The organism is Patiriisocius sp. 208BN25-11, assembly GCF_058147145.1.
The window spans coordinates 1-57,671 of record NZ_JBYVJY010000001.1; the positions used below are offsets into that span (position 1 = coordinate 1).

The 57,671-nt window shown below is 35.2% G+C and carries 55 protein-coding genes (1 of these 55 running past the window's edge); 14 read left to right on the top strand and 41 right to left on the bottom strand.

Features of this window, described 5'->3' with window-relative positions:
- Window positions 1-2,129: VWA domain-containing protein (locus ACY2RS_RS00005; RefSeq protein ID WP_490096545.1), on the bottom strand; the 2,129-nt coding region annotated here is incomplete at its 3' end.
- A 37-nt stretch (window positions 2,130-2,166) separates the two neighbouring features.
- On the bottom strand, window positions 2,167-2,682 hold the full coding sequence (locus ACY2RS_RS00010) for a hypothetical protein (RefSeq protein WP_490096546.1): 516 nt from the start codon (window positions 2,680-2,682) through the stop codon (window positions 2,167-2,169).
- A 552-nt stretch (window positions 2,683-3,234) separates the two neighbouring features.
- Here ACY2RS_RS00010 and ACY2RS_RS00015 point away from each other — a divergent pair.
- The 4 genes from ACY2RS_RS00015 to ACY2RS_RS00030 all read left to right on the top strand — a co-directional run bounded on the left by ACY2RS_RS00015 (window position 3,235) and on the right by ACY2RS_RS00030 (window position 8,286).
- A complete protein-coding gene (locus ACY2RS_RS00015) occupies window positions 3,235-4,854 on the top strand; it encodes a SulP family inorganic anion transporter (RefSeq protein WP_490096547.1) in 1,620 nt (539 codons plus the stop codon).
- 72 nt (window positions 4,855-4,926) lie between these two features.
- Window positions 4,927-5,751 (top strand): CPBP family intramembrane glutamic endopeptidase, encoded by an 825-nt coding sequence (locus ACY2RS_RS00020; RefSeq protein WP_490096548.1) that lies wholly within the window; start codon window positions 4,927-4,929, stop codon window positions 5,749-5,751.
- Between the two features lie 233 nt (window positions 5,752-5,984).
- Window positions 5,985-6,938 carry a helix-turn-helix domain-containing protein gene (locus tag ACY2RS_RS00025; RefSeq protein ID WP_490096549.1) on the top strand — a complete coding sequence of 318 codons (954 nt, stop codon included), beginning with the start codon at window positions 5,985-5,987 and terminating at the stop codon, window positions 6,936-6,938.
- 100 nt (window positions 6,939-7,038) lie between these two features.
- Window positions 7,039-8,286, top strand: a complete 1,248-nt coding sequence (locus tag ACY2RS_RS00030; RefSeq protein ID WP_490096550.1) for an erythromycin esterase family protein — start codon at window positions 7,039-7,041, stop codon at window positions 8,284-8,286.
- 4 nt (window positions 8,287-8,290) lie between these two features.
- On the opposite strand, the gene ACY2RS_RS00035 is transcribed toward ACY2RS_RS00030, so the two are convergent.
- The 3 genes from ACY2RS_RS00035 to ACY2RS_RS00045 form a co-directional block, all read right to left on the bottom strand.
- Entirely contained in the window at window positions 8,291-9,547 is a 1,257-nt protein-coding gene (locus tag ACY2RS_RS00035) for a hypothetical protein (RefSeq protein ID WP_490096551.1), read from the bottom strand.
- Window positions 9,548-9,811: 264 nt separating this feature from the next.
- Window positions 9,812-10,510 (bottom strand): response regulator transcription factor, encoded by a 699-nt coding sequence (locus ACY2RS_RS00040; RefSeq protein WP_490096552.1) that lies wholly within the window; start codon window positions 10,508-10,510, stop codon window positions 9,812-9,814.
- On the bottom strand, window positions 10,510-11,904 hold the full coding sequence (locus tag ACY2RS_RS00045) for a sensor histidine kinase (protein WP_490096553.1): 1,395 nt from the start codon (window positions 11,902-11,904) through the stop codon (window positions 10,510-10,512). The genes ACY2RS_RS00040 and ACY2RS_RS00045 overlap by 1 nt, the downstream gene beginning before the upstream one ends.
- A gap of 248 nt (window positions 11,905-12,152) precedes the next feature.
- Between ACY2RS_RS00045 and ACY2RS_RS00050 the strand changes: the two genes are divergently transcribed.
- Window positions 12,153-14,576, top strand: coding sequence for a DUF5916 domain-containing protein (locus ACY2RS_RS00050; protein ID WP_490096554.1), 2,424 nt, complete (start codon window positions 12,153-12,155; stop codon window positions 14,574-14,576).
- Window positions 14,577-14,722: 146 nt separating this feature from the next.
- Here the strand turns inward: ACY2RS_RS00050 and ACY2RS_RS00055 are convergent, their stop codons facing one another.
- A complete protein-coding gene (locus ACY2RS_RS00055) occupies window positions 14,723-15,229 on the bottom strand; it encodes a DUF6265 family protein (RefSeq protein ID WP_490096555.1) in 507 nt (168 codons plus the stop codon).
- A gap of 100 nt (window positions 15,230-15,329) precedes the next feature.
- Between ACY2RS_RS00055 and ACY2RS_RS00060 the strand changes: the two genes are divergently transcribed.
- Both ACY2RS_RS00060 and ACY2RS_RS00065 read left to right on the top strand, forming a co-directional pair.
- On the top strand, window positions 15,330-15,620 hold the full coding sequence (locus tag ACY2RS_RS00060) for a DUF1272 domain-containing protein (protein ID WP_490096556.1): 291 nt from the start codon (window positions 15,330-15,332) through the stop codon (window positions 15,618-15,620).
- Between the two features lie 39 nt (window positions 15,621-15,659).
- Complete coding sequence (locus ACY2RS_RS00065; protein ID WP_490096557.1) at window positions 15,660-16,832, top strand: MFS transporter; 1,173 nt, start codon at window positions 15,660-15,662, stop codon at window positions 16,830-16,832.
- Here the strand turns inward: ACY2RS_RS00065 and ACY2RS_RS00070 are convergent.
- Window positions 16,825-17,157 (bottom strand): tRNA-binding protein, encoded by a 333-nt coding sequence (locus tag ACY2RS_RS00070; RefSeq protein WP_490096558.1) that lies wholly within the window; start codon window positions 17,155-17,157, stop codon window positions 16,825-16,827. The two genes, ACY2RS_RS00065 and ACY2RS_RS00070, sit on opposite strands and share 8 nt — an antisense overlap.
- Window positions 17,158-17,228: 71 nt before the next feature.
- Between ACY2RS_RS00070 and ACY2RS_RS00075 the strand changes: the two genes are divergently transcribed.
- Window positions 17,229-17,783, top strand: a complete 555-nt coding sequence (locus ACY2RS_RS00075; protein WP_490096559.1) for a thioredoxin family protein — start codon at window positions 17,229-17,231, stop codon at window positions 17,781-17,783.
- Between the two features lie 244 nt (window positions 17,784-18,027).
- On the opposite strand, the gene ACY2RS_RS00080 is transcribed toward ACY2RS_RS00075, so the two are convergent.
- The 5 genes from ACY2RS_RS00080 to ACY2RS_RS00100 all read right to left on the bottom strand — a co-directional run bounded on the left by ACY2RS_RS00080 (window position 18,028) and on the right by ACY2RS_RS00100 (window position 22,937).
- The gene (locus tag ACY2RS_RS00080; protein WP_490096560.1) at window positions 18,028-18,546 is read right to left on the bottom strand and encodes a YfiT family bacillithiol transferase; all 519 of its coding nucleotides are present in this window, start codon (window positions 18,544-18,546) and stop codon (window positions 18,028-18,030) included.
- A gap of 89 nt (window positions 18,547-18,635) precedes the next feature.
- A complete protein-coding gene (locus tag ACY2RS_RS00085) occupies window positions 18,636-18,845 on the bottom strand; it encodes a YgaP family membrane protein (protein WP_490096561.1) in 210 nt (69 codons plus the stop codon).
- Window positions 18,846-18,916: 71 nt separating this feature from the next.
- Window positions 18,917-19,540 (bottom strand): Crp/Fnr family transcriptional regulator, encoded by a 624-nt coding sequence (locus tag ACY2RS_RS00090; protein WP_490096562.1) that lies wholly within the window; start codon window positions 19,538-19,540, stop codon window positions 18,917-18,919.
- Between the two features lie 76 nt (window positions 19,541-19,616).
- Window positions 19,617-20,549, bottom strand: a complete 933-nt coding sequence (locus ACY2RS_RS00095; RefSeq protein WP_490096563.1) for a peptidylprolyl isomerase — start codon at window positions 20,547-20,549, stop codon at window positions 19,617-19,619.
- 192 nt (window positions 20,550-20,741) lie between these two features.
- The gene (locus ACY2RS_RS00100) at window positions 20,742-22,937 is read right to left on the bottom strand and encodes a RecQ family ATP-dependent DNA helicase (RefSeq protein ID WP_490096564.1); all 2,196 of its coding nucleotides are present in this window, start codon (window positions 22,935-22,937) and stop codon (window positions 20,742-20,744) included.
- 195 nt (window positions 22,938-23,132) lie between these two features.
- On the opposite strand from ACY2RS_RS00100, the gene ACY2RS_RS00105 reads away from it, so the two are divergent.
- From ACY2RS_RS00105 to lptB, 4 genes are all read left to right on the top strand, one after another.
- The gene (locus ACY2RS_RS00105) at window positions 23,133-24,098 is read left to right on the top strand and encodes a KpsF/GutQ family sugar-phosphate isomerase (protein WP_490097083.1); all 966 of its coding nucleotides are present in this window, start codon (window positions 23,133-23,135) and stop codon (window positions 24,096-24,098) included.
- 247 nt (window positions 24,099-24,345) lie between these two features.
- The gene (tatC, locus tag ACY2RS_RS00110; RefSeq protein WP_490096565.1) at window positions 24,346-25,188 is read left to right on the top strand and encodes a twin-arginine translocase subunit TatC; all 843 of its coding nucleotides are present in this window, start codon (window positions 24,346-24,348) and stop codon (window positions 25,186-25,188) included.
- A complete protein-coding gene (locus ACY2RS_RS00115; protein ID WP_490096566.1) occupies window positions 25,181-25,528 on the top strand; it encodes a carboxymuconolactone decarboxylase family protein in 348 nt (115 codons plus the stop codon). The genes tatC and ACY2RS_RS00115 overlap by 8 nt, the downstream gene beginning before the upstream one ends.
- A gap of 134 nt (window positions 25,529-25,662) precedes the next feature.
- The gene (lptB, locus tag ACY2RS_RS00120; protein WP_490096567.1) at window positions 25,663-26,409 is read left to right on the top strand and encodes an LPS export ABC transporter ATP-binding protein; all 747 of its coding nucleotides are present in this window, start codon (window positions 25,663-25,665) and stop codon (window positions 26,407-26,409) included.
- Here lptB and ACY2RS_RS00125 read toward each other — a convergent pair.
- Window positions 26,406-27,149 carry a CDP-alcohol phosphatidyltransferase family protein gene (locus ACY2RS_RS00125; RefSeq protein WP_490096568.1) on the bottom strand — a complete coding sequence of 248 codons (744 nt, stop codon included), beginning with the start codon at window positions 27,147-27,149 and terminating at the stop codon, window positions 26,406-26,408. The two genes, lptB and ACY2RS_RS00125, sit on opposite strands and share 4 nt — an antisense overlap.
- Window positions 27,150-27,529: 380 nt before the next feature.
- Between ACY2RS_RS00125 and ACY2RS_RS00130 the strand changes: the two genes are divergently transcribed.
- Window positions 27,530-28,600: a putative type IX sorting system protein PorV2 gene (locus ACY2RS_RS00130; protein WP_490096569.1), complete on the top strand. Its 1,071-nt coding sequence runs from the start codon at window positions 27,530-27,532 to the stop codon at window positions 28,598-28,600.
- Between the two features lie 18 nt (window positions 28,601-28,618).
- Window positions 28,619-29,800: a lipoprotein N-acyltransferase Lnb domain-containing protein gene (locus ACY2RS_RS00135; RefSeq protein ID WP_490096570.1), complete on the top strand. Its 1,182-nt coding sequence runs from the start codon at window positions 28,619-28,621 to the stop codon at window positions 29,798-29,800.
- A 41-nt stretch (window positions 29,801-29,841) separates the two neighbouring features.
- On the opposite strand, the gene ACY2RS_RS00140 is transcribed toward ACY2RS_RS00135, so the two are convergent.
- The 28 genes from ACY2RS_RS00140 to ACY2RS_RS00275 form a co-directional block, all read right to left on the bottom strand.
- Entirely contained in the window at window positions 29,842-31,236 is a 1,395-nt protein-coding gene (locus ACY2RS_RS00140) for a sugar transferase (RefSeq protein WP_490096571.1), read from the bottom strand.
- A gap of 43 nt (window positions 31,237-31,279) precedes the next feature.
- The gene (locus tag ACY2RS_RS00145; RefSeq protein ID WP_490096572.1) at window positions 31,280-32,290 is read right to left on the bottom strand and encodes a glycosyltransferase family 4 protein; all 1,011 of its coding nucleotides are present in this window, start codon (window positions 32,288-32,290) and stop codon (window positions 31,280-31,282) included.
- Window positions 32,262-33,392 carry an O-antigen ligase family protein gene (locus tag ACY2RS_RS00150; protein ID WP_490096573.1) on the bottom strand — a complete coding sequence of 377 codons (1,131 nt, stop codon included), beginning with the start codon at window positions 33,390-33,392 and terminating at the stop codon, window positions 32,262-32,264. Before ACY2RS_RS00150 ends, ACY2RS_RS00145 begins: the two co-directional genes overlap by 29 nt.
- Window positions 33,393-33,598: 206 nt before the next feature.
- Window positions 33,599-34,660: a glycosyltransferase gene (locus tag ACY2RS_RS00155; RefSeq protein WP_490096574.1), complete on the bottom strand. Its 1,062-nt coding sequence runs from the start codon at window positions 34,658-34,660 to the stop codon at window positions 33,599-33,601.
- Window positions 34,661-34,689: 29 nt separating this feature from the next.
- Window positions 34,690-35,802, bottom strand: coding sequence for a glycosyltransferase (locus tag ACY2RS_RS00160; protein ID WP_490096575.1), 1,113 nt, complete (start codon window positions 35,800-35,802; stop codon window positions 34,690-34,692).
- Window positions 35,799-36,890, bottom strand: a complete 1,092-nt coding sequence (locus tag ACY2RS_RS00165; RefSeq protein ID WP_490096576.1) for a glycosyltransferase family 4 protein — start codon at window positions 36,888-36,890, stop codon at window positions 35,799-35,801. The genes ACY2RS_RS00160 and ACY2RS_RS00165 overlap by 4 nt, the downstream gene beginning before the upstream one ends.
- Window positions 36,890-37,726, bottom strand: a complete 837-nt coding sequence (locus ACY2RS_RS00170) for a class I SAM-dependent methyltransferase (RefSeq protein ID WP_490096577.1) — start codon at window positions 37,724-37,726, stop codon at window positions 36,890-36,892. The genes ACY2RS_RS00165 and ACY2RS_RS00170 overlap by 1 nt, the downstream gene beginning before the upstream one ends.
- Window positions 37,713-38,852 (bottom strand): glycosyltransferase family 4 protein, encoded by a 1,140-nt coding sequence (locus tag ACY2RS_RS00175; RefSeq protein ID WP_490096578.1) that lies wholly within the window; start codon window positions 38,850-38,852, stop codon window positions 37,713-37,715. Before ACY2RS_RS00175 ends, ACY2RS_RS00170 begins: the two co-directional genes overlap by 14 nt.
- A complete protein-coding gene (locus tag ACY2RS_RS00180) occupies window positions 38,852-39,862 on the bottom strand; it encodes an exostosin domain-containing protein (RefSeq protein WP_490096579.1) in 1,011 nt (336 codons plus the stop codon). The genes ACY2RS_RS00175 and ACY2RS_RS00180 overlap by 1 nt, the downstream gene beginning before the upstream one ends.
- Window positions 39,863-41,245, bottom strand: a complete 1,383-nt coding sequence (locus ACY2RS_RS00185) for a hypothetical protein (RefSeq protein ID WP_490096580.1) — start codon at window positions 41,243-41,245, stop codon at window positions 39,863-39,865.
- Complete coding sequence (locus ACY2RS_RS00190) at window positions 41,242-41,928, bottom strand: acylneuraminate cytidylyltransferase family protein (RefSeq protein ID WP_490096581.1); 687 nt, start codon at window positions 41,926-41,928, stop codon at window positions 41,242-41,244. Before ACY2RS_RS00190 ends, ACY2RS_RS00185 begins: the two co-directional genes overlap by 4 nt.
- The gene (neuC, locus tag ACY2RS_RS00195) at window positions 41,928-43,088 is read right to left on the bottom strand and encodes a UDP-N-acetylglucosamine 2-epimerase (protein ID WP_490096582.1); all 1,161 of its coding nucleotides are present in this window, start codon (window positions 43,086-43,088) and stop codon (window positions 41,928-41,930) included. Before neuC ends, ACY2RS_RS00190 begins: the two co-directional genes overlap by 1 nt.
- Window positions 43,081-44,085 (bottom strand): N-acetylneuraminate synthase family protein, encoded by a 1,005-nt coding sequence (locus tag ACY2RS_RS00200; RefSeq protein WP_490097084.1) that lies wholly within the window; start codon window positions 44,083-44,085, stop codon window positions 43,081-43,083. The genes neuC and ACY2RS_RS00200 overlap by 8 nt, the downstream gene beginning before the upstream one ends.
- Window positions 44,086-44,151: 66 nt before the next feature.
- Complete coding sequence (locus ACY2RS_RS00205) at window positions 44,152-44,790, bottom strand: CatB-related O-acetyltransferase (protein ID WP_490096583.1); 639 nt, start codon at window positions 44,788-44,790, stop codon at window positions 44,152-44,154.
- Between the two features lie 8 nt (window positions 44,791-44,798).
- Entirely contained in the window at window positions 44,799-45,788 is a 990-nt protein-coding gene (locus tag ACY2RS_RS00210) for a glycosyltransferase (RefSeq protein WP_490096584.1), read from the bottom strand.
- 124 nt (window positions 45,789-45,912) lie between these two features.
- Window positions 45,913-46,845, bottom strand: coding sequence for a polysaccharide biosynthesis protein (locus ACY2RS_RS00215; protein WP_490096585.1), 933 nt, complete (start codon window positions 46,843-46,845; stop codon window positions 45,913-45,915).
- Complete coding sequence (locus tag ACY2RS_RS00220; protein ID WP_490096586.1) at window positions 46,842-47,543, bottom strand: NAD-dependent epimerase/dehydratase family protein; 702 nt, start codon at window positions 47,541-47,543, stop codon at window positions 46,842-46,844. Before ACY2RS_RS00220 ends, ACY2RS_RS00215 begins: the two co-directional genes overlap by 4 nt.
- A 42-nt stretch (window positions 47,544-47,585) precedes the next feature.
- Window positions 47,586-48,473: a glycosyltransferase family 2 protein gene (locus ACY2RS_RS00225; protein ID WP_490096587.1), complete on the bottom strand. Its 888-nt coding sequence runs from the start codon at window positions 48,471-48,473 to the stop codon at window positions 47,586-47,588.
- Entirely contained in the window at window positions 48,458-49,318 is an 861-nt protein-coding gene (locus ACY2RS_RS00230) for a glycosyltransferase family 2 protein (protein ID WP_490096588.1), read from the bottom strand. The genes ACY2RS_RS00225 and ACY2RS_RS00230 overlap by 16 nt, the downstream gene beginning before the upstream one ends.
- Window positions 49,255-50,325, bottom strand: a complete 1,071-nt coding sequence (locus ACY2RS_RS00235; RefSeq protein WP_490096589.1) for a GDP-L-fucose synthase family protein — start codon at window positions 50,323-50,325, stop codon at window positions 49,255-49,257. Before ACY2RS_RS00235 ends, ACY2RS_RS00230 begins: the two co-directional genes overlap by 64 nt.
- Window positions 50,326-50,333: 8 nt before the next feature.
- Window positions 50,334-51,446, bottom strand: a complete 1,113-nt coding sequence (gene gmd / locus ACY2RS_RS00240) for a GDP-mannose 4,6-dehydratase (protein WP_490096590.1) — start codon at window positions 51,444-51,446, stop codon at window positions 50,334-50,336.
- 19 nt (window positions 51,447-51,465) lie between these two features.
- Window positions 51,466-52,692, bottom strand: a complete 1,227-nt coding sequence (locus ACY2RS_RS00245) for a glycosyltransferase (protein WP_490096591.1) — start codon at window positions 52,690-52,692, stop codon at window positions 51,466-51,468.
- Window positions 52,689-53,441, bottom strand: coding sequence for a glycosyltransferase (locus tag ACY2RS_RS00250; RefSeq protein ID WP_490096592.1), 753 nt, complete (start codon window positions 53,439-53,441; stop codon window positions 52,689-52,691). The genes ACY2RS_RS00245 and ACY2RS_RS00250 overlap by 4 nt, the downstream gene beginning before the upstream one ends.
- Window position 53,442: 1 nt before the next feature.
- A complete protein-coding gene (locus tag ACY2RS_RS00255; RefSeq protein ID WP_490096593.1) occupies window positions 53,443-54,261 on the bottom strand; it encodes a glycosyltransferase family 2 protein in 819 nt (272 codons plus the stop codon).
- Window positions 54,262-54,283: 22 nt separating this feature from the next.
- A complete protein-coding gene (locus tag ACY2RS_RS00260) occupies window positions 54,284-55,291 on the bottom strand; it encodes a hypothetical protein (RefSeq protein WP_490096594.1) in 1,008 nt (335 codons plus the stop codon).
- Window positions 55,288-56,127: a glycosyltransferase family 2 protein gene (locus ACY2RS_RS00265; protein ID WP_490096595.1), complete on the bottom strand. Its 840-nt coding sequence runs from the start codon at window positions 56,125-56,127 to the stop codon at window positions 55,288-55,290. The genes ACY2RS_RS00260 and ACY2RS_RS00265 overlap by 4 nt, the downstream gene beginning before the upstream one ends.
- A gap of 7 nt (window positions 56,128-56,134) precedes the next feature.
- The gene (locus ACY2RS_RS00270; RefSeq protein ID WP_490096596.1) at window positions 56,135-56,932 is read right to left on the bottom strand and encodes a glycosyltransferase family 2 protein; all 798 of its coding nucleotides are present in this window, start codon (window positions 56,930-56,932) and stop codon (window positions 56,135-56,137) included.
- A gap of 8 nt (window positions 56,933-56,940) precedes the next feature.
- A protein-coding gene (locus ACY2RS_RS00275; protein WP_490096597.1) for a sulfotransferase family protein crosses the window boundary here: on the bottom strand, window positions 56,941-57,671 show its 3' portion. The gene runs 289 nt beyond the window's last position; the window shows 731 of its 1,020 coding nt (coding positions 290-1,020); its start codon lies beyond the right edge, outside the window — the gene reads right to left on this strand; it ends in the stop codon at window positions 56,941-56,943.

The following is a 57,671-nucleotide window of genomic DNA, read 5'->3' on the forward strand; positions in this document are numbered from 1 at the left end:
AAAGTAAAAGTCGCTTGTGGGTTTGCCACTGAACTTGCACTTACCGTAGCACTTCCTGTAGTATCTCCAGTACATAAAACATCTACGATATCGTCTACTTCAATAATAGCATCACATGTATTTGAACAGTCGATCACAACACTCTGAGTTAAGGTACAGCCATTGGCATCAGTCACTGTTACATCGTGTGTTCCTTGTGGTAAGTTGGTTGCCGTCATAGTGGTCTGACCACCAGCACTAGCACTCCATAAATACGTATAAGGTGCTACACCACCTCCTGGAGTAGCAGTTGCCTCTCCATCGGCGCAGCCTTGTGCGGTGGTTGCATTTTCTTTGGTAATTACAATGCTAATAGGTTCTGGCTGTGTAATTGTAGTTTGTTCTGGACTTACAGAAACAGCACAATTTGCACTATCTGTTACAATAACTTGATAGACTCCCGATGGGATATTTATTAAATCTTGAGTTGTTGCTCCGTTACTCCACGCATATGTATAAGGAGGAGTTCCACCAGTTACCGTAATATCAATGGATCCAGTACTCTCACCAAAGCAAAGCACATCTATCTGACTAGAAGTTACTTCTAATGTATTTGGTATTATAACAGAAGTAGTTGCATCGTCTGCAGTAAGTGCACATCCGCCTCCAAAAGTTCCATTATATGATAAGGTAGCAGATAGTGTTCCTTCAAAAGGATCAGTTCCTGTATATGGTAAGGTTCCATCTAAAGTAGTAGCGGTTCCAATAATATTTCCGTTTAATAAAAATGTCCAAATAAAATTATCGTCTAAGGTAGCACATCCTGGGCTCAATGGGTCATCACCTATAAACGTAAAATCACCATCATATATAATTGCATCATTACATTCATCTCTAGAAATTACAGCATTTAATTCTGGACAAGGGACACAAAATTGTGGGTTTGGAAAAAATGCTGTAGTATCTAAACAATTAGAATTTTCATATGTGATTACAGAAGTTCCAGAATCTGAAATACCACAAATAGTATCATCTATTGCAACAATATCATATTCTAGTGTAATTGTTTCTGCACCTACTTGATCTACAAACCATTCTATTACATTACCATTAACAGTAACATCACTAGCATCTGGTGTTAAACTAGAAACAATAGAACCAGGAACTAATTCAAAGCCAGAAGCCACTTGATTAGCAACCAAAGACTGTCCTGGTAATGCTCTTGCAGCAAAGACTAATTGACTTAATATGCTTGCGTAAATTTCAGTTAAATCTGCATTATCAAAAGTTATGATTGCTCCTCCCGTATTTTGGATTCCTTCCATCGTGAAAGTTGCATTGCCTAGACGAACACCGTCGTTTTCAATCGCATTAAATAATCCGATAGAGTAAATTGCTTGATTAAAAACTTCTCCAGAAAAAGTAGTTGTTTGAGCATCCACACCTGCGTCTATAGCGAGAAGAATACAATCTGTGTCATTACCCCCTGTGTTTGGTTGATTTAAATCTACTGTTTCTTGACAAGAATCTAATGATCCATCGGTATTGTTTCTTCTATTTGCAACACCATCACTTAATAAAATAATACTACGTGAGGTAGCACAATCAAAAGTTCCGTCATTAGTCAACATAGCATCAGCATTCAATACCGCATCATGTACATTAGTAAAGCCACTTGTTACAATACTGTTGATAGCATTCTGAAGTGTTTGACGGTTTGCTGGTGTATCTAGTAATAGTTGAACATCTTGTGTCGCTCTATCGGAATAAGTAACCAAACCTACTCGATTTAAACCAGTTGGGTTATTCGCCGAAGAGAACAATTGATTAATAAAATTCAAAGCTGCATCCTGAGCCGCTTCTATAGGTAAGGGTGTATTAGGATCGTCGTCATCGTTATCCATACTTCCAGATCTATCAATTACCAAAACTGCTTCTACAGGTTTTGGAGGTGGATTACCAGTAATAGTGAGTGTTACATCAAATTGGTTACAGGTATTAGGATCTGGTAATGCTATCTTTTCGATAGTAATGTTAGGATCGGTAGATTGTGCAAAAGTAGTTCCAACAAAAAGCATTAATGATACTGCAATTGGAATCATCATTTTTGTTACACTACTAATATTCTGAAATTTTAAAAAATTTTTCATATACTATTGTTTAGGTAGTAACCTATTATTGCTAATTTTAGTTTGCTTTTGGGTCTCGTATAAAAGAACTCAAAACAACTTGAGAAGTAGACTTACAGTCTTGGAATTGGACTGAAACATTTAAACATCCCCAACTATTTATTTCACTTTGTGATGTGGCCGAAACTTTTACTTTAAATTGTTTTGTTTGTCCAGCTTGAACTAGTATTGTGTTCGAAGAAACAACAGTATTTTCTGTCGTTGTAATCGCATACTGCAATGGAGTATTTTGTGTAGCAGTTCTGTTTGTTCCATTATCACAAGGAATATTGGTTTCAGAAATCACAATTTCAAAATCTTTAGCAGTTACTCCAGTATTTTTAAGATTTAAAATAAAGTAGCTAGGCTTTCCGTTGGCTGGTACAGACTTAAAACTTCTATTTTTTTCAACGGTTAACTCAGCATCACAGGTTTGTGCAGTGGATACAAAACTAAATATCAAGAATAAAAATAAAGGTAGTACACTTTTATGCGTGCGCAAAAGCATAGCCTTATTATGGTTTGTTACTATCATAATCGACAATTTTAAAAATCAATAAAATCTTTGAGGAGACTCAAATGTAGGAAGGAAGGATTTTTAGGTATCTAAGAGAAATTACCTTTTAGTCAAAACATTTCAAAAAATCGTCCAACTACACAATTTTTCATATTTATTCATTTTTTTTGTAAGAAAAAAAGCTAATAAATTCTAAAAATTAATTCAAAAATAACTTGTAATCAGGGGGTTAATACGTAGGAATAAAAAGTAGGAAGACATTTTTTTTACAAATTCAAAAGATTTTTATGCTTTTTAATACTCAAAAAAGAAGGGATTATTTATCATTATTATGTAAAAAACAAAAAACCCTTCTCAAGTTTGAGAAGGGTTTTTGACAGTCAAAATGTTTCTTTTAAGTGACATTTGGGGCTTGGTTCAAATGTTTTCTTTATGTTTCATTCAGACATAGCAATTTATACAATACACAACGCAAGTATCCTGCCACATATTGTTGGTCACTAAAAAATAGTATTTCTGCTATACAAGCCCATGCAAAAGCCTATCTTTGCGCCTTCAAAAATAAAAGGTATGTTACTCCAAAAAACCATCAAAAATTTCACTCAAAACCCTAAAAATGATATCCTTTCTGGACTCACTGTTGCTTTAGCTTTAGTGCCAGAAGCAGTTGCATTTGCATTTGTGGCTGGTATAGATCCGTTGGTTGGACTCTATGGTGCCTTTATGATGGGAATCATTACGGCATTATTTGGAGGTAGACCTGGAATGATAAGTGGTGCTACTGGAGCCATGGCTGTTGTTATGGTTCATCTAGTAAGTAAAGGAAATGAAGTTGGAAATGCGCTCTCAATTCCAGTAGAAAATTTAGGGCTGCAATGGCTCTTCATTACGCTACTTGCTGTGGGTGTAATACAAATTTTAGCAGGGGTCCTTAAATTGGGCAAATTCGTGCGTCTCATACCTCATCCAGTAATGATGGGTTTTGTAAACGGTTTGGCTATTGTGATTTTTCTTGCTCAAATTGACTTTTTTAAAGAAAAAGTTGGTACTGAATTAAAATGGCTACAAGGAAACGAAATGTTACTTATGGCTGGTTTAGTAATTCTTACTATGGCCATTATGTTTGGCTTGCCAAAACTCACTAAAAAAATTCCAGCAGCTCTTACAGCTATTGTTGTCGTTGCTGCGATTGTTATCTTCGGAAATATCGATGTATCTACTGTAGGCTCCTTTATTAAAGATGGTGGCGGAGAAGGATTACAAGGTGAGTTACCATCATTCCAATCGCAAATCTTCACTTTATTTTATACAATAAAGGGACATGCTTGGACATTATTATCTTATGCAGGTATCCTGGCAGCCATTGGATTAATTGAAAGTTTAATGACCCTCAACCTTATCGATGATATGACCGAAACTCGCGGAAGTGGTAATCGTGAATGCGTTGCACAAGGAAGTGCCAATATTTTAAACGGACTCTTTGGAGGAATGGGTGGTTGTGCTATGATTGGGCAGTCTATTATCAATATCAACTCAGGTGGACGTGGTCGTTTATCTGGAGCCATTGCAGCAGTAGCCTTATTATGCTTTGTACTTTTTGGAGCACCGTTGATAGAGCAAATCCCTATCGCTGCGTTGGTAGGAGTCATGTTTATGGTAGTTATTGGAACCTTTGCCTGGAGTAGTTTTAGAATTTTACACAAAATACCATTAACAGATGCCATAGTGTTAATTGCTGTATCTTCCATTACGGTTTGGCAAGATCTTGCCATTGCAGTAATTGCTGGTGTTATTATGAGCGCCTTATCATTTGCCTGGAAAAGCGCTACCATGATTAGAGCCAGAAAGCGTACAAAAGAAGATGGAACCAAGGTTTACGAAATTTGGGGTCCTCTTTTCTTTGGTTCTACCACTGGATTTAATAGTAAATTTGATATTGCCAACGACCCAGAACACATAGAAATAGACTTTATAGAATCTAAAGTTGGAGATCATTCAGGTGTAGAAGCGCTAAGAAACATTTCTAACAAATACCTAGACGCTGGCAAAAAAGTAACACTAACACATTTAAGTCCAGACTGTAAAGCCATGTTGCTAAAATGGAATCCAGAATTTGAAACCATTATAAAGGACGCTATTGACGATCCTAGATATCATGTAGTTACCGATATGATGGATGCAGAAGTATAAGGTTTTTCTTCGGAAATTTTAACTAAAGACAACCTTTAGGTACATTTAACCGTCTTTATAAAAAACAACCTTATGAACTCTAAATTACCCCACACTGCCATCATCATACTGTTAGTTGCTGCTTTTATGATTGGTTTACGAATTGTACAAACCTTTTGCCTTTCATACTTAAGCGATTTAGGAAAAGATAGCTTAGAACTCAAGTACCTCATTAAAAGTGGGTTTAATTTTATCTATGTATTAGGAGCCTATTGGGCTATTAAAAAATACAAGCTTAGCACTTTAGGGGGTCTCGGAAAAACAACATTTAAAAACTGGTGGCTCCTACTCTTTCCGCTATATCTAGTAGTACTAAATTTTGATACCGACCTAGATTTTGGGAGTATCTCAACAACACGCTATGCAGCCTTAGGCTTACTTACCCTTTCTATTGGTTTTTCTGAAGAATACCTACTCCGAAGTTTTTTACAATCAAGTTTACTGAAACGTTACGGAATCACAAAAAAAGGAATTGTTTGGTCTGTCATTGGAGCAGCTATGGTATTTGGAATTTTACACTTGGTTAAATTTGACAAAGGCCTATATGGAGAAATAGGACAGGTTTGTTTTGCTACTTTTATTGGTGTTATGTTTGGTGCTATCTTATTAAGAACTCATAAAGTATGGCCGCTAGTGATTATGCATGCATTGATAGACTATGCTGCAAAAATAGATGAACTCCCCGTAGCAAAAGAAATAACAGAAACTGTATCAGAAGTTTCAGAAACAGCTAATGGAGATGCTATTGGTGGTATGATTGCCATTGTACTTATCACATTACCTTGTCTTATTTACGGACTTGTTTTATTACGTAAAGTAACCGTTGAGGATGTGCAAGCTAAGACTTCCAATATTTAAAATTTCAGTAAAAACACCTTGCCTTTTAAAAAATATCGTGTTTAAATAATATTATATTTGGTAGTAAGATGTAATTCATGGAGCTACAGTATAATTTACTTAACATTCTAATTCTATTTGGAGCCATTCAAGGATTCATTCTCTGTGGGGTGCTATATAAGAGAAGACATGAAAACCCTCGAGGTGTAGATTTTTTTCTCCTTTTTTTATTCTCTTTAGCCTTTTACAATCTTATGTACGCACTATTAGACATGAATGCTTTTGCGTATTACAGACCTTTGCACATGTTCCCTTTTCCATACAAATGGCTTATTGGTGTGGGATTTTATTTTTATATAAAAAATCAACTTCCTGCTGCAAAAGAAATTCTTTTTCACAAAAAGGAATGGTATCTAATTGCACCTGCTATCTTATATTTTATTCTTAGAAGTTATTGGTTTTCTATAGCGGTTAAAGAAAATTCGTATAGAATAACTGAAGTGCTTGTGGTCTCTGGGTTTTTTGAGATCCATGAGTTCTTTATAATGTTCTTTTCATTTTTTTTGGGTATTGCTGCATTACGATTTTTAGTAAAAGAAGGTAAAAAAACGAGCTTAAAACAAAAACACAAAAGAAATAGAGCTTGGTTAAAAAGACTCTCAAAAGTCTTTATTTTCCTTATCTCGATAGATATCCTATTGTTTAGTTTAGACCTCATATTTCATGCAGGAGAAGTCACTTTTGGTTTTTATTATATAACGCTTATCCTAAATTCAGTTTTCATTTACTGGATTGGCTATATGGGTTTTACAAAATCGCATCTGTTTTTTGTTTCAATACAAGAAGAAAAAACTTTTTCTAAAGCCCAATCTTTAAGTTTGGAACATAAATTAAATGAAGGGCTTGCTTCAGAATTATATACAAACCCCAGTATTACACTTGCTCAGTTTGCACTACAAATTAATTGTACTACAAAAGAACTTTCTAAATATATCAATGAAGCGCATCACATGAACTTCTCCGAATTTTTAAATGTTCAACGCCTCGCAAAAGTTAAAAAACTTCTCACCTCTACAGAGGCAAAAAAATATACTTTGGTAACCCTTGCCGAGACTGCTGGTTTTAGTTCAAAATCTTCTTTTAATGCAACTTTCAAAAAACTAACGGGACTCACTCCTTCTGAGTATAAAAAGAAAAACATTAAATAATAAAAACGTCCAAGATGATTCTTTTTGGACCTAATCATCAGTAATATGGGCATGTTTAGGTTTTTGCTTTTACATCTTTGTACAAACAAAAACACATCTCATGAAATCTATCTATGTCATTTTAATTGCATTTTTAACGAATGTTCCTACAGCTTGTTCACAATCAAACACACCAAAAGAATGGCTAAAAGAAAACACACATGAACTTAAAACTGAAAATGGTTTTGACTTTAAATCCTTAAAAGAAGCCATTGGAAATAAAAGAATTGTCGCTTTAGGCGAAAGCACGCACGGACTAGGAAGCTACTATAAAATAAAAGCACAAATTATAAACTACCTACACAAAGAAATGAACTTTGAAGTATTTGCTATGGAAGGAGGCTTGGGAGATATTTATCACGTATATAAAGATATTGACACCCTTGACGTCTCACAAATTAAAGGGAATAGTGTCTTCGGAAATTTTAGAGCTAAAGAAGTGGATCCTCTGTTTCAATACATAAAGGATAATGCTGCAACACAACGACCCTTGCATTATGAAGGATTTGATACACAAGCTTCTTCTTCGTATTTACACCAAATCTTAAAAGAGTATACAGCTCCATACAATAAAAAACTAGCAGATAGTATACATGTTCGTATGAATTCTTATCAAAAATCATTTGCTGCCGGACAACGAGGAGATGAAGATACTTTTTACTATCACCGCGATAGATTTATAAATACTTGTAAAGAAATAAAGGAAATCCTTTTTGAAAATGAAAAGGAAATTTCAGAAAAACACAAGGTGAAAAAATTAGATTTTGAAGTAATTCATAGAGCCTTAGCTATGTTTATTAACTCTGTCAATCTCTCTTTTAAAAATCGGTATCAAGCCTACGGATTAAGAGATCAATTAATGTTTGAAAATTTAGAGTGGTTACTCACCGAAATTTACCCCACAAAGAAATTTGTTATTTGGGCACATAATACGCATATCGAAAACAAAAGTACAGGTGCCAGTAATATTAAATGGATGGGGCATTTTTTAAAAGAACAATACCAAGAAGATTACTTTAGTATTGGCTTATTTGCCTACGAAGGAGAGATTTACCAATACTGGACAGAGCAAATAATTCCTTTTAAAAATGATGGAGAAAACAACATCGAAAAAAATCTATTCGCATCAGAAAAAGACATTTGCTTTTTACCACTACAGCATATAAAACAAAACCCAAATACGCAATGGTTATTTGAAGAAACAGTTGGTTTCGAGCCCGAAAACGGGGGGAACATTGCATTTATTCCTGTGCATCGTTTTGATGCTCTTATTTCTATAAAAACAGGAACTGCACCCAACTATAAATAAAAAATTAATCATTCATTACCCAAGTACCTAGATGTGTTTTATCTATAGTATAGCCTAACGTATAATTCCCTTTAGATTTTATACAAATTGTTTTACCGGGGGCTGCAATTACATTATTTGCAAATAATAATTGATTCATTTCTTTTACATCACTTGTTGGCAATGATTCGCCATTTCTAATCACTGAATCTCCATTTATTTCTAACACCATTTTATTATTCAATGAATCAATATATCCTTTGCTTTTTAATTGCTTTAAAATATTTTCGATTAAAGGAGCTTCATCAACAATGACCACATGATCTCTTTTTTGATTGTAGCTAAATGAGAAATTGCTATCTATGTTTACTACATTAAATAGTGTATTGTATTTTGCTATTTTATCTTCAGAAATTTTAGTGCCATTTACATAAAGTGCTCCTCCTTCTTTTAAGAGATTGATTTCATCTTTGGTATTAATGAACCCATCTTCTAATAAAGCCATTTGTAACCTTGGTAAAAATCGAGGTAAAACCCAATTTTTACCACGATTTACCCCATCAAAATAAGTCATTTCTTTTTGTAAAAGCGCTCCCACTACACTACTTACTCCTCCACTTTTTCTAGCATCGCCATCGGCACGATTTGCAGAACGCGCGAGGCGTTCTGCCTCGCGTCTAATTTGTTCTGTGTTTCTTTGTTCTTGACGGCGTAAACGGTCTGCTTCTCTACGCATTCTATCGGCGTTACGACGCAGTCTGTCTGCTTCTCGTTGCAAACGCTGTGCTTCTCTTCTTTTATCGCTATTCCCTGTAATCATAGTGCGCACTTGCTTACCAATAGCTTCAATCTTTTTTGTCAAGGTTTCTGATGCAATTTCTTTATCCAATTCCATACGTAATCTACCCTTGCTAAATTTTATTTCATATACTTCTTCTCCTCCGCTTGTAGTAGACCAAATGGTTTTACTTCCATTTTTAGATACGTTATTAGTTCCCATTTCTTTGTACAATAGGTCTTTAATTTGATCATCTTTAGCTCCATTATACTTCAATCTAAAAGTGTAAGAATCATCGTTACTACTTGTCGAAATTGAAACATTCCCGCCAGATGAATCATCATCGGTATTAATACTATAACTATACGAATGCGATGACTCATCACTATCACTATGTACAGATACATTAGTATTAGGCGGTGTTGGTGGTGTTGGTGTCGTTTGTGCTAGAGCAGTTGAAATACTTAGCCCTATTGCTGTCATTATAAATATGATTGTTTTCATGATTTTTTGTTTTTGTATTCATGAGAGACCCTTTTCTTTTTTGGGTGTTTCCTCAATGAATGTGTTGTTTAAAATTTCAGTTTTAAAATTGATTTTATTTCTCATAATGCAGGATTTAGATTTCTTTAATTTTTCCCCTTACCCTAAAGGGAATCAAAGAAATCTTTATTTCATCCTTTAGGACCGAGGTAAGTAAATGAAGATTTCTTCAAAAAATACTAATCTAAGCTCTTAATCATTATGAAACATTATTTTCAATTTTAATTATTTCACTTTAAAAGTCAGCCCTACACCTCGCGTACTTTCTATAGTAATGTTAGGATCTTCTTTAAAATATTTACGCAGACGGCTTATAAAAACATCCATACTGCGGCCTGAGAAGAAATCGTCATTTCCCCATACATTAACAAGCAAATCATCGCGTTTGATAAGCTCGTTTTTATTACTACACAAATACTGGATAAGTTGCGCTTCCTTATCCGTAATACGCTGTATAGTATCATTTAATATTAATTGATGGTTTACCGGATCAAAACGATAGGCGCCTATTTCAAAGCTTGTCGCTTTTTTTACTGAAACTTGAACGCGTTCTACCCGTTTTAAAATATTATGCAATCGCAGGACTAAAATATCTGCCTCGAAAGGCTTGATAATATAATCGTCTGCTCCTAGTTTTAAACCTTTAATTCTGTCTTCCTTCATCTTCTTTGCCGTGAGAAACACAAAAGGAACTTCTGGATCAATGGTAATCACTTTCTCTGCCAATGTAAAACCATCCATTTTGGGCATCATGACATCAAATACACAAATATCGTATGCTGCTGCATTCTCTTTAAAAAGGTCTAATCCCTCTTGCCCATCATGCGCCCAGGTTACCTCGAAATTATGAATTTCTAGGTACTGCTTTAGAATACTCCCAAAGTCAAAATCGTCTTCTGCTAATAATACGTGTTTCTTTTCCATTAGTTCACAGGTATTTTTAGGTTAAAGGTGGTTCCTTTATTTAATTCGCTATCTACAGAAATACTTCCTTGATGCGCTTTTATAATTTGGTGGGTATAGTATAAACCTAGTCCCAAGCCTTTTACATCATGCACATCACCATCACTCACTCTAAAAAACTTATCGAACAATTGCTGTTTATTTTTTTCAGAAATACCAATTCCATTGTCTGTAATTGCAATATGATAATTCCCATTTCTTAGCTCTGTTTTAATGGTAATCTTGGTTTGATCTTTGCCATATTTCACCGCATTTTCTAAAATATTTAAAAGCGCCGTGTTAAAATGAAATCGATCGATACGCAACATCACTTCTTCTGGAAAAACTAAATTCTCAATAACCAAATCACTACGCTGCGTAGACAGCTTAAAATCTTCTATCAAATTTTTAAAATAGGTATTGTCTTCTATGTGTTCTCTATTAAGCACAATGGCTTCAGAAGACAAACTATTATTAAGCACTTGATCTACAAGCTTTTGCAAACGTGTACTCTGTCTAGTTACAATGTCTACCGTATTATCAAATGCTGCAGCATTGTTTTTAACGGCTTCGTTTTTTAGACTTTTAGTAGCAATACTTAAGGTTGCTAAGGGCGTTTTTAACTCGTGGGTAATGTTATTAATAAAATCGGTTTTAATCTCACTGGTCTTTTTCTGTGTGATTAAATTTTTAATAGAATAGAAAAACAAGCCTACAACAATTAAAAAGATCAAACTAGACGCTATTAACAACAACGCCATTCTACCAAAGACAATAGACTTATAATCTTCTATTAAAATAAGTCGCTCCGAACGCACTTCATAATCAAATGTATTCGTTACAACAGCATCTTCGGTTTGTAATACATAATCATTTTCATCAAACAGCCTTGAGGTATTTATAGAAATTGCATTTTCTTCTTGAAAATCATCACCAAAAAGGAAGCTCTTTCTTACACTCCCTAAGGGTAAAATGGTGTCTATCTTTTTCCCTTCAAATACAATAACACTTGTAATATTGGTTTTATATTTCACCGCATAGTCTAAACCAATCTTATTCATTTCATCCTTATAAATAAGATCGTGAGACACATTCAAACTATCAGACATTTTTGAAAGCTTGTCAATAATATCTCCTTTAGAAATGCGTCCATTCTTAAAGTCAGATATGTCGTATTCTAACGATTCACTCATGGTATCAAAAAGACTTTCAATTTCTTTTCGGTTGTGAATGGTTGACATGGCATCATCGGTCTCCTTAATAAAGACTTCCTTTTCTAAGGTGTACGTATTGCTAATTAAATATCCTTGAATAAAAGACAAGGCGATAATGGCGATACACGATGCTATAATTAATATGGTGGTTTTGTTTTTCAACAGGTTGGGTTTTAATGGATACCCCAAAAGTAGCTAAGAGTAGCCCATGTTGCCTAACAAAAACCCTTCGTTAACCCAACGTTAACCTTCAAAACACGCTAAACCCCTATAAATACTAAAGCCATTAGTTTGTGTTAACAACCATGTTTCTAGAGCACTAGCACCATTAACCAAGTCTTAACCTAGTCCTTAACCCAACGTGGGCATTTTCAAATTCATATTTGCGGTATCAAACGAAACCAAAAACAATGAAAACACTCACATCATTTTATGGAATAGCATTCCTACTATTGCTATGTTTCTCTTCGGAAATATTAGCACAAAAAACCATTGCAGTTCATGCTACTACCGAACCCATAAAAATAGATGGAGATCTTTCTGAAACAGATTGGAAACAACATCTACAACCTGGAAACTTCATACAAATACGCCCAGAAAATGGAGCGCCTGCTACTCGGAAATCTGACATCGCAGTACTTTATGATCAAAGTTATCTGTATGTGGCAGCTGTTTTTTACATAGACACTAAAGATGAAATAAACAAACAACTTACAGCAAGAGATGATCTTGGTGCATCCGATTTTTTCGGACTCCAAATTGATCCTTTTGGCGAAGCAAGAGAAGGATACGATTTTTCTGTTACAGCTGCAGGCGTTCAGAGTGATGAAAAATTAAGTGCAAACAATGGCTACGGAAATTTTAATGTGGTTTGGCAAAGTGAAGTGAGTATTCTAGAGGATCGATGGGTGGTAGAAATGAGAATCCCTTTTAATAGCATTCGTTTTCCTAAAGGAGACCTCAGCAACTTTAGAATTAATTTCCAGCGTTTTTCTAGCAAACTAAACGAAGAGTCTTTTTGGAGTCCTATCAAGCCAGAAATAGATGGCTACCTCAACCAATTTGGAAAGTTGGAAGGATTGCCTGCTATTGATCCGCCACTCAACCTTTCTTTCTTTCCATTTGTGTCGGGTGTTTATGAAAAAAACCCTGAAGGAGAAAGCAATTCAACTCTAAATGGAGGTCTCGACGTAAAATATGTGCATAACAATGCCTACACACTTGATGTTTCCTTGATACCCGATTTTAGTCAGGCGCAAAGTGACGATCAAATTTTTAACCTAACCCCTTTTGAAATACGATTTAATGAAAATAGACAATTCTTTATTGAAGGCACCGAAATTTTCGACAAAGGAAACTACCTATACACCCGCCGAATAGGAGGCACACCTATCAATAAAAACACGATTAACATTTCCGAAGAAGAAGAAATTATTAGCAATCCAGTGACTTCTAATATTCTTAACCTTATCAAGTTTACAGGAAAAACCTCTAACGGACTCTCCATAGGAGTGCTCAACGGACTCACAGCAAAAGCAGAGGCAGAAATTGTAAACACCCAAACTAATGAAGTTAGAAGCGAGCAAACAAATCCGTTGACCAATTACAACTCGGTGGTATTAGATCAAGCGTTTAAAAACAATTCCTCTTTGACCTTTATTAATAATTCGGTGCTGAGAAGCGGGCATGATTATGATGCCAATCTTTCGGCACTTTTAGGAACTTTTTACACCAAGAACAGAACCTATTCGTTTCGATTTAAAAAGGCAGTTTCGCAGGCATATTTCAGCAATGAAGACACACAAATAGGACATGAATATTTTGGATACCTTGGTAAAGTAAGTGGTAAATGGACGGGTGGGATTTCTAGCGGGCTAAGAGATGAAAACTACGATCCAAACGACTTTGGTTTTCTCCCCAGAAACAACCAATTATGGGTTCGAGGTGATATTCGATATACCGAGAACAATCCTAAAAACGCGTTATCTCGATATAGTTATTTTTTTGACACGCAGCGCCGTTATTATTATACCCTTCGTGAACAAGAATTGGCCTATTACAAAATAGGAACCAACGGAAATTTCAGAAAAAACAATCATTCTTATTTTGCAGAATTCACCTATGTAGAAAAGGGAAAGAACTTTTTTGAAGCGAGAATACAAGACCAGCCATTTAATAAACCTGCCCAAACAGAGACCTTTTTAGAATACCAAACCAACAGGAACAAAAACCTTTCTATTGCTGGGTACATGGTGCTCGTAAACTATCTGGACTCCTCTATTTTTGATACAGAGTTTATAGCTGGTTATGGTATAAGAGCAAGAATTGGGCAGCATTTATTTGCCTATTTTTCGCAATCGTATGAGAACAAACAAGGCAATGCTGGATATCTCACACAGCAAGATGATACCCTACTTTTTGGACAAAGAGACATCAATGAATTGGTGAATAGATTTCAACTCAATTACACTGTTAACTCAAAAATAAGTATGAATGTTAGGCTACGTCATTACTGGATACAAGTAGCGTATCGCGACCAATTTACCTTGCAAGACAATGGAGATTTAGCAGCAAACAATTTAAATATTAATGTTTCAGAATTTGACGATAATTTTAATCAATTCAATATCGATGTTATAGCACGTTGGCAATTTGCACCAGCCAGTGAAATTAGCTTAGGCTATAAATTAGGCGCAAATGCATTTAATACGAATGTTCGTTCAAACTATTTCGAAAATCTAGACGATGTTGTGCAGGCTGATAATAGTCAGACGGTTTCTTTGAAGATGACTTATTTTTTGGACTATAATGTCTTTAAGGGGTTTAAGAAATAAAGAAAAGGGAGCATGGAGTATGGAGTATGGAGTATGGAGTATGGAGTATGGACAATAGCAAAAAAAAGCAATAAGTATAGCTGACTTCATTTAAATATTTTCAACTTCGATTTCGATTTCGATTTCGATTTCGATTTCAGTATACCCTACTCCTCCGTCCTAACAAAATAAAACTCTTGTTTTTGAGGAATGCTGTCTATAAAACCAGCCACCCATGCCTTAATCTTTTTAGGCTCAGGATTGGTGTAGACGATCTGTGAAGGAAACTCATTTCTTGGATTCTCAAATGTAAAAGTGTGCTCGGCATCTTTTTTATGTGCAAAGACTACCGGATTGGGATTGTCTCCAGCAGTTTCTATATACAGCAACACGTCGCCTTTTTCTTTAAACAAACGCATTCGTTCGTGAAACACCGTGTCTCTATCTCTCAAAGTGATACTAAAAGCAACCAAAGAAGTGTCACTTTCGCGTTCCCAATGCTCAAAAGATTGGGTTTCACTATTGATATTATTCCAGTCTCCTAAGACCCAAGTAAAATCTAATAAAGCATCGGCTTTTACTTCTTCTTTTACAATAGTGGGTTGTTTGGTTTCTTTATTCCCACAAGCAGCAAGAAAAAATAGTGTCATCAATGCAATTGCTGTATTTTTCATATTGAACGTTTATAAAGTCTAAAGATAGAAAGTCTGCTACATTTTGAAATAAGAAAGGAACAATTTTTATTTTTACTACATTACACCATATAAAAAAATTATGTTAGAACTTAGACCCAGTTGTGAGCATTGCAACACTCCATTACCCTATGACGCAACAAATGCAATGATTTGTACTTTTGAATGCACCTATTGCACCACTTGTGCCCTTGAAGTTTTCAAAAATGTTTGTCCGAATTGCACTGGAGGTTTCAGTCCAAGGCCTATTCGTCCTAAAAAGCATCTAACAAAATATCCACCAAGTACTGACGTAATTTACAAACCCAAGAATCTTGAGGCATTGGCTAGTAGCATTAAAGAACACAAGTATGTACCACCCAATGAGCGCTAAGTCAATACAATATTTTATGGATGTTAAAATTTTTGGTAGGTGAATGTTGCAAAGCACATACTCCCAGTGATTGTATTTGCCCAATTTTGCTGTACGTCCCTTTGGTTTGCAGGAAATGGAGTTTTGCCTTCTCTTACAGATGCTTTTCAACTATCCAACAGTGCATTAGGGAATCTCACTGCGGCAGTTCAATTTGGATTTATTTTGGGCACCTTAGTTTTTGCAACCCTTACCATAGCCGATCGGTTTTCACCCTCCAAAGTATTTTTTGTTTGTGCTTTGCTAGGAGCTGCCATTAATCTTGGTATGTTATGGCAACAAAACACAGCAACCTCATTGCTATTGCTTCGTGCAGGAACAGGATTTTTTTTAGCTGGCATCTATCCTGTTGGTATGAAAATAGCAGCCGATTATTTTGATAAAAACCTAAGCAGATCATTAGGCTTCCTAGTGGGAGCTCTTGTACTTGGAACAGCTTTTCCACACGCATTACAGGCTTTTACACAAGGTATCTCTTGGCATTTGGTCATTATATGCACATCAATCTTAGCAATATTAGGTGGTAGTAGTATGTTCTTTTTAGTACCCAATGGCCCCTATAGAAAACCTTCAGAAAAATTACAACTCACTCAATTTTTTACAGTTTTTAAAAACAAAGAATTTAAAGCAGCAGCTTTTGGATATTTTGGTCATATGTGGGAGCTTTATGCCTTTTGGGCATTTCTACCTTGGATCTTGAGAACCTATCAAAAAACACATAATGGGATAGACCTAAACATTTCTCTATGGGCCTTTTGCTGTATTGCTATAGGAAGTATAGGCTGCATTTTAGGTGGACAATGGGCCTTAAAAAAAGGTGCAAAAAAAGTAGCTACAATTGCGCTGCTCATTTCTAGTATCTGCTGTTTGATATCGCCGTTTGTGTTTGAGTTACCAGTACTCTTATTCATGACCATTTTATTGATTTGGGGTATTTCTGTTATTACAGATTCTCCTCTTTTTTCTACACTAGTGGCACAACATGCAGCTCCCGAAGTAAAAGGCACCGCACTTACCATTGTAAATTGTATTGGTTTTGCAATTACTATTGTAAGCATACAATTACTTACGCTATTAGAAACATTAGTTGCAACAAACTATCTATTGCTTATTTTAGTTTTAGGTCCCCTATTTGGTTTATACCACATCAATAGAGCTAAAAAACTTAACTAATTCGCAATCCGTTTGTGACCTTTAAACCAGGATGTAATAGTGTAACATCTTTGCCATCGACTGCTCCTAACACTAAACATTCACTCATAAAAGGACCTATTTGTTTCTTCGGAAAGTTGATTACTGCCACAATTTGTCTTCCCATCAAATCTTCTTTGCTGTATAGAGATGTGATTTGTGCAGACGTCTTCTTCACCCCGATAGCATTTCCGAAGTCGATGTGCAACTGATAGGCAGGATTGCGCGCTTCTGGGAAGTCTTTTACCTCCAGAATGGTCCCTACACGCATCTCAATTTTCTCAAAATCGTTCCAACTAATTTCCATGTTTTTATTTTGTAACTAAGATAGCACATTACAGCCCTATATTGTATCTTAGTATTTCAAAAAATTACACCATGTCTTTAACACCTTCTACCATGTTACCTTTAGGAACGGTAGCACCCGATTTCGAATTAATTGATACTGTAACCAAAAACCTTTTTTCCTTGAAAAGTGTACAAGGAAAAAAAGGAACTGTTGTGATGTTTATTTGCAATCATTGCCCTTTTGTAAAACATGTCAATGAAGAACTGGTGCGTTTATGTAATGATTATAGAGTGACGGGTTTTGGTTTTGTTGCTATTAGCAGCAATGACATAGAAAACTATCCGCAAGATCGTCCAGAACTCATGTGGAAAACAGCAAGAGAAGAAAGCTATCCCTTCCCCTATCTATTTGACGAAACTCAAGAAGTTGCTAAAGCATATGATGCTGCTTGTACCCCAGATTTTTATTTATTCAACGAAGATTTAAAACTGGTATACAGAGGACAGCTAGACAATTCTAGACCCGGTAATGGTATCCCTGTGAATGGACGTGATTTGAGAGAAGCGATGGATAATGTGTTAAGTAATAATCCGCAGCGTGCAGACCAAAAACCTAGTATTGGGTGTAATATTAAGTGGAAGTAGCGCTGCGAGCTGTGATTGGTGATTGGTGATTGGTGATTGGTGAAATTGCGAAATCGATGTAATACATAAACTTCTAAACTCTTAAACAAAATAGATTCACTCCCTTCGACTCCCGAAGCTTCGGGACAGGGTGACAATGAGTTTTTATACTATTTCATTCTAAATAGTCATGCTGAGTGTGTCCTGTCGCAGCACAATTACTAAAACACCTAAACTCTTAAACACCTAAACTTCTAAACTTATACTAAATCGCATTTTTAATATGCATATAATGGTGCATGCTATGCCAAGCGTAGGTTAACGCCATTTCTTTTATGGTAACTTCTGCATTGGTTTCTGGATGTATAAAATGACGATTCCATTGTTTCCCATTGATTCGTTGTAAAATGTACACTAATTTATGGTGTAACATTTCTATGTGCGTTAAAGACCAAGCTATTGAAGCCGATTTATAATCCTCCATTTCTGCATAGGCATCTTGATCGTAGGCTTTAATTATGGGACTATCCTCGGTTAAGGTCCAACGAATTCTATTGTAGCAATGGTTATGAGAATCTGAAATATGGTGTACCAACTGGCGAATGGTCCATCCTCCTTCTCTGTATGGGGTATCAAGTTTATCCTCCGTAAGATCTAATGTTATCAATCGAAGTTGTTGTGGAAATACTCTTAGTACTTCTATCGCTTCGGAAACATGAGCGGGTGTTATGGTGTTAGGTATTGAAAGTTTGCCTATTGGAAATTGAACAGATGTCTCGGTCATAATTTTAAAATTTCGGCTAAATTAAAAAACACCTTCAAGTTCTGAAGGTGTTCTACAAATAGGTTATAAGATACTTATTAACTTTCTAATTATTGCTCTTTTACTTTGCAGGTACTCAAGCCAAAAGGCAAGTAAATAGGACAAAAACTCATAAAGCTAGTCACAATAAAAATCACTGCAACAGCCAATAAAACAATTGCTAATGTACCGTTTATTACACCTGTGTAGTACAAAACCCCTATCAGAACTGCAATGGCAAAGCGAATGATCTTGTCTAAAGAACCCATATTTTTTTTCATATCGAATGTATTTTAACGTTATGAAACAAAAATAGAACATCAAATAGACCTGTGCAGTGATGTAAGTCACATCACAAAATTTCTATCCAATTTTTATGCTGCAACACTTTATGGTCTTGCTCTAGTTTCTTTATAATTCTACTTACCACCTCTCGAGCTGTACCAAGTTCGGTAGCAATAGTTTTGTGCGAAATTTTAAGTTGTTTGCTTTGCAAAATAGTAGCTCGTTGCACTAAGTAATTATAAACACGCACATCAAGTTTATCGAATACCAAATGGTTAATAGTGTCCAATAAATCACTGTATCTCAAGTTGTATTGTTGATAAAACAAGGTATTAATTTCTGGAAAATCTTTCAACCATCGTTGGACTTTTGCAACGGGTAACAATAATACCTTTGACCTTTCTTCAATGGTTGCAAACACGGGACTTGGATTATTTTTCAAACTAGAAGCAAATGACATAATACAACTTTCATTGGGTTGTATGTAATAGAGTAATAATTCTTTTTCTTCAATTCTTGAAAACACTTTGGCGACTCCTTCTAACACAATAGGTATCACTTTTACATATTGGCCTTGTCGTAAAATTTCGGTATCCTTTTCGATTGTTACAATGCGTTCGTTTGCCATTGCTTGGAGAAGCTCTTTGCCCAAATATGGCATTGCATTTTTTATAAGTTGTACCGTTTCCATAATTGTGTATCTACTGCTAAAAATAAAAAAACGCCTCCATAACTGGAGACGTTTTCATTAATATCTGTAAAAACTGTTAGGCTTTAATATCCATTAATTCTACATCAAACACCAAAGTTGCGTTTGGAGGAATTACTCCACCTGCACCTTGCGCTCCATATCCTAATTCACTTGGAATTACAAAACGAGCTTTATCACCTTTGTTTAATAGCATGATTCCTTCATCCCATCCAGCGATTACGTGGCCCATTCCTACTGGAAATTCTATTGGATTACCTCTTTTGTATGAAGAATCAAAAGTAGTTCCTTCTGGCAACATCCCTTTGTAGTGTACAGCAACAGTTTGACCAGCGTTTGGTTTTTCACCATCGCCTTTTTGTATGATTTTATAGTATAAACCACTATCTGTTTTATCGAAACCAGCAATTAAATCTTTCATGGCTTCTTCTTGTGCTTTTTGAGCAGCTGCTTCACGTTCTGCTTTTGCTCCGTTAAACTTTCTAAACACCTCAACAGCATTAAAGTTTTCTGCATCTGCTCCTACTCTAATGATTTCCATCTTCATGGTATCTCCTTGTGCAACGCTATCTACAATATCTTGCCCTTCGATTACATGACCAAATACGGTGTGTTTGTTATCTAACCAGTCTGTTGGAACGTGTGTGATAAAAAACTGAGATCCGTTGGTTCCAGGACCAGCATTTGCCATAGAAAAGATTCCTGGCTTATCGTGCTTTAATTCTGGGTGGAATTCATCATCAAATTTATATCCTGGTCCACCAGCACCAGTTCCTGCAGGATCTCCACCTTGAATCATAAAATCTGGAATGACACGGTGAAATGTTAAACCATCATAATATGGAGTTCCTTGAGGCTTTGCTGAGTTTTCTAGGTTTCCTTCTGCCAATGCTACAAAGTTTGCAACTGTTCCTGGCGTTCTTTTGTAAGTTAGTTGCCCTAAAATTGTTCCTTTTTCAGTCGTAATTTTAGCGTAAATACCGTCTTGCATAATCGTGTTTTAAATGATTGTTTCTCAAAGCATCTGCTTTGGATTTTGAAAGTGCAAAGGTACTCTTTATCAGCACATAATTCAATAGGAATGTTTTAAAATTTCCGAAGAAAAAACCATTTCAAAAAATAAACCCTATCCAACTAGAATTGAATAGGGTACCTATTTATTTCAAAATAGTAATGCTAACAATTAATTTGCCACCTCACTGATAAATTTGATGCGGTACATGCGTAATTCTTCGTCCTCATAATCACCATCAAACTCTTCCATGGCGGCTTCTATTTTATCGGTTTCAGACTCTAAGAAATAGTCATGAATTTCTTCTTGCTGATCCTCATCTAGAAGTTCATCCACCCAATAGCTAATATTGAGTTTGGTTCCACTGTAGACAATAGCTTCCATTTGCTTAATGAGTTCTGGCATTTCTAGTCCTTTGGCATTGGCAATATCGGTAAGAGGTAATTTTCGATCTACGTTTTGTATGATGTACAACTTATGTGCACTGTTACTCCCTGTAGACTTTACAATTAAATCGTCTGGACGCTCTATGTGATTTTCATCAACGTACTTTTTTATCAAGGCTACAAAGCTTTTTCCATACTTCTTAGCTTTCCCTTCTCCAACCCCATGCACATTAGAAAGTTCTTCTACGGTAATTGGATATTTTAAGGCCATGTCTTCTAAAGAAGGTTCTTGAAAAATAACATAGGGAGGTAAACTTAGTTTGTCTGCTGTTTTCTTGAGCTCTGCCTTTAGTAATTTAAATAGATTCTCATCTGCAACAACGCCACCTCCTTTATTAGCAACAATAATGGTATCGTCATTTGCCTCTTTGAAAGAATGATCTTCAGTCATCATGAATGAAGCTGGGGAAACGATAAATTCTTTCCCTCTTTTGGTGAGTTTTATAACCCCATAGGTTTCGATATCTTTTTTAACATATCCAGCCACTAGTAATTGTCGTAACAAGGCCATCCAGTATTGATCATCGTAGGCAGCACCTTCTCCAAAGAAGGGTTGCTTATCGGTTCTATGTGATTTTATAAGCGCATTGGCTTTACCTACCAATACATTTACAACTTCTTTGCTTTTATACTGCTCATTGGTTTCATTGATAACACGTAATAATTTTTGAGCTTGGTTTTGAGCTTCTTGCTTCTTTTTAGGGTTGCGCATGTTATCATCCATGTCGCCGCCTTCTCCAGTTTCGTTGTCGAATGATTCCCCGAAATAGTGTAAGATAAATTTTCGTCTAGAGATCGAAGTTTCTGCAAATGCAACCACTTCTTGCAATAAGGCATGACCAATTTCCTGTTCGGCCACAGGCTTACCACTCATAAACTTTTCTAACTTCTCAATGTCTTTGTAGCTATAATATGCCAAACAATGTCCTTCTCCTCCATCACGTCCTGCACGTCCAGTTTCTTGGTAATAGCTTTCGATACTTTTAGGAATGTCATTATGAATTACAAAACGAACATCTGGCTTATCAATTCCCATCCCAAAGGCAATGGTAGCAACCACCACATCGGCGTCTTCCATCAAAAACATGTCTTGATGTTTTACACGCGTTTTGGCGTCAAGTCCTGCATGATATGGGACTGCTTTCACACCATTTACTTGTAAAATTTGAGCTAACTCTTCTACTCTTTTTCTACTTAAACAATACACAATTCCACTTTTACCTCCATTTTGTTTTACAAAACGAATCACATCGGCATCTACGTTCTTTGTTTTTGGTCGTATCTCGTAATATAAGTTAGGCCTATTAAAGGATGCCTTAAATGTATTGGCATCGCTCATTCCTAAATTTTTAAGAATATCTTCCTGAACCTTAGGGGTTGCAGTTGCGGTAAGTCCAATAATTGGAATATTATCGCCTATACGTTTGATGATACTTCTAAGGTTTCTGTATTCGGGTCTAAAGTCGTGTCCCCATTCACTTATACAATGTGCTTCGTCTATAGCAACAAATGAAATTTTTTGCTGTTGTAAAAAATCTACATACTCATCTTTGGTTAAAGATTCTGGTGCAACATATAGCAATTTAGTGATACCATTTGTGATATCTTCTTTAACACGTTTGACTTCTGTTTTGTTGAGAGAGGAATTTAAAACATGTGCAATACCTTCTTCTGAAGACAAAGCACGAAGTGCGTCTACTTGGTTCTTCATTAACGCTATTAATGGAGAAACAACAATAGCTGTTCCTTCTTGCATTAATGCCGGTAACTGATAACACAAAGATTTTCCACCGCCCGTAGGCATGATTACAAAGGTGTTGTTTTTGTCAAGAATGCTCTTGACAACTGCTTCTTGCAGACCTTTGAACTTTGAAAATCCAAAAAAATGTTTCAGTGCCGCGTATAATTCGGTATCACTCACAAGGGCTTCATTGTTTTTATTTGAGTCTTACGACAAAATAATTGTTTTTACTGGGGAACAATTGTAATTTTGCAGTATTAATAGTATCATTTGCTTTGGTTAGGTTCGCAAATCTTGTACCAAGACTCTTATATTAATTATGCGATATTAAATATAATAATTTCTAGCACAGTTACAAACTTTAAAAAGCGTAAAATTTTGAATACCGACAGAATTATTTCCATAGCACGAGAAACTATTGAAACAGAAAGCAAAGCAATTTCAAATTTGGTTTCGCTTGTAAATCAGGAATTTGCAGCAGCAGTACAATATATATATGAAACCAACGGTCGTGTTATCATTACCGGAATTGGCAAAAGCGCTAACATTGCTACAAAGATTGTAGCTACTCTGAATTCTACTGGCACCCCTGCTATTTTTATGCATGCTGCAGATGCCATTCATGGTGATTTAGGAACGGTGCAGGAAAATGACAGTGTGATTTGTATTTCTAAAAGTGGAAACACTCCAGAAATTAAAGTGCTAGTGCCCCTTATTAAAGCCATTGGCAACAAATTAATAGCTATAACCTCTAATAAAGATAGTTTTTTAGGCACCCAAGCAGATTACGTGCTGAATGCTTATGTAGAAAAAGAGGCTTGTCCTAATAATTTAGCCCCTACTTCTAGTACTACAGCTCAGTTGGTTATTGGAGATGCTTTAGCCATGGCTTTATTAGATCTAAGAGGTTTTTCTAGTAGTGACTTTGCAAAGTTTCACCCTGGAGGTTCGTTAGGAAAGCAACTTTATCTAAGAGTAAGTAACCTAACAGAATTAAACGAAAAACCGCAAGTAAGTCCTACCACAAATGTTAAAGATGTTATTGTAGAAATTTCTAAAAAAATGCTGGGTGTTACTGCTGTACTAGATGGAAACAACATCGTGGGTATTATTACTGATGGCGATTTACGTCGTATGATGACAACAAACGACAGCTTCACAGGACTTACCGCGCAAGACATCATGAGTAAGAACCCAAAAGTAATCGACAATAATGCGATGGCTGTACAAGCGCTAGAGATTATGGAACAGCATGGCATCACTCAAATTTTAGCTGAAGAAAATGGCACCTATTGCGGAGTGATACATATCCATAATTTGACAAAGGAAGGGATTATTTGAGTTTGAAATCGATCCCGAAGCTTCGGGAGAAGTTGAAATAACAAAAGGGATGACGGGTTACAGGTGACCGATGACAGGTGATGGATAACAGGTGACCGATAACAGGTGATGGATGATGGATGATGGATGATGGATGATGGAAATTAAAAAATAAATTAAATACTACTCTCACTCTGGGAGTGTCAATTTTTTAAAGACTTTAAGCCAAAGAAAAACTTGGTGAGGGCTTTTAGATTAATACTATAAAATGACCAAAACTAAACAAATAGGAACACCAGAACCTGGAAAGGAAATGTCTTTTCTAGATCATCTTGAAGAACTGAGATGGCACCTCATTCGCGCAACCATAGCTATTGTGGTGGTGGCCTTTGTTGCTTTTTTAGCAAAGCATTTTGTGTTTGATGTCTTGCTATTAGGTCCGAAAAGTCAAGATTTCCCTACGTATAAATTACTATGTAAACTTTCTAACATGATTGGTATCGAAGAAAGTTTCTGTTTTAAAGATGAATCTTTTCGAATTCAAAGTAGGACGGTTGCCGGACAATTTTCTGCGCATATTTGGACTTCTATCACCTTAGGTATTGTAGTCGCATTCCCCTATATACTATTCGAATTTTGGCGTTTTATTAGTCCGGGATTACGTACCAACGAACGTAAGAACAGTCGTGGTTTTATCCTTGTGGCCTCGCTTTTATTCTTTACCGGTGTCTTATTTGGATACTATGTAGTAACGCCACTATCTATTAACTTCTTGGGAAGTTACCAGGTAAGTGAACAAGTATTTAACGATTTTGATTTAAGTAGTTACACAGGACTGGTCCGTACGTCTGTACTGGCTAGCGGACTCATTTTTGAGCTCCCCATAATTATCTTTTTCTTGACCAAAATTGGTATTGTAACTCCACAATATTTAAAAAAATATCGAAAGTTTGCCTTGGTAATTGTCTTGATACTTTCGGCTATTATTACACCACCAGATATTGTAAGTCAAGTCATTGTAGCGGTACCTGTAATTATATTGTATGAATTAAGTATCATTATCTCTAGAAGTGTGCTTAAAAAAGAACGTAAAAGACAACAACATGCCTAATCCAGTAGAAGAATTTAATGCCTACCGTTCTAAGATGAACGAAAAAATGTTGGCAGACAATAACAAAATTATCAAGAGAATCTTTAATCTTGATACCAATGCCTTTACAGAAGGCGCACTTTCAAAAAAGACCAAAGAACTCTTAGGTCTCGGAAACTCATTGGTATTGCGTTGCGATGATTGTGTAAAATACCACCTTGAAGAATGTCACAAAATAGGCATTAGCAAAGAAGAAGTAGTAGAAGGCATGAGCGTGTCGTTACTTATTGGCGGTACTATAGTAATTCCGCATTTGCGTCGTGCTTATGAATATTGGGAGGCTTTAGAACAAACTTCTTAATTTCTTAGAATTTCTCTTCGGAAATGTTAAGGCATGCCCTTATCTTTAAAAAAACAAATACATTTGTAAACATCTAAAATTTCCGCCCGCGTGTCGCAGAAGCTATAGCGGAGGCACAAGTTAAAATACACCCTATGAAGTTAAAAGCCGAAAATTTAATGAAGCAGTACAAAGGCCGAAAGGTTGTAAAAGGTATTACTGTAGAAGTAAATCAAGGTGAAATTGTTGGGTTACTTGGGCCAAATGGTGCTGGAAAAACAACCTCTTTCTACATGATTGTAGGGCTTATAAAACCTAACGGCGGAAATATCTACCTCGATGGTACAGAGATTACCAATTACCCGATGTACAAACGTGCACAAAACGGGATTGGATATCTAGCTCAAGAAGCATCTGTATTTAGAAAGCTAAGTATCGAAGACAATATTTTAAGTGTACTACAACTTACCAAACTTTCTAAAAAAGAGCAGCTCATGAAAATGGAGTCGCTTATTGAAGAATTTAGCTTAGGACACATCCGCAAAAACCGTGGTGATTTATTAAGTGGTGGTGAGCGTAGACGTACAGAGATTGCAAGAGCCTTGGCAACAGACCCCAATTTTATTTTATTGGATGAACCTTTTGCGGGAGTAGATCCTGTGGCTGTAGAAGACATACAACGTATTGTAGCCCAGTTAAAAGACAAGAACATAGGTATTTTAATTACCGATCATAACGTACAAGAAACCCTTGCTATTACAGACCGAACCTACCTCATGTTTGAAGGGAGTATCTTAAAGCACGGCGTCCCTGAAGAACTTGCCGCAGATGAAATGGTACGTAAAGTATACCTAGGGCAAAACTTCGAACTGCGTAAAAAGAAATTGGATTTTAATTCTTAGGACTCTTTCTTCCAAAACAACGAAATCAGCACATACAAAAAGATAATAAGCGGTATGGCTATAAATTTCAGCAGCAACATTAACACAACACTAACTACTAAAAAGATATAACGAACAGCATTGGTTTTAAAATCCCATGTTTTAAACTTGAATGCAAAGAGCGGAAGTTCTGCATTTAACAAAACGCAACTTACTAAGGTAAGTCCGATTAAAAACCACGGACTGAGTACAAAATGTGTAATTTCTTGATTGCCTTGATATGCTAAGATGAGAGGAAGGCTTAAGATCAATAGTGTGTTTGCAGGAGTAGGCAAGCCTATAAAACTAGAAGTCTGCCTGGTGTCAACATTAAATTTTGCCAATCGATAGGCAGAAGCAACTGTGATAAGCAAGCCTATAAAAGGAAGATAACTCATAAAGGAGGTGTTCCATCCATTTTCGGCAAACACATTGGTGATATCTAAGGTATGTCCTGTAAGTGCTTCACTTAATAATTGCACCATCACAATACCAGGAACTACACCACTAGTTACTGCATCGGCAAGGCTATCGAGTTCAAGACCTACCTGACTTTGGGCATTAAGAGCCCTTGCTGCAAGACCGTCAAAAAAATCGAAGAAAATCCCTGCAAAAGCAAAAACAGCCGCCGACACCAAATCGCCAGAAACTGCAAATAAAATGGCAACACAGCCACACAGTAAATTTAATGAGGTAATGATGTTAGGTATTTGTTTTATCATGATCTAGTGTTTTGTTTGTAGGACGCTTCGCTGATAGCTAGTAGATGTAGTATTTCAAACTTTTGCATTTTGCATTTTGACTTTTATATTTTGACTTTCTTTGGTCTTTGGTCTTTGGTCTTTGGTCTTTGGTCTTTGGTCTTTGGTCTTTGGTCTTTGGTCTTTGGTCTTTAAAACTAGTAATAACTACCACTTATAAACCATTAAACAAATAAACTTTTAAACACATTACAAGTTTTAGTTACATAACTAGAAGTCATTCTCTAAAATTTCCGCAGTGTTTTGTAAAAATAACAAAGTATTTACGTCTACTATAGCATACAAACAATATGTTATAAAAATAACAGTTTAGTATAGTATATTTGCATAAAATAACGGCATTGAAAAAGACATTATTTTTATGGATACTTTTAGTATCCTTTTCACTTTCTGCACAAACGGTTCGTAAATATTCTAATGAGTTTTTAAACATTGGAGTAGACGCGGGTGCCTTTGGTATGGCAAATGCTGTTGTAGCCTCTAGTAACGATGTAAATTCTGGTTACTGGAATCCTGCGGGATTGGTCAATCTTGAAACAAGCGAACTTTCTCTAATGCACGCTTCTTATTTTGCCAATATTGCCAATTATGATTATGCAGCCTTTGCAATGCCTTTAGATAACGAAAGCGCCGTTGCACTCTCTGTCATTCGATTTGGAGTGGATGATATTTTAAATACAACACAGCTTATCGATGATCAAGGGCAAATAAATTACGACCGTATTAGTTTGTTCTCTACAGCAGATTATGCTTTTACTGTAAGCTATGCAAAAAGACTTCCGTTGGATGGATTAAATGTAGGTGTGAATGCCAAAGTGATTCGCCGTATTATTGGAGATTTTGCTTCTTCATGGGGATTTGGATTTGATGCCGGCATCCAATTTAACAACGACAAATGGCAATTTGGATTTATGGCTAGAGACATTACCACCAGCTTTAATGCCTGGGCTATCGATGAAGAAAAATTTGCTGATATTCAAGGTGCCGTTGCTGGGCAAAATCAAGAATTACCAGAAACAACAGAGATTACCATCCCAAAACTACAATTAGGAGTGGCGCGTAAATTTATCTACCATTACGATTTTTCGTTCTTAACAGAAGTAGACCTCAATGTACGTTTTGCACAAACCAATGACATTATTTCAACCTCAGCAGTGAGTATTACCCCAGCAGTAGGGTTTGAATTTGGATATATCGATATGATTTACCTACGTGGTGGTATGGGAAATTTCCAAACCATACAACAACTAGATGGTAGCGACAGCACTGGATTTCAGCCAAATATTGGTGTCGGATTTGCCTATAAAGGCATTCAGGTTGATTATGCCCTAACTGACATTGGAGATCAGAGTGCTGCATTATACAGCAATGTGTTTTCTTTAAAATTGGATTTAAGTATCTTTAAGAACTAATTTCTGAAATTTTACAACGTGCATAAATCGTTTGTTACCTTACTATTCCTACTTACTTCTTTTGTAGGCTTTTCCCAAATTAACACCATTGACCAAGATGCCGAGATAAGTATCATTACCATCGGTCCAGGTGATATGTTGTATGATTCTTTTGGCCACAACGCCATTAGGGTGTCAGACCCAAGTAATGGAAAAGACCTGGTCTTTAACTATGGGACCTTTGATTTTAATACTCCTAATTTTTATATCAAGTTTGGACGAGGAAAATTACCTTATGCCCTTTCTGTTAGAAGTTATCCTAATTTTAAAAGAAACTACATTGCAGAGCGACGTTGGATGAAAGAACAGAAACTTGATCTTAGCTATGGAGAGAAGGTAACTATTTTTAATTTTTTACTCAACAACGCCCAACCAGAAAACAAAGAATATCGTTATGACTTTTTCTTTGACAACTGTGCTACCAGAATACGCGATGTGCTAGTAACTGGCTTAGGAAATAAATTAAAATATAACGATGCCGCATATGTACCAACTCCTTACACGTTTAGAGAACTTATACAACAAAGACTCGACTGGAATACTTGGGGAAGTGTAGGCATAGATATCGCTTTAGGCGCTGTGATTGATAGAACTGCAACTCCTTGGGAACATCAATACCTTCCAGACTATACTTTTGATGCCATTAAATCGGCAACTATTACTAGAAATGGAACTACAACGCCTTTAGTAAAAGAAACAATAACAACCAATAAAGCTGGAGAAAGAGCTCAAGGAATCTCTTTTTTCATGAGTCCGTTTTTTGTATTTCTTATTCTTAGTCTTGGGATTTTGTATATCACTTTTAAAGACTTTAAAAAGAAACAGCGTACACGATGGTTGGATGGTACTATCTTTTTAATAACAGGTATTGTTGGAATACTCTTATTACCCCTCTGGATAGGAACAGACCACACCGCAACTGCAAACAACTATAATTTGTTGTGGGGCTTCCCGTTGAATCTCTTCTTTTTTGTGGCTATCTGGAAAAAGACACCAAAAAATTGGCTGCGTAGATATGTCTTTTTATTGCTACTAATGCTTGTGTTACTAACGATACATTGGATAACAGGTGTGCAAATTTTTGCTGTAGCACTGCTTCCTTTATTGATTGTATTTTTTATACGGTATGTATATGTATTTGGCTATTTGAAGAAACAATAACACTACTATCAACTGCCACTAATCACTATTTACTAGAGTAACTACTGTCCTCTAAAGAACACAATCGTGCTTAATGTTTTTACCACAATACTGATATCTAAGAATAAACTTCTGTGTTTGATGTAGTATAAATCGTATTGCAGTTTTTCTAAGGCATCTTCTTGTGTAGAGCCGTATTTGGCATTTACTTGTGCCCAACCCGTTACTCCAGGTTTAACGATGTGACGAACTTCAAAGAAAGGAATCATTTGCGAGAGTTCTTCAACAAAAACAGGACGCTCTGGTCTTGGACCGATGACACTCATATCCCCTTTAATAACATTTATAAATTGAGGAATCTCATCGAACCTAGATTTACGCAAAAATCTTCCAAATTTTGTTACCCTACTATCTTTTGCAGTAGCAAATTGAGCTCCATGCTTCTCGGCATCGGTTACCATAGATCGAAGCTTGTATATTTTAAAGGGATGTCCATTTTTACCTACTCTTGTTTGCGTATAAAACAAAGGGCCTTTATTTGCAAAAAGATTTGCAATAATAATCACAGGAGAGATGAGAAGTCCAAATGCCAACCCAATTAGAGAAAAAAGCACATCCAATACCCTATGAAAAAAGAGGTATAATTTATTTTGATTGCTTCGACTAAATGGAAAAACTCTATAAAAATCTTGATCTACTTGCTGTAAAGGCACACGTCTGTTTACATCTTCATAGGCTTGTATGTAATCTCGAATTGGCACGCCCGCCTCTAATAAATTAATAAGCTGATTATAGATGGGTAAGGTTACGCCATCATTTGCAGGTGCTGCTACAACTATTTCAGAAATGTTGTGTTCCTCTACAATAGTGGCGATGTCCTCTTTTGAAAATTCTAATATTTCCGAAGTACTGCTTCTTACATAATTATGCTCACCAGATTTAACAAAACCTACTACTTTATAATTTGGATCATACTTCTCTAAAGCCTTTATAAGCGCATCTATCTCTGCACCATCTCCAATAAGTAAAACTCTTTTATAAAACCGTGCTGCAGAAATAAGAACTATATATGCATAACGCCAAAGAATTAACGCTAGGTTAACAGACAGGTAGAAATATACAATTTGAAGTCTGTTTTCTGGTAATTCAGGAGTGAAAAATGGAGTTAACAAATAGAACAGCACAGTTACTGAACTCGTAAGAATAATGTTTTGAATAACTACTTCAAATCTTGCAGCTTTTTGAAGGTTATACAATTCAAAAATAGTTGCAAAAATTGTGAGGTACAGTGCGAGTACTATAGACCAAACCCAATGCACGTCATTAATTTTAAAATAATCAAAATCAAATACTTGACCAACGAGATATAGGAGGCCAAGCACAGAAGCGATATCCATAATTCGAAGCAGTACTTTCCGTTCTGAAATATCAAAATGTATATTACTCTTTTTGGTCATTTAGGTTTGGTATTGGGCCGTTCAAAAATAGACAATTTTGAGTTTAAAAGTCTAAAATTGCCCTCCAGCTTTTTTTAACAGCATCCCAATCAAAGGTTTCTGCTTTTTGTCTTGCAGCATCTTTAAGACTAGCATATCGTTTTGGATCATTTACAAGGGAGGCGATTGCGCTTGCAAATACTTTTGGATCATTAGGAGGAACAAGGATGCCTTCTCCCTGTTCTAACAAATAGGGTATGCCGCCAACATTGGTTGTCACTATAGGGAGCCCTAATGCCATGGCTTCAATAATACTTACTGGCATATTATCGAAATTAGTCGTGTTGATAAACACATCATACTCAGCGGCCAAAGCAACCCAAGCTTCTTTTGATAGCATTCCGGTAAATGTTACGGGAAGCCCTCTATCGAAAGCGCTTATTTTACATTTCTGTAAACTCCCATCTTTCTCTGGACCAACCATACAAAGAGATACATCTGGAATACTTTTTTGCAATTCGGCAACGATATCTAATGCTAGTAAAGGATTGTATATTTCAGAAAAAGAACGCACCCACAATAGTTTACATCCGCTATTATTTGAAGTCTTAAAGGGATATTTTTTTAGCGATATGGTATTTGGAATGTACGTTACATTATCAAAACCTTTGGCATTAAAGGCTTCTAATAAATACTTTGAAGGAGCTACATTTACGTGTGCATTACCAAACAATAAACGACTCGCTTTGGGGCTTTTTTCTAGTCTTCTTGGCAAATCTCCACCGTGTAATATAGGAATGTAAGGTATTTTGAATGCTCTGCACAATTTCCCAACTAGAATTGCATATTGAAAATTTAAGGTACTATAAGTATCTATTAGTACAAGATTAGCATGCTTGCGATGAATGAATACTGTACGCAGCATATCTAATAAACGCACTATTTTATTAGGTTTTGAGGACGTAGTTTTAACGGCATACCCAAGTGAACTCAATTGTACACTTAAGGTATCAATAGTAGTTAAGGTTGCTTTACCAACTCCTTTTTTATTTCCTACGTAGACTACGTTTTTCACTTATAATCGTTAGGTATACTAATCCATATATAAATGCTGGTGCAGCAATACGCATGGAAGAGTGATTAATGGTTAGAAACCAAAAGGCAAAAAATGAATATGCCAATAGGTTTGTTCTATTTCTAATTCTATAAATAAAAGGGTTTATAAACAATAAACTTAAAGCGAGTAAGCCAAAAGATCCATGTTCAGACAACATCCTACTTACTTCATTATGAGTAGCAGCATTTTTACCAGTTTGCTCGAGTCTATACTCTCTAATTTTTCCTACCCCAATACCAAATACTGGATTTTTATAAAAGGCTTCTAATTCTTTACTTAATAATTCTACCCTTCCTGTTGTGACATCATCTTTAATCCTCCCTGCTGCATCCTGATTTGAATATCTTTTATCTATTAATCCTCCAGTAGAGAAAGAACTAAAACCCCAAACCATTAAAAGCACTAGTGAAAAAATTGCTAGTTTAGAATATAGATTTACTCTGTTTGTACTTTTACCATACCAAAAATACATCACACAAAAAAGCGCAATGCAGACTCCTGCTGTTAAAATTCCTCCTCTTGAAAAGGTAACAACTCCTCTATATGCTATCAGTCCAAGCAATGCAAGATCAAGCAAATTGGTTTTAAAATCTTTAATTTTAATTAACCTAACAAATAAAACAAAACATCCTAAACCAATGATCGTAGCAACCTGATTAGGACCAAATCCTCCAGATGTTGCAAAGTTAGAAGCAGTACCTGTTAAAACATCTTTTATACTTGGGGTATATAAATAGAGATATACCGTCATTGAAATTATTGGATATAATAATGCATTTAGTATTTGCTGAAATCTTTCACTTGAAATATAGCGATCATAGCAGTATAAAGCAGCAATCCCCAAGCAAATGGGTCCACTTAAATTAAAACCTATAGCATTTGCTACTTTGGCGCCATAATTTAGATTGATGGCAGCAAATAAAATTCCTGGAACTAATAAGAACAAATAAATTACGAATGGCCAGGATTTTTTCTTTAGATTCTTATAAAGCATCCCTAATAGCAAAAAAACAATGACCATGTATTTTGCAAACTCATATGAAAATGCAGTTTGCGTCATTCTAGAAAAAACCTCAAAACCAGTTGTATACGCTGCCGCAATTAAGACAACATCATTTTTGTTTTTAGTCTTTACTATTAAGTATAAAAAATAAACTAAAAAGGCAGCGAAATATATTTTTGCTGTGAAGTTTATAAAAAACACAAGCACTCCAAGTCCTAAATGAAGTAAGACCCAAGTTAAATGCGATATGTTTTGATTGTTTTTTATGAGTGTAGTTTTTTATAGATATCTTTTAATGAGTCAATCATACTTTGTATTGTATACGTTGCTGTAATCTTATTGTGAAACTCCTCAGCATTTTTCTTTAAAGTAATAGGATTTTCTATATAGGTTACTAACGCATCTGCAAAGTTAGATGGATTATTTGAGGGGACCACAATACCAGCATCTCCAATTACATTTTTACATTCCCCTACATGTGTTGATACAACGGCCAATTTTGCTACACCGTATTCTAATAATGCCATAGGCAATCCTTCTTGGGTAGAAGATATGACTCCTATAGCAGCTTCTTTTAAAAAAGAAAACACCTTTTTTTGTTGACCAAAAATAGTAACAGCATCCTCTAGAGCATTAGCACTAATTAGATCTCTAACATTCTGTTCATACGTATCATTAAATGTTTTCCCTATTAGGTATAATTTCCAATTAGGATAACGCTTGTACACATTGCTAAATGCTTCTATAAGCATGGTATGATTTTTAGGATCTTTGAGGTTTGCTACAGATACAATAATATACTCTCTTTCTTCTTGCGGGCTACTTATAGAAGGGACATGAACCCCATTAGGAATATAATATACTTGTTTCGTTTTAAGATGCGCACTACACCAAGTCTCCAAATCTTTGTTTACGGTTATAATGACGTCAAAAAAATAAGAGCACCATTTTATATAGGCATTTGCTTTGTTTGTTTCATTAGCCCTAGCACCTAGATGCGTATGCCAAATAAGTTTTATTTTAGGGTATATTATTTTTAATAAGGTCGCAAAGAAAAAAGACATGGTATGGGCATGTACTATAGTGATATTATGTTCCTTAACATATCGTTTTAATCTTAGTAAAGCATTCCAATCAAACGTCTTCTTTTTTTTCAAAAATAAAAAGCGAACATCCTTTTCTAGCGTTTCTCTTAAAATACCTTCTTTTCTTGTAACACATAAATAAGAACCTATTCCCTGTTTAGGAAACCCGTTAGCTAGGTGCACTGCAATTTGCTCTGCACCACCTGCATCTAAAGAATCTATAAGTTGTAAGACATTCATATATTACTATTAGCTAACGTAGTATTCCTCTAATTAAAAAACTTAGAAATTTCATGTGTAAAGGTATCAATCGTATACTCTTGAGACCATTGTTGCGCTTTTTTTGACATCTCAGGCAATTGAGAGGTTTCTATTTTACTTGATATATTCTTAACATCTTCTTCTAACGCTAGTGTTAGTAGAATACCTCTAGCACCATAATCCACCATCCAAGGTACGCATGATATTGGTGTAACGATAGGGACACAACCCCAAAACATTGCCTCAGCAACAACTTTAGGCCAACCTTCAGATTTTGACGGTAATATTAAAAAATCACTTTGCCGATATGCTTCTTTCACCACGTGTGAGGTTTGATTCCCATGAAAAGTAACAAGCCCCTCTATTTTCTGTTCCTTTATAGTGTTCTCTAAGATTTCTCGTTCTGAACCATCACCAAAAATATCCAAATGAATAGGCACCCCAGCACTTTGTAATTGAGCCACTAATTGAAGTGCATACATAGGTCTTTTGCCAACCGACAAGGTTCCTACAAACATTGCCTTAAAGGGAGGTTTTGGGATACGATCTACAATTCCTCTTGATGCACTTGATGGATAGGTAGCGGTAAAAAAAGGATACACATTTTTGGTTTGATCTTTCCAATCGCCATACACTAAAACCTTCATGTTTTTTGTAAAAAAAGTATTGGATAATATCTTTTTTTGTAACCTATAACTAAATGGTTGTTTTGCCTTTGGATCCCAGTTACCAGCATATTTCGCTGTTTTAGGTTTCTTCGGAAATAGGATTTGAACAACACATCCCATTAAACCAATAGTACCTGGACAACGCAAATGGATATGATCTGCAGCACGCATTGCCTTAAATATTGTATATAAAATTAATGGAAGTAAAAAAAGTGTTTTTAAAGATGCTCCCAATGATATAAACGCCATAGCGGGTATCTTAAAAAAACGAATAGAGGAATGGTCGTAGGGTAAATGAATCGCCGAAGGTTCTTCTTTACTTGTTGGTGCTACGATAAGTAATGTATCAACATAGCTAGACCAAATATTCATTTCACGAACATAAGCACTATACCCATGAAACTTATTTTCAGAGTAGCTATGAGGAACATGTGTTATGATCGCAAATTTCACTTCAGTAAGTTTAACATTGTATTACAATAATTTTCAATAGAAAAATGGGCATCATAAACAGCTCTTGCTTCTTTTACCATATGTTCTAATTTGTCACTATGCTCAATCTTCATAAAAAGATGTTTCATGGAGGACATTTCAGGAGTAAAAATAAAACCGTTTTTACCATCCGCAAGGTATTTAGTGAGACCAGTATTTTTAGATAGCAATAGAGGTACATGATTCATTAATGCCTCAATTCCAGACGTTGGTAAATTATCAAATTTTGAAGGTATAATAGAATAAGTACTTGTCCTCAAAAAAGTATCCACTTCACTATATGAAATACCGCCAATAAAGGTTACATTTTTATTTTTTTCGCAAAGCGTGGTGAGTACTTCCTCCAGTTTTCCATTTCCAGCTAATTTTAATTTTAAGGTACTAGTAGGCACTTCTTTTTGGTATGCCATAAAAGCCGTCACCATCTCAATTACACCTTTAGTTGGAGCTAATCTCCCTAAATACGAGATCACAATTTCTTCTGTATGTATAGGTTCAAATACATATCTATCTGGTATTGCATTTGGAACAACAACACATTCTGAAATATTAAAAACCGAAAATAAATCATCTTTCGCTAGTTGTGACGGAGCTATAATAACATCGGCAAATAACTTATAAAACCATTTCTTTCTAGTACGCTGTTTCTTTATTTTCGCTTTTTCATGAGTCACATCAGTAGTAATAGCTCCTGAAACAGTATGATAATACACCATTGTTTTTGTGCGCCAAAATGAAGTGAATTTTGAAACTATAGCAGAAATATTAGCACCAACAAAATGCCCAAGAACAATATCTGGCTTGTATTTTCTGTGGAGCTTCCAATACCATCTAGCATCACTAAGAGAGGTAGGTCTTTTTTTAGTTGGCCAGGAATACACAATAATAGATCCAGCACCTTCTTGATTATGTTGGGGAGCCTCAAAATAGGGTCTGTGCGAAATAAAGATAACTCGCATTCCACTTCTTGCCAAAAAATACGCTAATTCATAACTCATTGAAGCTATAGAAACTTTTGAAAAATTATGAGCTATAAAAATTGTTTTCATTATTTATATGCTTCAAAATATAATGTGGGTCCTTCATATTTTCCAAAAACACTTTTTAATGAATTTTTGTAAAAACGCATCTTTTTTGGCTCTAAATAAGGCATTTTTTTTAAGCTCACATTGCTTTTTGAAAACCCTGCGATTTTAAAAATATTCACTATGTTTTTTTTAGTAAAAAAGTTGAGATGAATTGGGGGTTCGTTCTGGAAAATTCTATCTTTTTCTCTATTAGGATAATTATATATTTTAAGATAATTTGGTGTAGATAAAATAAGACTTCCACCCTCATTTAAAGCTTGATGTGCTAAGGATAAGAAATGCTTTAAATCCTGCAAATGCTCTATTACTTCCCAGAGCATAATTACATCAAATTTTCTGTCTAAAGATGCTATATGACTAAAATCTGCATTGTAAGTATTAAGTCCCAATTCTTGAGACTTCTCATACGCTTTTGTGTCAATTTCAATACCTTGATAATATATATCTTTATTTGCCTTTTTTACATAGGTTCCCACCAAACCTATACCACTTCCTATTTCTAGAACAGAGGCACATTTATTATTTAAAATATGTTTCTTAATAAGTCTCGATCTATTATACCCTATTGGAACAGGCTTACCCGTTTGCAATGCTTCAAATTCTGCTACAGCGTGTCTAGCATATACACTATTTGTAGAAGCATTGTATAAATCGTCATAAGTTTTTACAAACTCTTCTTGTGTAAACTTCTTACTACAAAAAACGAATGCACAATTTTTACATTCAACAAGACTATAGGTTTCATTAACCAATGCAACATCTCCATTACAAATTTTACAAGTATTATACAGTGCCATCTATTATTGTTTTATAGTAAGCTATATTCTTTTCAGTGATATACTCTAAATTATATTTTTCTTTTACTAGTAATCTTCCAGCTTTTGCAATCTTGATCGATGCCTCCTTATTTTCAATAACCCATATAATTTGTTCTGCGATATCAGAAGGGTCATATACATCACATAATAATCCTGTCTCTTTATGTTGAATTGTCTCAAGTCCAGGACCATATTTTGAAAACACTACTATTTTTTCCAGCAACATGGCTTCGATAGACACCAATCCCTGAGTCTCCATATGCGATGGAAAAACACAAATAGAAGCTGCAGCATATTTGGCATCTAATTCACTTCTTGGTATACCGCCTTTAAACGTTACGTTTTCGAAAAAAGATGCATCTAGTTCTTTTTTAATGTAATCAATATACAGCTGGCCATTTGGGAATTTCCAATTTAACCTCCCATATAAATCCAATTTTTTAGTAGGATATTTTTCTCGCACTATTTTAAATGCTTCAAGCAATTGACGCACCCCTTTTTTCTCACAAATAGTACCTGCAAATAATAGCGTATCCTTTTCAATAGCTACCTCTGGAATCTTAATATTTGTGTTTATTGGATAGTTAATAATAGCGATAGGCTTATTATGATAGCTTAAAAATTTAGCTGTATGCGTTTTTACATATTCAGACACAGCCACAAAGGCATCGGCTTTTTTGAAAGAACGCTTCTCTATAATGCCTTTCTTAAAATTAATCCCTCTATTCTCTGCTTCAGCAAAAAAATGATGTCCTCCATGGAGGCGTATTATTTTTTTACCTGGAAGGGTTTTGGGTATAAAAGCAAAACCTCCCTCAGCTGTTTCAATAATATCTATGGATGATTCTTTCTGTAAAGCCCTAACTTTTTTATGAATTCGTTTAGAATTCACATAAAAATCGGGAAGCTTACTTGTATTTTTTGGAAGCCTATAGATAGAAACTCCTTCATCTTCAATATACACTTCTTTGTCTTCAACACCAACACCAACTATAGAAACTGTATGCCCCTTTTTACACAAGGATCGACTTATGGTTTGCAAATACACACCAACGCCTCCAGTTGCCCAAAGTGCGTGTTCTCCGGATAAATAAACAATATGCATTAGTTTTTTTTAAGTTGATTTATTAATGCTTTAAAATACGATTCTTTTTGAAAAAAATCTTGCCAAAGTGACCTGTTTTTATCTTGTATTTTAATAAGGTCATCCTTACTATTTTTAAGATGAAACTGCGCTAAAACTTCGGGTAATGTCCCCACTTGCTTTTCATCTACAATCACAGCGTGTTCCTCCCAATCAATTACTGTCTCAAAAGGCAATTTACTATTTGTATTTATAAATACAGGAATACGTCCCATTGCTAATGTCTCATAAAAACGTACCGAAAAATTTCCAGTCCCTCGCAAGCAAAAAGTGTACAAATTATCATGAATATTTTCATAAAACTCTTTTGTAGTTTTCTCCTTGTCTTCTTTAGAAACAGCTCCTGCCCTATACTGCTTTCTATATCTAAAATCAGACAGTATACTTGGCGCTTTACTCAGAAGTTCTAAGTAGATAAATCGCTTTCTACTTGAGGGATAAAATGATTGTATATCTGTTTTATCTAATCCTATTAGACGTTTAACATTTCCGCGTAAAAACAATAAAAATTCTTTTAATAATTTTAAAGCACTCCCATTAGAATGACCTACAAAACCAATGGTTGGTTTCTCTTTTTTATGCAATGCAGCATACTCTCTTTGGAGTGTGAGATAAGGATCTATAATAAAAGGAGGCATTACAAATGTATTTGGATTCATTTTCGATTTAAATCCGCCGAGCCTCACTTGAATAATATGATCCTCCAATAAAGTTTTTCCATAATCACTTCCAGTAAACACTAACAATTGCTTCCCTGCTTTCTTTGTAGCTTCGGAAATGTTATAAAACGCTTTCTGTTTTCCATTTAAAAAAAGCTGTTGAATACTTGTAGGCACCACAACGATAGAGGATGCTTCTATAGATGTAACTATCTCAACATCTAAAACATTCTTTTCTAATATTTCAACCAAAGGAAACAAATAGCTACCAGCCTTAGCAATAGATAGTGTATGTGCTATATATATATTCATTTAAGTTGTCAATATTTCGTTTGCTAACGCACTAGAAGCATTCTCTAGAGGATGCTTTGCAATTCTTTCTAACCATTGTTTACGATCTTTTGCTATGGTCTCAGGTGCTAGTAAGGCATTTGACAATAGCGGCACAAGAGATTCTTTACTTGTCACCCAACCTACTGCATCCAATCCCTCCATACTTCTAAAATGATGAAAATTATACACATCATTTACTGATCTATTTACATCTAAAACCGGATCATACTTAAAATACAAACAAGGCTTATCGAACATAGCAAAATCATGCGCCATGGTAGACCCTAAATTAAGCACTACGTCACAATGCGCAACTACGTTGACAAGTAATCTAACATCTTCTTTTTTTGGAAATATTGCTCCCCAATTATCTTTATTACTTACCCAAATAGGAGCTACGGCTTTGATGTTTGAATATCTTTTAAGCACATCATCATACCTATCTGTAGTATCTACTGGGCATCTCCTAAATAAAATCTGAACATCCATTTTTAATAACTTCGCAGCAATAGCAACATCCTCTAGATACAGAGGGTCATATGGAGAGGTCTTAACATCGTCTCCACTAAAACAAATCCATTGTTTCTTTGAATCTAATCCATGTGTTTTAGCAAATTGCTCCCTTGAAAGTAGCATAGAAGAATCGCTATAGAACTCAAATTGTGGTGTTCCAGTAATAACAATGCTATCTTGAGGAATTTCAGGATATAGCACTTGTAATTCTTGTTTCATCAAAGAAGACCAAACAACATAGGTATCTGCCCATACGCCCAAGCTTGCTTTAGGGACATTGTCCCATGAATAAATACAACTAACAACGTTAATTCCAAGTTCTTTAGCAGCTATGCAAATTGGCATTAAAGAAAAGACACGTTGATGGGTTATAAAAATAACATCAACAGATGCAACTCTAAGTTGTTCTTTGTATTCATTTATAATGTTACGGGACCATCCTTTTTTTGCTTTTTCTTCGAATTGTAAAATACGATCGTATTTTTTTGAAATAGATGCTCCTATACTTCTTGTGAGTGTATTAAACACTTTTAGTTTTAAAGAAGGGGGCTTAAATTTCCAATTAAATTTAAGTATGGTTTCATTATCAAATAAACTAGCAGCTCTTTTTAATCTTGCATACCGAGCAGATTCGCGATACAATTTTGTACTAGCCGATTCCTTATCTAGTAAAAAATGATGGTATTCATAAGAAATATCATGAATAGCAGCTACCTCGTCAATAGCTTCTTTAGACAAGGTTGTCCATACACTAAACTCGCAAGTTTTCTTTAATTGGGAAAGCAATGATGTGTATAAATAATTTCGGACACCAGTACCATCTGGAACTAAAAACATAACTTTTTTCATAACAAACCAGTATTTAAAATACGTTCTGCTTCCTTCCAATCTTCTAGTGTATCGATATTGACAAAAGTGCTAGGATTCGATTCTAAATACCCAATAGACTCCCCAAAAAAGGAATGTTGCTTTAAAATAATATCTGTCTTGGTTAAATAAATAGCCCCATCTCTAATATATGTTTTGGGCAATTCTTGTCTTCTTTTAATGATGTGTTTCTCTCCTGTACTAATAGTTAAAATAGGTCCGTTAGGCTCAAAAACCCAATGTGGATTGTACTGGTGAGGGACTTCTTGGACAGATATCAAACTATCTGTTTTGGCTTCCATAAATTTCTCAATAGCAGCATCAATAAACCCTGTTTCTCTAAAAGGAGTGGTCACCTGAAGCAAACAAACAGCATCATATTCTTGTGATATTGTTTGCAAGGCATGTTGCACGACTTCTAAAGAACCTGCCTGGTCTGTTGCTAATGCCGCTGGTCTTATAAATGGGCATGCCACCCCTAAAGAACTTGCAATTTCTATAAGTGATGCATCTTCTGACGTAAACACTACATCGGTAAGTAGCTTCGCTTGTTGAGCAGCTTCTATGGTATACTGCAATAAAGGTTTAGTACCTAGTAGCTTTTTATTTTTATGAGGGATTCCTTTACTCCCGCCTCGTGCAGGTATGAGTCCTAAAATTCTCATTAATAGGTAATTGTTTTATGAAAAGGCAAGGATGTGGTTGCTAATATTTCAGCAATACGAGCACCGCTATCTCCGGCTCCATAAATGGTACTTTTCTTATTTTTTGGACGTTCTAATTGCTGGGTGATGGCATCTAAAATTTCAGCTTTATCATAGGCAACATCTATCACGTTATCACCTCGTAAACGTCTATTTTGACGTGTTCCTATATTTACTACAGGCACACCAAGAAAAGAGCATTCGCGAATTCCCACACTACTATTTCCAATCAAACATTTGCTATGGAGTAATAATTTCAAGAAATCATTGGGCTCCATGTTTTTAAAAAAATGTATGTTTTTAGGTTGGTGTTTTTCTCTATACGAACGTATTCCATTTGAAGTACCATCGGCACCCGCATCTACGTTTGGCCAAAACCAGAACGTGTTTTTCCCTAACTGATCAATGACTTCTAATGTTTTTAAAACATCTTGTTTTGCTGCATCATACTCTGTCGTTACAGGGTGCTGCATCACAACAATATAATCTTCATCAATAGGAAATGATGCACCTACTCCACCATATTTCACAAAAGGATCAAAGTCTAAAGTTGTGTCCTTAACCACCTCTGCAGCAAGATCTATTGAAGGGCATCCTGTATTAAATACAAAGTCCGGATTTTCTCCCAACTTTAACACACGCTCTTTAGCATCTTCACTTGTTACAAAATGGATATCAGCTAGTTTTGTATTTGCATGACGTACTTTTTCATCGATATTACCCGTCACTTCCCCTCCTTGTAAATGAATTAATGGGATGTTTTGATAGGCAGCTGCTATCGATGTAGCAATAGTTTCAAACCTATCTGCAATCGTTAATACTGCATCGGGTTGTAAATTATAAAATACGTTAGCAAGTTCCATGACTCCTAGTCCGGTTGTTTTTGCCATTGCCGTTTTATTTTCACCCTCTAAAACCATGAAGACTTTTTCGGTCACTTCAAAACCATCTTTTTTAATGAAGTTTAAGGCATTTCCATAGCGATCCAACAATGCAGATCCCGCAACTACTAACTGTAGTTTTAAATTAGGATGGTCTTTTATGGCTTGCAAAGCAGTTTTTACACGACTATAAGAGGGTCTTGCAGTAATTACAGCGCAAATGGTTCGTATGTTATTCATAATCTTCTACTGATTCTGGAGTTATAAAATCCCATTGTTGAAGGGCTGCAGTTAATTTTTTACCTACTATATTTTGATACAACGCCGCAGCAATACCAAATCCTTTTGGCTTTTTTGCCTCTAAATCTTCAAAGGTTAACACATGTCCTTTTGGTAATGATTTATTGACAGCTAAGGACTTTTCAAAAATGCTTTTTAGGGTTGCAAATTGTGAATTATCGCTTTTATCGATCGGGTGTTGCAATGCTGTAGCAATTGCGTTGATCCCTTCTACTAATGCTGTTACCTTCGGAAATGTTAATGATGACGCCACATCTGGACCAAACATTTGCGCATCGAACACGACATGGAATTCTAATATTTCAGCCCCTAAAGTTACCGCAGCAATACCCGTTGCAATACTTGCAGAGTGATCTGAAAAGCCTATAGGCACATGGTAGCGTTGTTTTAATTCTGAAATCACATTTAACCCAAACTGTTCGGGTTGGGTAGGATAACTTGTAGTACACTGTAAAATTGAAAAGGAAGCTTTTTGATCTGTTAAAAAAGCAACAGTTTTATCGAGTTCTTCGTAAGAGCTCATACCACTAGAAATAATAATGGGCTTGCCTGTGGCGATAATTTTTTTGAGTAATAAGAAATTATTTACCTCTCCACTCCCTACCTTGTAGACCTCAACCCCTGCTTCTTCTAATACATCTACAGCAGCATTGCTAAAAGGACTGCTCATAAAGGTGAGTCCAACTTCTTTGCAATGGGCTCCAATTTCGTTCCATTGGGTTTGGGTAAATTCCATTCGTTTCCAATAGTCGAAACGCGTGGCATCTTGGGTAGAAAACTTCACTCTAAAAGGTTCATGAATACTGCTTTCTGCTTCGGCAATATGCGTTTGAAACTTGATGGCGGTGACCCCTGTTTTTGCAACAGCATCGATGTATGCGTGTAACATACCTACGCTGCCTTCATGTGCTTGTCCTATTTCTGCAATAGTAGTTATCAATAGTATGGTTGTTTATAGCTTTAAAGATACAATACAAATTGAATTTTGCCTTTTATATCCTGCTTACATTTTAGTGAATATAGAAGACTCATTTTCAAAGTTTTTGAAAAACAAGTCCTTATTTTTTTCTAATTCTTCTTTGTTCATATTCCACCAAGCCAAGGCTTCAATTTCTTGAATGACAGTATCAGAAAAGCGCTTTTTTATTTCTTTGGCGGGAACTCCACCTACGACAGCATAGGGAGCTACATCTTTAGTTACCACGCTCCCACTTGCGATAATAGCGCCATTGCCAATGGTTACATTTCCAACAATTAGGGCATTATGACCAATCCAAACGTCGTGACCAATCTGTACTTTCTTTGTTGTTTTTAATTTTTTTAGTTCGCCATCAAACAACTGTTTTCCGATATAGGTTGTCATGTGATGTACCGGATGATTGGTGCTATGAATCGCCACATCGGCACCTATCTGGCAATACTTACCTAGGGTAATATCTCCGTGCAAAAAATTATTGTATCCTAATGTTGTAGCATATCCTAAAGAGACATTCCCAGAAAAATTACAACGATCTGGCACCATATTCTTTCCTTCAAACGTAACATTTTGCAACCCTCTAGAAAATCCAGAAATCACAACCCCTTCTTTGATTGAGGGTGCATTGAGAAAATACCACAAGATTTTTTTTATGAAGTTTCTCATTACTATTCTTATTTTAAAAGTCCCAATTTTGCAAAAACTCTCACCGCTAATAATCGAATAGGATAAGGAATTATTTGAATAAAAATGTTTGGATTTCTTTTAGATAAAGTATTAAAAGAAAATTCATCTTCTTTGAAATGTTTCAAGGTGTCTAATTTTGAATCGACCCAATCTTTTTCCAGTGTATTTCCCATATGCCACACAAATGCTTTTGGCGACGACAAACGATATAAGCCTGTTTTATTAAATGGAATATCGAGATAGTTGTTTTCAGAATTACCAGAAATTGCTTTTTCAGAAGGCACTTTAGGAACAAATTTTAACGTCGGCGTCTTTTTAATCGTACAACAAAAATGTCCGGCACCAATAATATATTTTTTATTAACTAATGGCACATTTCCTTTAAACATAGTATCTGTATATGATATATCTTTATCAATACTTTTATGAAAATGTCTTAAGTCATCGTAATCACAGCGTTCAGATACAGGTTTTTTACTACCCAAAACAGTAAAGAATTTGGACAGTAATGTAGATTCAGAAAAACTAAGATTTTGAGGGGTTGGGTTCATCGATACAAACCCTGCACGAGGAACTTCATCAAACATAGTAAATGTTTGTTTTAGCCACCCTTTATCAAAAAAAACATCAGCATCTGCATAGGTAATATATTCTTCAAATGATGCTCTAGACTCTGCCATGATTGCATTCATTTTACCTACATTTTCTGCATTAAAAACAGCTCTATCAATTTTACCCGACTCCCAAAGCTCTTTTATATAGTCATTTACTTCTACTATTGCTGCATTTGAGATTAACGTTATTTTGGTGTCTGCATTAATAGTTGCTAACAATGAGGATACGCACACTTTTAACACATCAAAAAGGTCTGCAAAATACCCTTCGTTACTTGGAATATATATTGGTATAATAACCCTATGAGAGGCAGTTTTAGTCTTTAAGGTTTTATCTTTATTTGGATTAAATCCTTTTCTCATAATGATTATTGTGTTTTCTATGGATCATCAAAAAGCTATTATTCTATGTACTAAGAAATAACAACATACGTGTACCTATTTTTTAGAAGCGCTATTGTATAAATATGAGCTACACATAAAGCGTTTACTCAAAATAATTATACTTTGATAGCATTGCTTCTAATTCTTCTTTAGAAACCGAAACATCTTTACTACTAAATTCATCGCTTAATGCAGGCGCTTCAGAAATCTTCTCATAGTGCATATAATAAGAATTTGTATCCTTATCATACGTAGTCCTAGGCAGCTCTTCTTTTGCTATCATTATTTCATGAATCTTTTCTGAAATTCTAGGTTTCCCTAAAGTATATTTTAGATTAAATTTTTCCTTATAGATTTCAAACAGATCCTTTACTAAAAAACTTTTCAAGTTCGGAATCACATTAAAACCAGATGTTTTTAAGCTATCTTCAATAACTTTTATGGCTGCATCTATCTCAATCATAAACCGTGTCATTGTTTCACTATACAAAACAAGAGAATAGTTATTTCTAATACTATCCCAAATCAATGGAATAATACTTCCGGTAGAATTTAAAACATTGCCATAAATAGCTGTGCTAAGCAAAACGTTTGATCTATTTGCATTTACTATAAATGCTTCACCACCCACAAATTTCATAGCTCCATATAGCGTAGTTGCAGCTCTACTTTTATCTGTTGAAATAAAACAAGCAGCTTCAAAATTATTGTCTTCAGCAACTTTTCTTGAATTCATTGCTCCAGTGACAATTGTATTAATTGAAACTTCTACATTTTGATCTACCGCCTCTATTTGCTTTAAAGAAGCTGCAAAAATACCAATATCATGGCCTCTAGAGGCACGTTCCATATGTTGATAATTGGCAACATCTCCAATAACACAATTTATTTTAGGAAATTTCTTTTTTATAAAGTAATGCTTGGCTTCATCACGACTGTAAATTGTAATTTCATTGTGCTCATAAAAATGTGCTACAAGATGTTTACCCAAGAAACCTGCTCCTCCAGTTATAAATATTTTTTTTCCTTTAATCATTGATAGTAACTGGTTAGTGTAATAAATAGATTCGCTTTAAAAGTACTATTTAAATTAATTTTAATATCGTTTTCAAGATAATTCTTGTGCATTTCTTGAATCATATCGTGTAATATTGGCAAAGATATGTTTTGAGTTGGAAACTCGTCCACACTCTTGAATGCTAAAATTGCTTTTATTGCTTCATCAACATAGAGCAAATTAATTGATGTATCGTTTATAAAACTAGTCTTCCCCTCTATTACATTTTTACAAAAAGTAGCAACAACCGAAGTGTGATTTGGCTTCGCATAGGGACCATAAATATTAGGAAAAATGATCTTCTCGAATTGGGTACTATTCTCTTCACAAAAATTACCTAGGTAGGCAGCTCCTTCTCTTTTAGAAGCTCCATAATAAGAATCAGCATTTTCATGAATGGAACTTGTAAAAAGAATATTAGGTGTTAAACCATGCTTCTTTAATAATAAAATAAGACGTTCATTAATCAGCGTATTATTCGCATGAATATCCTCTTCTTTTTCTTCACGATGAGAGGATGCTAAATGAATCACCCAATCTATATGTTCTGGTATGACAGGAAAAATGGCATCAATGGCTCTATTCGTAAAATAGAGTTTATGCGTTCCTAAGATGCTTACTTTATTGAGCAAACACCTCCCTAAAAATCCAGTAATCCCAGTAACTAATAAATTCATTTAATGTGTTTCTTTAGTAATTTTTATAGAGAATAATGCACACTATTTCCTTAGTATATTTCCTATTACTATTTTCACTGCTGAAATATTACAAAACCAAAAAGTGTCTATTAAAAAGAAGTTCTTTAGTGTTTGTAGTGTATTTGTCTTTATATATTTTGCTTGCATACCCAAAATATTTTTTTTTATTTGATTTTGAACTGCAGCATCAATTTCATTTTCTGCACGTGCCTTTTTCATTACATCACGTAAATATAATGGCAAACGAACATAGTTTTTATTTTTTGCTGAAATATTAGCAGCATGTTTTCTGTACAAAACCAAAATTTCTGGATGGTAGTAAAACTTTGTTTTAAAAGAGCATCTATTCCAAAACTCAACATCTTCAAGCGCTGCAGGAATTTCTTGATTAAAAACTCCAACAGTGTCTAATACCGATCTTCTTAGTAATGGTGTGGGCATCATGAGTGTAAAACGTCCCATCATTCTGTCACGAACATCACCATGCTTTAAATTTGCATCGCGAGGTTTCCCTATAATTTCTCCCGTCTCGGTATCATTTTCATCAATGATTTTGCAGGGGCCATGTACAATTCCGTAGTCTTTATTTTTTTCTAAAATTGCTACTTGCGTCTCTATCTTATGAGGAAGCCAAAGATCGTCATCATCCAAAAAAGCAATATAAGCTCCATTGGCAATTTCAAACCCCCTATTTCTAGGTGTTGCTGGTCCGCCGCTATTCTCAATTTTAAGGTATCTAACTGCTAATTTGTTGCATAACATTTCAGTAGCATCATTAGGAGAACCGTCATCTACCACAATAATTTCAACCTTAGGATAGGTTTGAGCTAAAATACTTTGGAGTGTCCTTTCTAAATAGGCAACCCTATTGTAGGTAGGCACAATAACACTTACTAGCGGCGACTCCATATACTTTTTATTTTATATTGAATTCGCTTTAAAATCCCACCTAGTGTTTGGCGTTGTAGCTCTTTTACTTGTTGTTTTACAGCCAACAACTCTACATAATCTTGGTAATAAATTCCAAAATATTCTTTAAACATCCTGATATCTTCATCTATTTTTAACGCCCTATACTCTGGTGCATTGCTAATCCCAGTTAAATCAAAAACGGTAAGCGCAATTGGCACACGCTTAAATTGAAATTGATTGCTTAAAAATGATTTTACAAAATGAGCGCGATCTCCAATAATCTTATAGCTCTCATCATACAAGCCCATGGCATCAAATACCTTTTTTGAAATTAAAGTACTTTGATGAGGCAAGGAGGTCCTCATAAAAAATTGAGGAGTTAATGTATCGGGATATGATTTCCCACCCGTTTCAAATTGGTAATCTCCATATATAACATCTCCAGAAAATAGCGGATGATTTACAAAATCATACAATGCAGTTTCACTTGTATAAACATCTCCAGCATTTAAAAATTGAAGATAGGTCCCTTTAGCCTTAGAAATGCCTTTATTCATGGCATTATAAATTCCCGTATCGGGTTCACTTAACCAAAAATCTATTGCATTTGTTTCGGTAGCTAATATTTCCGAAGTTCCATCTTTAGAACCACCATCAATCACAAGGTATTCGATATTGGCATAGGTTTGATTTTTAACAGATGTAATGGTCTTTTGTAAACCCTCCACATCATTAAAACTAATGGTAATTATAGAAACTTTTGGAACACCCATTGTGTTTACGTTTGGTACCAATGATACATTTTCTGTAGGCCTTCTTCTAGAGAAATTTTGGCCTTCCAACCCATGGCGTTTATTTTAGAAACATCGGTTAGTTTTTTCATGGTTCCGTCTGGCTTATTTGCATTGAATACAAAATCACCTTCATAGCCAACTACTTTTTTAATAAGTTGTGCTAGTCCTGCAATAGAAATATCGCTCCCAGTACCAATATTGACATGTGTATTTCTCACCTCTTTTCCAGAAATATCTGCATCTACTTCAGTGAGTAAATACAAACACGCACTTGCCATGTCATCTACCCATAACAATTCTCTCATGGGTTTCCCGCTACCCCAAATCTCTACAGTAACAACCCCATCTTTCTTGGTAACTCCTAACTCTTGAAATCTAGCAACAATGGCCTCTTCACTGGCAGATCCATCAATTACTCCAATAGGAAGCTTGTTTAAATCTGCTCTAAGTGCTTCCCAATTATTTTGTTCCCATGCTTTTCCTAGGTGAATTTTTCTTAGCAATGCTGGTAATACATGCGCTTTTTCTAAATCGAAATTATCATTAGGTCCATATAGGTTGGTCGGCATGGCACTAATAAAATTGGTGCCGTATTGTAAGTTGTAGCTCTCACACATTTTAATTCCTGCAATTTTTGCAATTGCATAGGGCTCATTGGTGTACTCTAAAACATCTGTGAGTAAATAGTCTTCTTTAATGGGCTGCGAACAATTTTTTGGATAAATACAGGTACTTCCTAAAAACAATAACTTTTTAACACCAGAGAGATAGCTTTGATGAATCACGTTATTTTGAATCATCAAATTCTCGTAGATAAAATCTGCTCTGTATACGTTATTGGCATGAATTCCTCCAACTTTTGCAGCAGCAAGTACTACATATTCTGGTTGTTCTTGTTCAAAAAAAGCAGCAACTGCTTGGGTACTTGTAAGGTCAAGCTCTTTATGAGTTCTGTGAACCAAATTGGTGTATCCTTGATCTTGTAATTGTCTTACAATGGCACTTCCCACCAATCCTCTATGACCCGCTATATATATTTTGGCTGTTTTCTCCATCGTACTATCTACTCAAAGTAATTGTTTATTCTAAAACCTCCTTTTTGTAAATACTGTTCTTTTTGCATCAGCTTGATATCGTTTTCCATCATTTCAGACACCAATTCATCTAATTGATATTCTGGTACCCAACCTAACTTTTCTTTCGCTTTTGTAGCATCACCAATAAGCAATTCAACTTCTGTAGGTCTAAAATAAGCAGGATCTACTGCAATTATTTGTTTCCCAACTGCTACTTGGAAACGTTCATCATTACTTGCAGATACGTATCCTTTTTCGTCAACGCCTTCGCCCTTAAATTCTAGTTCCACACCAATCTTATCGAATGCCATTCTAATAAAATCACGAACAGACGTGGTTTTTCCAGTGGCAATCACCCAATCTTCAGGTTCTTCTGCTTGTAAAATCATCCACATCATACGTACATAATCTTTAGCATGTCCCCAATCTCTTTTTGCATCGAGATTTCCCATGTACAAACAATCTTGTAATCCTAATCCAATTCTTGATGCCGCACGTGTAATCTTTCTTGTCACAAAAGTCTCTCCTCGTACTGGAGATTCATGGTTAAATAGAATACCATTGGCAGCAAAAATACCATAGGCTTCACGATAGTTTACAGTCGCCCAATAGGCATACATTTTTGCAACGGCATAAGGGCTGCGCGGGTAAAAGGGAGTTGTCTCGGTTTGAGGCACTTCTTGTACTTTACCATATAGCTCTGAGGTAGATGCTTGATATACCTTTGTTTTATTTTCTAAACCTAAAAAACGAACGGCTTCTAAAATACGTAGTGAACCAATTCCATCGGCATTTGCTGTGTATTCTGGAATTTGAAATGACACATGCACATGACTCATCGCCGCAAGATTATAAATCTCATCGGGTTGTATTTCTTTAATGAGTCGAATTAAATTTGTACTATCTGTCATATCCCCATAATGCAACATAAAGTTACGATTGTCGGTATGCGGATCTTGATACAAATGGTCTATACGATCTGTATTAAACAAAGATGATCTACGCTTAAGGCCGTGTACTTGGTAGCCTTTTTTAAGTAAAAACTCACTTAAATAGGCTCCATCTTGCCCTGTAACTCCTGTAATAAATGCTACTTTCATGTATATGCTTGGTTATTTTTCAGTTCGTTATTGCATTATAAATTGCCACATATTCTTTTGCTTGTTTCTCAAAAGAAAAATGGGTTTTAGCATAATTTCGAATGCTTTCTATGTTTCTCGTTTCGTCATTTTCAAAGAAAGAAGTAATGCTTTCTGCTAGGGCTTTTGCCGAAATTTCCTTGGCTAATATTCCGTTCGCTCCATTCGCAATATGCTCTTTCATGCCACCGTTTGCAAAACTAATAATTGGCGTGCCACAGGCAAAAGATTCTAGCATTGTATTTGGCAAATTATCTTCTCTACTTGGCAATACAAAAACATTTGCTGCACTGTAGGCAGCCGCTATTTGTTCTGGGGTTTCTAAAAAGCCCAAAGGTACTATTTTTACTTCTTTATTTGGCACTTTCACGACGCCTTTTCCTACTGTTAATAAGGTAATTGGCGTTTTAATAAGACGCAAGGCCTCCGCCAACAAATCGAATCCTTTTCTGTGGATATCGAGTGCTCCTGCAACAAAGAGTACCACCTGTTCTTCTTCGGAAATATGAAAGCGTTTCCTAGCTTCCTTTGCATCAACACTTGCAAAGGCATTACTATTGACTCCATTGGCGATGACGAGCTGCTCTTCAAAGTGAGAAAACACCTTGCTTTTTTGAGCCGCTTCTAGCAACCAAGCCGATGGACTCACTAAAGCTCCTTTCTTAACATGGGCTAAGGCAGTAGTCTTAACAACTAACATTTCCGAAGCCAATATCGCTACATTTTTGTTTTGCAATGCATCATTTTTATAATGAAAAACACCCATAAAAGGATTCATGTCATGTAAGGTCCACACAATGGGCTTGTCTACCGCTTTAAAAAAAGTAGGGTAGTCTAAAATACCCCCAACCCAATGTAAATGCAAGACATCTGCCTCTTTCACCAAGGGGTGCTTATGAAGTGCTACTATTGAAAATGGAAAGGTCGCTATTTCACAATTCAGTTCTTTTTGTAAAGCTTGGTATTTACGAAGTTGTTTTACTTTTTTTGAAGGAAACAATCGTAGTTGTAGTTTTTTAAAAAAAGACGGTCTCTTGTACTTCAAAAAGTCGTCTTCCATGAGAACACCATCAAAACCTACTGTTTTACCTCTTGATAAATAGCCAGACAAGATGCCCTGTTCCTGCAAAGCGTTATGCAATCTCAGCGCTGCGATGCCTGCACCACCTCTATAAGAAGTTGTTATATGTAGCACTTTAACACTCATACTCTTTTTAGTACTTTGTTAATTATTTTTCTTGAGAACTCCTTGCCATACCTTTTAAAATACGACATTGGGTATCCATAAAAAAGGGTATCTGTTACTACTATTTTTAAATTTCCAAATAGTGTTCCTAGACTATTTTTGGATACTGAAGGCGCCCAAGAATGATCCCACAAATGTACCGCATAACTATTTGATGTTACAAAAGACGTATACCCTTTATCCTTGTCTTGATATGCTAATGCATAAAAATATTCTGGATCAAAAATATGTTCGTTCTCTAGCAATTGGTCTTTATGAATGGTTGCAGCAAATGTGTGCGTAATGACAGGCAATGAAAATTGATTAAAAGGCGTCTTCTCATAAAAATCCTGCATTGTATTAAAAAACCTATGATTAGGAATGCCTCCAAATAAACCATAGGCTGTTCTTCCATCTACTTCATACCCGCTAAAAAAGTCATAGTTCAATAAGGGAGCAATGGGCTGTAACAACAACATGTCTAAGTCCATATAAATACCGCCATATTCCTTTAAAACGGCCACTCGAATGGTGTCGGCAACAAATGCATATTTCTTTTTACGGTAGGCATTTTTGTAAAAATTATTTTGAAAAGAAGCTGTATTATGCTCATTCCATTCTTTGAGTTCAAAATCGGGTGCGAATTCTTTCCAACTTGCAATACACTGCAACGCTATGTCACTTTTTTGTGACAGACCGAACCAACAATAATGAATAATTTTTGGAATCATATTATTTTACAAAAAGCCTATGAATTATTTTAAGAACGTTAAAAGCAATTCGTCTTGCCAATTTACTATCTTTAAAACCAAGAAGGGTTTGAACATCATTTCTGCTTAACAATTTATTTTGTACAATAAGTGTGTTCGCATCATCAATATACGCTTTAAAATGCTTTTGATACACCTGTTCTTTTTCTTGCATGATTAGTGCTTTATTCTTAGGATCATTGGACATACCGTCCATCCCAAATATCGCTATTGTCTCATTTAAATGTTGATACGGCACATTCTCTTTACATATAGCATGAATAAAAAACTCCCAGTCAGAAATTATCTTAAACGATTCAGTATATAAAAAAAGCGTGTCAAAAAGGTCTCTTCTAATAAAAGTACTAGGATGCGGCAAAGAATCTTTAATAAAAAAACTAAAATCTAATTTATCTGGATATTTTTTAATAAATTCTTCAGTTGTAGATTGAAACACAAGGTCTCCATAGTATATGGCAATTTGTGGATCTAATTTAGGTAAAATAGACGCAAGAACAGTAGTATTAAAAAAAACATCGCCACTATTTAAGAATAGTATGTATTGACCTTTTGCCAAAGCAATACCCTTATTCATAGCTTCATAAACTCCAGTATCTTGCTCGCTAATATATTGAATACTGGCGGCATGTTGTTTTAAAAGCTGGATGCTTTCATCTTTAGAATCCCCATCTACAACAATATGCTCTACGCCCTTTACGCTTTGACTAGCAACACTTTGCAGGGTCTCTTTTAACCCCTGAGCATTATTATAATTTACTGTAACTACAGATAGCTTTAGCATATCAAAAATCTTACGTAATTAGTTAAACTTTATTCGCTAACACTTTAAAACCATTACTCAGCTTCATGAAAAAAACATGTAACAAAGAGTGCTTTTTAGCAACTGGGTTTAAAGACATTTTTACTGGATATGTAATACCGAGTTTCTTCATCTCATAAAAATTACACTCCTGCAAAACAGCCTTATAATCTCTATACAACTCTTGTAAGAGCGGAAAGTCTGTCAACAAATACCGATCATATTCTCTAGATACTTTTTCAGGCTCCATTGCTATCTTACTGTAGTGATAAAACACCAAGGTAGAAGAATCATTTAAGACAACAGTATTTCCATCTACAGAAACCACTTCTCGTTCATGCAAATTCCAAGGTCCCATATTATAATTATAAGTCTTCAGTATATGAACATCTTGAAAAAATAATGGTGCTAATTCCATCCATAATTGATCTACAAAATAGCCTTTATGCGGTCTATCATAGCCAAACTTAAGATTACGTTCTTCCCACCAATCTAGCATTTTATGTGTTTCGGGATGTTGGGCATTCAATCCTAAAAAACCTAGATTATAAATTCCAAACCTAAAAAAGGTATTCTCTTCTGGCATACGTCCATCCCTAGGTATAGGCGATAAAATATGCGGCGTTAAGACCATACTCTTTTCTTGAAGCAGGGTATTGGTTTCTTCCAGAGACTGATAAAAATATAAATCTGGATCTAGATAATAAATCGTTTTGGCATCCTTATTTTTTTGCAACAAATACTTAATTGCACTAGGCTTCACACTAGTATTTAGTTCTATAATATAATAGCGTTCAAAAAGATCCTCTAAATCCAAAGCAGGAATGTCTGCAATGGGAACAATATGTGCAGGTTCAAACAAACTATAATCTACCTCATCTATCATTTTATCGACTAAAACGATATAAAAACCAAATCCAGGATTATGCGTTAAAAAAGATTTTTTAAGCGCAAGGGCTTGTCCTAAATAATTATTAGAACAAATCGTAAAGGCAATGTTTTGATAAGTCATAAACGTTTTTTGAATTTACGAAATAATCTGTTTTTTAAGCTTGTCATTTTATACAATAAAGGATAATTCTCTTTTTGCAAAGTAAGCACCTTTGCGTAGTAAACAAAATCCTTTCTGTTTACAAGTGAATGAAAAGGGTTTATTTTAAAATAACGAAGCACATTTTCTACATAATCGTCACCAAAAGCCACATCAGTGCTGTCTGTAGAGAAACCTCCAGCTACAAAATTTGCGATGGTAGTATCAACATATTCGAAAGGCTTTTTGGCCCAGCATCGAATATTAAAATCCCAGTCACTACTTTTGGTATATTTTGTAGCAAACAAGCCAATTTCATCGATGATAAAACGTGTGTTATAAAACATTGCTTGATGGCAAATATTTTGGTTCAATAATTTTTCTATGGTAAAAGCACCCGCATAGAGTTCTCCATCTTTTGCCCAACCTGTATCTCCAACAATATGTGCATTCCCGTAGAGTACTTTCGCATCTGTTTTTTTTATCTTTTCTGAAATTTCCTGTAACACATCATTGCTAAAAAGAGCATCATCACTTCCTAAAAAAAGGACCCAGGCACCAGTTACTTTTTGCAGGGCCTTATTCATAGCATCATAAATACCATCATCTTTTTCAGAAAATATTTTCAATCCTGGAATCTTACCTTTAAATCCTTCTGCAACCTCTAGTGTAGTATCTTTTGAGAGACCATCCATAATAATCACTTCAACATCTGCAAACAACTGACTTGCAATACTTTCTAATGATATAGCAAGGGTAGCCTCAGAATTATAGGTAGGGATAATAATTGAAAAAAGAGGGCTTTCAACAGATGCCATACCAAGATTATTTGCCTATTTTTTTTAATAATTTTAGAGGGGATAACAAGAATTTCCCCAACTTAAAACTTGTAGAATTTTCTACATTTTTTAAATCATGTTGAAGCTTTCTATTTTTATAATACAATCTTAAAACAAAATCTCTTTCGCCCGTAATATTTGTTAACCAGGTGTGAAATCCGTCTGCATTTGAAGAAGTACCGCTCAGTCCGTTTTCATTGAATATAGCAATTACTTGATCTGTATATTGTATGCCAATAGCTTCATTTTTAAAACAGCGAATGTTAAATTCATAATCTGCATGAACGTAGTATTTTAAGTCATAATTTCCAACAATTTCAAAAACTCTTTTCGAATAAAAAATGGCTTGATGACAAATACTAATTTGTTCCACCATAAGTCTATCCAAGTTCGACTCCCCAGAATAGATTCGTTTATTATGTTTGAACTGGATATTTCCGTAGAAAAAATCTACTCCAGCTACAAGACTTGAACTTACTTTAGACAAGGTTGTATCTTCAAAAAATACATCATCACTACCCATAAAATACAAGTAATCTCCTGTTGCAGTTTTAATACCTTTATTCATAGCATCATACACTCCAGTATCTTTTTCAGAATAAAATAGAATGTTAGCATGTTCTTCTGTGTAGGGCTGAACAATCTCTGCAGTAGTGTCTTTAGATAATCCGTCCATTATTAGGACCTCAACATCCTTAAAATCTTGTGCAAGGATACTATCAAGCGATTCTGAAATGGTCTCACTCGAATTAAAAGAAGGGATAATTATTGAAATTAGTGGCATCTACTAGTTTACTTTAAAATTTGTTTTATTTTCTTGAAAGGAGTTATCATTTTTTGATACAAGCGATAACTAGTGGCGTTTAAAATTGAACCTAACTCCCTTTCTAATTGCTGTTTTTCATGTTCCAAATGTGCTACTTTAAAATCGTTTGTAGTCATCCCATGTCGATACTCAGGCAATTCTAAAAATCGCTTAAAGGCTGGGTGTTTTTTTGTGATTTCAAGAAACTGAAGATCTGATTTTTCGAATTTAAATTGATCTGCAAAAAGAGCATATCCAGCTATAAAGTCATGCAATTCATCTGAAATGATAAATGTATTCGATTTTTCTTTGGTAAAAACATGTTCATATTTCTTATTCTGAAATGGATCTCCAAAAAGCCCTTCCGTTTTATTGTTTGCTTTTATATCTAGCATGCTTTTATCGAAAGCATATCCTATAAACGTTGTTAGCTTTTCTAAAGCAACTTCGGGATTGTTTTTTAGATCTTCATAGTGGACTATAGCAACAGAAGTGTTTTGTTGGTTTGTTTTAGAAAACGCTTCTAATACAAACGGAGCTTCTAAAAGATCTCTTCGGTAATAATTTAATTCCTCTAAACTCTGTATCTCCCATGTTTTAATAATAGATGTAGCTACCTCAACAGGGTTTCTTTTAAGAATAACAAATTTACTTTTAGGGAATAGTTCCTGTATCTCTGGCAGCATTTCCCAATAGCGAGGTGTTTTATCAATTACAA

Coding starts and splice junctions, on each gene's coding strand:
- ACY2RS_RS00010 (WP_490096546.1), bottom strand. CDS start 2,682: ATGATAGTAACAAACCATAATAAGGCTATGCTTTTGCGCACGCATAAA.
- ACY2RS_RS00015 (WP_490096547.1), top strand. CDS start 3,235: ATGTTACTCCAAAAAACCATCAAAAATTTCACTCAAAACCCTAAAAAT.
- ACY2RS_RS00020 (WP_490096548.1), top strand. CDS start 4,927: ATGAACTCTAAATTACCCCACACTGCCATCATCATACTGTTAGTTGCT.
- ACY2RS_RS00025 (WP_490096549.1), top strand. CDS start 5,985: ATGTACGCACTATTAGACATGAATGCTTTTGCGTATTACAGACCTTTG.
- ACY2RS_RS00030 (WP_490096550.1), top strand. CDS start 7,039: ATGAAATCTATCTATGTCATTTTAATTGCATTTTTAACGAATGTTCCT.
- ACY2RS_RS00035 (WP_490096551.1), bottom strand. CDS start 9,547: ATGAAAACAATCATATTTATAATGACAGCAATAGGGCTAAGTATTTCA.
- ACY2RS_RS00040 (WP_490096552.1), bottom strand. CDS start 10,510: ATGGAAAAGAAACACGTATTATTAGCAGAAGACGATTTTGACTTTGGG.
- ACY2RS_RS00050 (WP_490096554.1), top strand. CDS start 12,153: ATGAAAACACTCACATCATTTTATGGAATAGCATTCCTACTATTGCTA.
- ACY2RS_RS00055 (WP_490096555.1), bottom strand. CDS start 15,229: ATGAAAAATACAGCAATTGCATTGATGACACTATTTTTTCTTGCTGCT.
- ACY2RS_RS00060 (WP_490096556.1), top strand. CDS start 15,330: ATGTTAGAACTTAGACCCAGTTGTGAGCATTGCAACACTCCATTACCC.
- ACY2RS_RS00070 (WP_490096558.1), bottom strand. CDS start 17,157: ATGGAAATTAGTTGGAACGATTTTGAGAAAATTGAGATGCGTGTAGGG.
- ACY2RS_RS00075 (WP_490096559.1), top strand. CDS start 17,229: ATGTCTTTAACACCTTCTACCATGTTACCTTTAGGAACGGTAGCACCC.
- ACY2RS_RS00080 (WP_490096560.1), bottom strand. CDS start 18,546: ATGACCGAGACATCTGTTCAATTTCCAATAGGCAAACTTTCAATACCT.
- ACY2RS_RS00085 (WP_490096561.1), bottom strand. CDS start 18,845: ATGAAAAAAAATATGGGTTCTTTAGACAAGATCATTCGCTTTGCCATT.
- ACY2RS_RS00090 (WP_490096562.1), bottom strand. CDS start 19,540: ATGGAAACGGTACAACTTATAAAAAATGCAATGCCATATTTGGGCAAA.
- ACY2RS_RS00095 (WP_490096563.1), bottom strand. CDS start 20,549: ATGCAAGACGGTATTTACGCTAAAATTACGACTGAAAAAGGAACAATT.
- tatC (WP_490096565.1), top strand. CDS start 24,346: ATGACCAAAACTAAACAAATAGGAACACCAGAACCTGGAAAGGAAATG.
- ACY2RS_RS00115 (WP_490096566.1), top strand. CDS start 25,181: ATGCCTAATCCAGTAGAAGAATTTAATGCCTACCGTTCTAAGATGAAC.
- lptB (WP_490096567.1), top strand. CDS start 25,663: ATGAAGTTAAAAGCCGAAAATTTAATGAAGCAGTACAAAGGCCGAAAG.
- ACY2RS_RS00125 (WP_490096568.1), bottom strand. CDS start 27,149: ATGATAAAACAAATACCTAACATCATTACCTCATTAAATTTACTGTGT.
- ACY2RS_RS00140 (WP_490096571.1), bottom strand. CDS start 31,236: ATGACCAAAAAGAGTAATATACATTTTGATATTTCAGAACGGAAAGTA.
- ACY2RS_RS00150 (WP_490096573.1), bottom strand. CDS start 33,392: ATGACGCAAACTGCATTTTCATATGAGTTTGCAAAATACATGGTCATT.
- ACY2RS_RS00155 (WP_490096574.1), bottom strand. CDS start 34,660: ATGAATGTCTTACAACTTATAGATTCTTTAGATGCAGGTGGTGCAGAG.
- ACY2RS_RS00165 (WP_490096576.1), bottom strand. CDS start 36,890: ATGAAAACAATTTTTATAGCTCATAATTTTTCAAAAGTTTCTATAGCT.
- ACY2RS_RS00170 (WP_490096577.1), bottom strand. CDS start 37,726: ATGGCACTGTATAATACTTGTAAAATTTGTAATGGAGATGTTGCATTG.
- ACY2RS_RS00175 (WP_490096578.1), bottom strand. CDS start 38,852: ATGCATATTGTTTATTTATCCGGAGAACACGCACTTTGGGCAACTGGA.
- ACY2RS_RS00180 (WP_490096579.1), bottom strand. CDS start 39,862: ATGAATATATATATAGCACATACACTATCTATTGCTAAGGCTGGTAGC.
- ACY2RS_RS00185 (WP_490096580.1), bottom strand. CDS start 41,245: ATGAAAAAAGTTATGTTTTTAGTTCCAGATGGTACTGGTGTCCGAAAT.
- ACY2RS_RS00190 (WP_490096581.1), bottom strand. CDS start 41,928: ATGAGAATTTTAGGACTCATACCTGCACGAGGCGGGAGTAAAGGAATC.
- neuC (WP_490096582.1), bottom strand. CDS start 43,088: ATGAATAACATACGAACCATTTGCGCTGTAATTACTGCAAGACCCTCT.
- ACY2RS_RS00205 (WP_490096583.1), bottom strand. CDS start 44,790: ATGAGAAACTTCATAAAAAAAATCTTGTGGTATTTTCTCAATGCACCC.
- ACY2RS_RS00210 (WP_490096584.1), bottom strand. CDS start 45,788: ATGAGAAAAGGATTTAATCCAAATAAAGATAAAACCTTAAAGACTAAA.
- ACY2RS_RS00215 (WP_490096585.1), bottom strand. CDS start 46,845: ATGATTAAAGGAAAAAAAATATTTATAACTGGAGGAGCAGGTTTCTTG.
- ACY2RS_RS00220 (WP_490096586.1), bottom strand. CDS start 47,543: ATGAATTTATTAGTTACTGGGATTACTGGATTTTTAGGGAGGTGTTTG.
- ACY2RS_RS00225 (WP_490096587.1), bottom strand. CDS start 48,473: ATGGAGTCGCCGCTAGTAAGTGTTATTGTGCCTACCTACAATAGGGTT.
- ACY2RS_RS00235 (WP_490096589.1), bottom strand. CDS start 50,325: ATGGAGAAAACAGCCAAAATATATATAGCGGGTCATAGAGGATTGGTG.
- gmd (WP_490096590.1), bottom strand. CDS start 51,446: ATGAAAGTAGCATTTATTACAGGAGTTACAGGGCAAGATGGAGCCTAT.
- ACY2RS_RS00245 (WP_490096591.1), bottom strand. CDS start 52,692: ATGAGTGTTAAAGTGCTACATATAACAACTTCTTATAGAGGTGGTGCA.
- ACY2RS_RS00250 (WP_490096592.1), bottom strand. CDS start 53,441: ATGATTCCAAAAATTATTCATTATTGTTGGTTCGGTCTGTCACAAAAA.
- ACY2RS_RS00255 (WP_490096593.1), bottom strand. CDS start 54,261: ATGCTAAAGCTATCTGTAGTTACAGTAAATTATAATAATGCTCAGGGG.
- ACY2RS_RS00260 (WP_490096594.1), bottom strand. CDS start 55,291: ATGACTTATCAAAACATTGCCTTTACGATTTGTTCTAATAATTATTTA.
- ACY2RS_RS00265 (WP_490096595.1), bottom strand. CDS start 56,127: ATGGCATCTGTTGAAAGCCCTCTTTTTTCAATTATTATCCCTACCTAT.
- ACY2RS_RS00270 (WP_490096596.1), bottom strand. CDS start 56,932: ATGCCACTAATTTCAATAATTATCCCTTCTTTTAATTCGAGTGAGACC.